This is a genomic window from Vibrio sp. 10N.222.54.A3, assembly GCF_041474095.1.
GTDB classification, from domain to species: Bacteria; Pseudomonadota; Gammaproteobacteria; order Enterobacterales; family Vibrionaceae; genus Vibrio; species Vibrio crassostreae_C.
Genome location: NZ_JBFRTN010000044.1, coordinates 853 through 58,523, shown reverse-complemented (window position 1 = coordinate 58,523; position 57,671 = coordinate 853). Strand labels below are relative to the sequence as shown.

At 44.6% G+C, this 57,671-nt stretch carries 49 protein-coding genes, 2 tRNA genes and 2 pseudogenes (1 of these 53 running past the window's edge); 24 read left to right on the top strand and 29 right to left on the bottom strand.

Annotated features, from left to right (window positions below):
• On the top strand, positions 1-701 hold the end of the coding sequence (locus AB4507_RS10835) for a PhoX family phosphatase (protein WP_372133683.1). The gene continues 1,327 nt to the left of window position 1, outside the view; only the last 701 of its 2,028 coding nucleotides appear in the window; its start codon lies beyond the left edge, outside the window; its stop codon occupies positions 699-701.
• Between the two features lie 256 nt (positions 702-957).
• Here the strand turns inward: AB4507_RS10835 and AB4507_RS10830 are convergent, their stop codons facing one another.
• The 3 genes from AB4507_RS10830 to AB4507_RS10820 form a co-directional block, all read right to left on the bottom strand.
• Positions 958-1,578 (bottom strand): LysE family translocator, encoded by a 621-nt coding sequence (locus AB4507_RS10830; protein WP_017064486.1) that lies wholly within the window; start codon positions 1,576-1,578, stop codon positions 958-960.
• A 164-nt stretch (positions 1,579-1,742) separates the two neighbouring features.
• On the bottom strand, positions 1,743-3,029 hold the full coding sequence (locus AB4507_RS10825) for a DEAD/DEAH box helicase (RefSeq protein ID WP_017069159.1): 1,287 nt from the start codon (positions 3,027-3,029) through the stop codon (positions 1,743-1,745).
• Between the two features lie 182 nt (positions 3,030-3,211).
• On the bottom strand, positions 3,212-4,195 hold the full coding sequence (locus AB4507_RS10820) for a GTP-binding protein (protein ID WP_372182655.1): 984 nt from the start codon (positions 4,193-4,195) through the stop codon (positions 3,212-3,214).
• Positions 4,196-4,738: 543 nt separating this feature from the next.
• Between AB4507_RS10820 and clcA the strand changes: the two genes are divergently transcribed.
• Positions 4,739-6,145 carry a H(+)/Cl(-) exchange transporter ClcA gene (gene clcA, locus AB4507_RS10815; protein ID WP_372182654.1) on the top strand — a complete coding sequence of 469 codons (1,407 nt, stop codon included), beginning with the start codon at positions 4,739-4,741 and terminating at the stop codon, positions 6,143-6,145.
• Positions 6,146-6,384: 239 nt separating this feature from the next.
• Positions 6,385-7,332 carry a TDT family transporter gene (locus AB4507_RS10810; RefSeq protein WP_372182652.1) on the top strand — a complete coding sequence of 316 codons (948 nt, stop codon included), beginning with the start codon at positions 6,385-6,387 and terminating at the stop codon, positions 7,330-7,332.
• 158 nt (positions 7,333-7,490) lie between these two features.
• Here AB4507_RS10810 and hmpA read toward each other — a convergent pair whose 3' ends face one another.
• A complete protein-coding gene (gene hmpA, locus AB4507_RS10805) occupies positions 7,491-8,687 on the bottom strand; it encodes an NO-inducible flavohemoprotein (RefSeq protein WP_017062636.1) in 1,197 nt (398 codons plus the stop codon).
• A gap of 368 nt (positions 8,688-9,055) precedes the next feature.
• On the opposite strand from hmpA, the gene norR reads away from it, so the two are divergent.
• Both norR and AB4507_RS10795 read left to right on the top strand, forming a co-directional pair.
• A complete protein-coding gene (gene norR / locus AB4507_RS10800) occupies positions 9,056-10,648 on the top strand; it encodes a nitric oxide reductase transcriptional regulator NorR (protein ID WP_017062637.1) in 1,593 nt (530 codons plus the stop codon).
• A gap of 89 nt (positions 10,649-10,737) precedes the next feature.
• On the top strand, positions 10,738-11,097 hold the full coding sequence (locus AB4507_RS10795; protein WP_017062638.1) for a glutaredoxin: 360 nt from the start codon (positions 10,738-10,740) through the stop codon (positions 11,095-11,097).
• A 101-nt stretch (positions 11,098-11,198) separates the two neighbouring features.
• Here the strand turns inward: AB4507_RS10795 and AB4507_RS10790 are convergent, their stop codons facing one another.
• Positions 11,199-11,834: an OmpA family protein gene (locus AB4507_RS10790; RefSeq protein ID WP_029235219.1), complete on the bottom strand. Its 636-nt coding sequence runs from the start codon at positions 11,832-11,834 to the stop codon at positions 11,199-11,201.
• 258 nt (positions 11,835-12,092) lie between these two features.
• On the opposite strand from AB4507_RS10790, the gene AB4507_RS10785 reads away from it, so the two are divergent.
• From AB4507_RS10785 to AB4507_RS10760, 6 genes are all read left to right on the top strand, one after another.
• Entirely contained in the window at positions 12,093-12,719 is a 627-nt protein-coding gene (locus AB4507_RS10785) for a thioredoxin domain-containing protein (protein ID WP_017062641.1), read from the top strand.
• 76 nt (positions 12,720-12,795) lie between these two features.
• The gene (locus tag AB4507_RS10780; protein WP_017062642.1) at positions 12,796-13,269 is read left to right on the top strand and encodes an FKBP-type peptidyl-prolyl cis-trans isomerase; all 474 of its coding nucleotides are present in this window, start codon (positions 12,796-12,798) and stop codon (positions 13,267-13,269) included.
• Positions 13,270-13,457: 188 nt separating this feature from the next.
• Positions 13,458-14,048 (top strand): TetR/AcrR family transcriptional regulator, encoded by a 591-nt coding sequence (locus AB4507_RS10775; RefSeq protein ID WP_017062643.1) that lies wholly within the window; start codon positions 13,458-13,460, stop codon positions 14,046-14,048.
• Positions 14,049-14,191: 143 nt separating this feature from the next.
• Positions 14,192-15,223: an NADP-dependent oxidoreductase gene (locus AB4507_RS10770; protein WP_102428560.1), complete on the top strand. Its 1,032-nt coding sequence runs from the start codon at positions 14,192-14,194 to the stop codon at positions 15,221-15,223.
• Positions 15,224-15,258: 35 nt separating this feature from the next.
• Positions 15,259-15,879 carry a glutathione S-transferase family protein gene (locus AB4507_RS10765; RefSeq protein WP_017064479.1) on the top strand — a complete coding sequence of 207 codons (621 nt, stop codon included), beginning with the start codon at positions 15,259-15,261 and terminating at the stop codon, positions 15,877-15,879.
• Positions 15,880-16,029: 150 nt separating this feature from the next.
• On the top strand, positions 16,030-17,706 hold the full coding sequence (locus tag AB4507_RS10760) for a pseudouridine synthase (protein WP_372182650.1): 1,677 nt from the start codon (positions 16,030-16,032) through the stop codon (positions 17,704-17,706).
• A 166-nt stretch (positions 17,707-17,872) separates the two neighbouring features.
• On the opposite strand, the gene AB4507_RS10755 is transcribed toward AB4507_RS10760, so the two are convergent.
• From AB4507_RS10755 to AB4507_RS10745, 3 genes are all read right to left on the bottom strand, one after another.
• On the bottom strand, positions 17,873-18,166 hold the full coding sequence (locus AB4507_RS10755) for a YkgJ family cysteine cluster protein (protein WP_372182649.1): 294 nt from the start codon (positions 18,164-18,166) through the stop codon (positions 17,873-17,875).
• 175 nt (positions 18,167-18,341) lie between these two features.
• Positions 18,342-19,526, bottom strand: a complete 1,185-nt coding sequence (locus AB4507_RS10750) for a serine hydrolase (protein WP_372182648.1) — start codon at positions 19,524-19,526, stop codon at positions 18,342-18,344.
• A gap of 178 nt (positions 19,527-19,704) precedes the next feature.
• A complete protein-coding gene (locus tag AB4507_RS10745; RefSeq protein WP_017064475.1) occupies positions 19,705-20,292 on the bottom strand; it encodes a DUF4136 domain-containing protein in 588 nt (195 codons plus the stop codon).
• Between the two features lie 268 nt (positions 20,293-20,560).
• Here AB4507_RS10745 and AB4507_RS10740 point away from each other — a divergent pair, with 268 nt between their 5' ends.
• Positions 20,561-20,815 (top strand): YgjV family protein, encoded by a 255-nt coding sequence (locus AB4507_RS10740; protein WP_017068159.1) that lies wholly within the window; start codon positions 20,561-20,563, stop codon positions 20,813-20,815.
• 135 nt (positions 20,816-20,950) lie between these two features.
• On the opposite strand, the gene AB4507_RS10735 is transcribed toward AB4507_RS10740, so the two are convergent.
• Both AB4507_RS10735 and AB4507_RS10730 read right to left on the bottom strand, forming a co-directional pair.
• Positions 20,951-22,414: a diguanylate cyclase domain-containing protein gene (locus tag AB4507_RS10735; protein WP_372182646.1), complete on the bottom strand. Its 1,464-nt coding sequence runs from the start codon at positions 22,412-22,414 to the stop codon at positions 20,951-20,953.
• Between the two features lie 292 nt (positions 22,415-22,706).
• Positions 22,707-25,874: a chitinase C-terminal domain-containing protein gene (locus AB4507_RS10730; RefSeq protein WP_372182644.1), complete on the bottom strand. Its 3,168-nt coding sequence runs from the start codon at positions 25,872-25,874 to the stop codon at positions 22,707-22,709.
• A 476-nt stretch (positions 25,875-26,350) separates the two neighbouring features.
• On the opposite strand from AB4507_RS10730, the gene AB4507_RS10725 reads away from it, so the two are divergent.
• Positions 26,351-27,937, top strand: coding sequence for a BCCT family transporter (locus AB4507_RS10725; RefSeq protein WP_372182643.1), 1,587 nt, complete (start codon positions 26,351-26,353; stop codon positions 27,935-27,937).
• Between the two features lie 128 nt (positions 27,938-28,065).
• Here the strand turns inward: AB4507_RS10725 and AB4507_RS10720 are convergent, their stop codons facing one another.
• From AB4507_RS10720 to AB4507_RS10690, 7 genes and pseudogenes are all read right to left on the bottom strand, one after another.
• Positions 28,066-28,428, bottom strand: coding sequence for a RidA family protein (locus tag AB4507_RS10720; RefSeq protein ID WP_017062654.1), 363 nt, complete (start codon positions 28,426-28,428; stop codon positions 28,066-28,068).
• A gap of 157 nt (positions 28,429-28,585) precedes the next feature.
• Positions 28,586-28,681: pseudogene (locus AB4507_RS10715) on the bottom strand (N-acetyltransferase); the annotation flags it as partial.
• A gap of 65 nt (positions 28,682-28,746) precedes the next feature.
• A complete protein-coding gene (locus AB4507_RS10710; RefSeq protein ID WP_372182641.1) occupies positions 28,747-29,211 on the bottom strand; it encodes an acyltransferase in 465 nt (154 codons plus the stop codon).
• 118 nt (positions 29,212-29,329) lie between these two features.
• Complete coding sequence (locus AB4507_RS10705) at positions 29,330-29,479, bottom strand: hypothetical protein (protein WP_167542297.1); 150 nt, start codon at positions 29,477-29,479, stop codon at positions 29,330-29,332.
• 94 nt (positions 29,480-29,573) lie between these two features.
• A complete protein-coding gene (locus AB4507_RS10700; RefSeq protein WP_059020856.1) occupies positions 29,574-29,930 on the bottom strand; it encodes a hypothetical protein in 357 nt (118 codons plus the stop codon).
• A gap of 213 nt (positions 29,931-30,143) precedes the next feature.
• On the bottom strand, positions 30,144-31,391 hold the full coding sequence (locus AB4507_RS10695; protein WP_372182640.1) for a RidA family protein: 1,248 nt from the start codon (positions 31,389-31,391) through the stop codon (positions 30,144-30,146).
• Positions 31,392-31,960: 569 nt separating this feature from the next.
• Positions 31,961-32,845 carry an AraC family transcriptional regulator gene (locus AB4507_RS10690; protein WP_017067592.1) on the bottom strand — a complete coding sequence of 295 codons (885 nt, stop codon included), beginning with the start codon at positions 32,843-32,845 and terminating at the stop codon, positions 31,961-31,963.
• A gap of 193 nt (positions 32,846-33,038) precedes the next feature.
• On the opposite strand from AB4507_RS10690, the gene AB4507_RS10685 reads away from it, so the two are divergent.
• The 6 genes from AB4507_RS10685 to AB4507_RS10660 all read left to right on the top strand — a co-directional run bounded on the left by AB4507_RS10685 (position 33,039) and on the right by AB4507_RS10660 (position 39,003).
• Positions 33,039-34,187 (top strand): iron-containing alcohol dehydrogenase, encoded by a 1,149-nt coding sequence (locus AB4507_RS10685; RefSeq protein WP_017062662.1) that lies wholly within the window; start codon positions 33,039-33,041, stop codon positions 34,185-34,187.
• Positions 34,188-34,412: 225 nt separating this feature from the next.
• Positions 34,413-35,159, top strand: coding sequence for an amino acid ABC transporter ATP-binding protein (locus AB4507_RS10680; protein WP_065583924.1), 747 nt, complete (start codon positions 34,413-34,415; stop codon positions 35,157-35,159).
• On the top strand, positions 35,159-35,956 hold the full coding sequence (locus tag AB4507_RS10675; protein ID WP_102320751.1) for an amino acid ABC transporter permease: 798 nt from the start codon (positions 35,159-35,161) through the stop codon (positions 35,954-35,956). The genes AB4507_RS10680 and AB4507_RS10675 overlap by 1 nt, the downstream gene beginning before the upstream one ends.
• Positions 35,957-35,968: 12 nt before the next feature.
• A complete protein-coding gene (locus AB4507_RS10670; RefSeq protein ID WP_017067595.1) occupies positions 35,969-36,778 on the top strand; it encodes a transporter substrate-binding domain-containing protein in 810 nt (269 codons plus the stop codon).
• A gap of 138 nt (positions 36,779-36,916) precedes the next feature.
• Positions 36,917-37,840, top strand: coding sequence for an amino acid ABC transporter permease (locus AB4507_RS10665; protein WP_102320750.1), 924 nt, complete (start codon positions 36,917-36,919; stop codon positions 37,838-37,840).
• Positions 37,841-38,058: 218 nt separating this feature from the next.
• Positions 38,059-39,003 (top strand): ADP-ribosylglycohydrolase family protein, encoded by a 945-nt coding sequence (locus AB4507_RS10660; protein WP_102320749.1) that lies wholly within the window; start codon positions 38,059-38,061, stop codon positions 39,001-39,003.
• A 63-nt stretch (positions 39,004-39,066) separates the two neighbouring features.
• Here the strand turns inward: AB4507_RS10660 and AB4507_RS10655 are convergent, their stop codons facing one another.
• Complete coding sequence (locus AB4507_RS10655; protein ID WP_017062668.1) at positions 39,067-39,948, bottom strand: LysR substrate-binding domain-containing protein; 882 nt, start codon at positions 39,946-39,948, stop codon at positions 39,067-39,069.
• Between the two features lie 102 nt (positions 39,949-40,050).
• On the opposite strand from AB4507_RS10655, the gene AB4507_RS10650 reads away from it, so the two are divergent.
• A complete protein-coding gene (locus AB4507_RS10650; protein WP_372182639.1) occupies positions 40,051-40,662 on the top strand; it encodes a LysE family translocator in 612 nt (203 codons plus the stop codon).
• 68 nt (positions 40,663-40,730) lie between these two features.
• On the opposite strand, the gene AB4507_RS10645 is transcribed toward AB4507_RS10650, so the two are convergent.
• The 6 genes from AB4507_RS10645 to AB4507_RS10620 all read right to left on the bottom strand — a co-directional run bounded on the left by AB4507_RS10645 (position 40,731) and on the right by AB4507_RS10620 (position 46,199).
• Positions 40,731-41,918 (bottom strand): DUF1501 domain-containing protein, encoded by a 1,188-nt coding sequence (locus tag AB4507_RS10645; RefSeq protein WP_372182638.1) that lies wholly within the window; start codon positions 41,916-41,918, stop codon positions 40,731-40,733.
• A gap of 8 nt (positions 41,919-41,926) precedes the next feature.
• Positions 41,927-43,288 carry a DUF1800 family protein gene (locus AB4507_RS10640; RefSeq protein WP_372182637.1) on the bottom strand — a complete coding sequence of 454 codons (1,362 nt, stop codon included), beginning with the start codon at positions 43,286-43,288 and terminating at the stop codon, positions 41,927-41,929.
• A gap of 140 nt (positions 43,289-43,428) precedes the next feature.
• A complete protein-coding gene (locus tag AB4507_RS10635) occupies positions 43,429-43,860 on the bottom strand; it encodes a GNAT family N-acetyltransferase (RefSeq protein ID WP_102320745.1) in 432 nt (143 codons plus the stop codon).
• Positions 43,861-43,952: 92 nt separating this feature from the next.
• Complete coding sequence (locus AB4507_RS10630; RefSeq protein ID WP_102398003.1) at positions 43,953-44,447, bottom strand: GNAT family N-acetyltransferase; 495 nt, start codon at positions 44,445-44,447, stop codon at positions 43,953-43,955.
• A 71-nt stretch (positions 44,448-44,518) separates the two neighbouring features.
• Entirely contained in the window at positions 44,519-44,857 is a 339-nt protein-coding gene (locus tag AB4507_RS10625; RefSeq protein ID WP_102320743.1) for a zinc ribbon domain-containing protein YjdM, read from the bottom strand.
• A gap of 178 nt (positions 44,858-45,035) precedes the next feature.
• Complete coding sequence (locus AB4507_RS10620) at positions 45,036-46,199, bottom strand: threonine/serine exporter family protein (RefSeq protein ID WP_004731486.1); 1,164 nt, start codon at positions 46,197-46,199, stop codon at positions 45,036-45,038.
• 525 nt (positions 46,200-46,724) lie between these two features.
• Between AB4507_RS10620 and AB4507_RS10615 the strand changes: the two genes are divergently transcribed.
• From AB4507_RS10615 to AB4507_RS10605, 3 genes are all read left to right on the top strand, one after another.
• Positions 46,725-46,799, top strand: a tRNA-Gly gene (locus AB4507_RS10615).
• Between the two features lie 38 nt (positions 46,800-46,837).
• A tRNA-Gly gene (locus AB4507_RS10610) sits at positions 46,838-46,912 on the top strand.
• A 307-nt stretch (positions 46,913-47,219) separates the two neighbouring features.
• Positions 47,220-47,477 carry a hypothetical protein gene (locus tag AB4507_RS10605; RefSeq protein WP_065583933.1) on the top strand — a complete coding sequence of 86 codons (258 nt, stop codon included), beginning with the start codon at positions 47,220-47,222 and terminating at the stop codon, positions 47,475-47,477.
• Between the two features lie 126 nt (positions 47,478-47,603).
• Here AB4507_RS10605 and AB4507_RS10600 read toward each other — a convergent pair whose 3' ends face one another.
• The 5 genes and pseudogenes from AB4507_RS10600 to AB4507_RS10580 form a co-directional block, all read right to left on the bottom strand.
• Positions 47,604-48,176 carry a cupredoxin family protein gene (locus AB4507_RS10600; RefSeq protein ID WP_372182636.1) on the bottom strand — a complete coding sequence of 191 codons (573 nt, stop codon included), beginning with the start codon at positions 48,174-48,176 and terminating at the stop codon, positions 47,604-47,606.
• A gap of 107 nt (positions 48,177-48,283) precedes the next feature.
• A pseudogene (locus tag AB4507_RS10595) lies at positions 48,284-51,411 on the bottom strand (efflux RND transporter permease subunit).
• Entirely contained in the window at positions 51,408-53,150 is a 1,743-nt protein-coding gene (locus AB4507_RS10590) for an efflux RND transporter periplasmic adaptor subunit (protein WP_372182635.1), read from the bottom strand. The pseudogene AB4507_RS10595 and the gene AB4507_RS10590 overlap by 4 nt, the downstream one beginning before the upstream one ends.
• An 11-nt stretch (positions 53,151-53,161) precedes the next feature.
• Positions 53,162-54,601 carry a TolC family protein gene (locus AB4507_RS10585; RefSeq protein WP_372182661.1) on the bottom strand — a complete coding sequence of 480 codons (1,440 nt, stop codon included), beginning with the start codon at positions 54,599-54,601 and terminating at the stop codon, positions 53,162-53,164.
• Between the two features lie 99 nt (positions 54,602-54,700).
• A complete protein-coding gene (locus tag AB4507_RS10580) occupies positions 54,701-55,165 on the bottom strand; it encodes a hypothetical protein (RefSeq protein ID WP_372182634.1) in 465 nt (154 codons plus the stop codon).
• A 233-nt stretch (positions 55,166-55,398) separates the two neighbouring features.
• Between AB4507_RS10580 and AB4507_RS10575 the strand changes: the two genes are divergently transcribed.
• On the top strand, positions 55,399-57,671 hold a 2,273-nt coding region (locus tag AB4507_RS10575), incomplete at its 3' end, for a VCBS domain-containing protein (protein WP_372182633.1).

The window sequence follows — 57,671 nt, the reverse complement described above, 5'->3', positions numbered from 1 at the left end:
ATTCATTTGACTCTCAAGCAGCGCTTATCATCAATACAGCGGGCGCTGCCGACCTTGTTGGTGCAACGCCAATGGATCGCCCTGAATGGTGCTCTGTTGACCCAATGACGGGTACGGCTTACCTAACGCTGACTAATAACAACAAGCGTAAAGAGGCGAACTCTGCGAACCCTCGCGTAGACAACAAGTTCGGTCATGTTATCCGTTGGGATGAAGGCAAAACGGCAGGCGAGTTCGATTGGGATATCTTCGTATTTGGTTCACCAGCAGTGGAAGACAAGTCTATTAACCGCTCTGGTCTAACAGACATGAACCAATTCGCGAGCCCTGACGGCTTAGCGTTTGATGCTCGTGGCATCTTGTGGATTCAGACAGATAACGGCGCAGACGAAGTCACTGGCTACACCAATGACCAAATGCTGGCAGTGGTTCCATCTCAGTTAACGGATGACAACGGCAACAGTGCGGTGATTGATGCAAACAACCAAGCACAGCTTAAACGCTTCTTTGTGGGTCCAAACGGTTGTGAAGTGACTGGCTTTACCATCAGCCCAGATTTCAAATCACTGTTTGTGAACATTCAACACCCGGCAAACTGGCCATCGTCTGAAGATGCAACAGCACAAACTCAAGGCAATGTCCGCCCAAGAGCATCTACGGTTGTGATTCGTCGTGAAGACGGCGGTGAAATCGCGGTTTAAATATACAACGCAGGCTAAGATCAGAAACATTTCTGTTATCTAGTCTCTGTTCGCTAGCTAAGTAAAATCAAAAAGAGCGATAAGGCCAAATGCCCTATCGCTCTTTTTATATTCTATGCATTCTTCGGTTTAAGTAAGAATCCGAATTTTCAAAACTCACCGTAATCCTAAGTCGTCATCATCCCACGTACGCGTCACCCTCGAGAAGGAGGAACGACTGAGTCGGGGATCTCTGCTCGTTGTAGGCTAACCAGAATTAGCTCACGAACAACCAAACACCAACGCCCATCATCAACGTACCTGCAATGCGGTTCATCAACTTAACATTGTCGGCTTTGCCCAGCATATGCTTTAAGCTCTTTCCGCCTGTCGCGTATAAGGTCATGCAAACAAACTCAGAAACCAGAATGATTGACACGAGAATGAACAACTGCGGTGCTAAGTCTTTATTGCTGTTAATAAAAGGAGGCAGCAAAGAAATCATAAACGCCCAGCCTTTTGGGTTCGCAATTGCAGTGACAAAACCTTGAACCACCAAGTCCCAATCATTGCTGACTTTTGTTGTTTGGTTGTCAGTACTGATCGCCAGTTTGCCTCTCGAACGCCACATCTGAACGCCTAAATAAAACAGGTAACCCGCACCAACAAATTTAAAGCCCGTAAATAGCCATGGGTAATTCAACATGATCGAAGCGATACCCAATACCGCGGCAATAGAAACCACAGCGACACCAGCCAGTTCACCGATCATCATCCATAATGTACGCTTGTATCCAACACTCATTCCAAGTGTCAACGCCAAAGTCATACACATACCGGGCGTGATTGACACGAAGAAAAACGTGGGAATAAAAGCCCAAAGTAGTGCGCTATCCATATTATTACCTTATCGACTTGTTTTTATTTATTAGTTCTTGTTTCTTGATCGGGCTTGAAATGAAGCGAGGTTGAAACGAAGCAGTAATGACAATAAACAATATTGCGATCAATACAAACCAAAAGAGCCACATAACAGTGGCTCTTTTCAATCACCAACCGTAATTACTTACGACGGTTTTTAATTCGCTTCATCATAGTCAAACGACGTTCAGCGCTTGCTTGATCTTGCGTCTCTTCGTTCGCGTTGTTCTTACGACCTTGGCGGTTTTTGTAAGCCGATTTAGTGTTCAGCTTCTCGATGTAAGCATCACGTTTCTTCGGTTCATAACCCGGTTGTTCAACACGACGAATGCGCTGTTGAATCAGTTTTTCAACTTGAACGACAGTCAGCTCTTCTTCGCGGTTAACGAAAGAGACAGCGTGACCTTGCTTACCTGCACGACCTGTACGGCCAATACGGTGAACATAGTCTTCCGCTAGGAAAGGCATGTCGTAGTTAATTACGTGTGGTAAGTCTTCGATATCAAGACCACGAGCCGCAACGTCGGTTGCTACCATTACACGCGCTTTACCTTCTTTAAAATCGTCTAGAGCACGACGACGAGCACTTTGCGCTTTATCACCGTGACACAATACTGCTTTAATGCCGTCTAGCTTAAGCTCTTTAACTACATCGTTCGCTGTTTCTTTGTAGTTAACAAAAACAAGCACTTGGCGCCAGTTTTTACGACCAATCAGCTCAGAAAGCAGTTCTGTTTTACGCTCTTGATCCACTGGGTAAACCACGTGGCCGACAGTAGCAGCCGTTGAGTTTTCGCGCTCAACACTAATACGTTTTGGTTTACGCAGAATATCAACAGACAGTTGGTTTAACTGAGTAGAAGTCGTTGCAGAGAACATCATGATTTGCGGTGATGTTTCTACATCCAACATGATCTTACGAACGGCATTGATAAAGCCCATATCAAGGATACGGTCAGCTTCATCAAATACTAGGAATTCTAGGTTAGCAATAGACACGTTACCCGCTTCTAAGTGCTCTTCTAAACGACCAGGTGTTGCAACCAAAATATCCACACCCAGTTCTAGTTGACGAACTTGTGAAGACATCTTGTTACCACCGTAAACCGCAGAAACGCTTAGATCCGTGTATTTAACGTAGTCTTTAATGTTTTGAGCGATCTGCGCAGCAAGCTCTCGAGTTGGAGCAAGAATAAGGCCGCGAGCCGTTCCTCTAGACGCTTTTTTACCGCTGTTCAAAAGGTGTTGGATAACAGGCAATGAAAATGCCGCTGTTTTACCCGTACCGGTTTGAGCAGTAGCAAAAATATCATGGCCTTTACGAGCCATTGGAATCGCTTTTTGTTGAATTGGAGTGAGTTTTTCATAACCGCACTCAGTCAACGCTTTGACTAATTCAGGAGCAAAACCTTGAGAGGAAAATGACATTGTTACGGGTTCCTTAAGCAGACAGCCTACATTCTTATTTCAGCCGAGCACTATAAAGTAATTAGAGTGATTTATCTCACATTTATCGTGATATAACGCAAACTTTCTCATTTAATCTGGTGTTTACCCCACCTTAAACGAAGTAAACACCGAGATCCTTGGTTCAAACAGCAAAAACAGGGCTATTTGATACCACACAGCTTGAGTAGAATCTGCTCGAGCTCGCCCCATGGCATGAGCTGCGAGTCGATCACTTCCAATCGAGATTCAAAGCCATCAAGCGTAATTTCGTTCACAGACACGACTTGATTCGCCACATTGAATGCATAGCAACCTTGGTCAGTGTTCACGACGGCTTTTACACGTTCAGCCGTTAGATCTGACAACATAGAGAATAGCGCATCGAAGTCGAACTTATGTTCTGCGCCAAACAACCAACCGCAACTGAAATAGCCCTGACCTTTATTCTCTTTACGGATGAAAGCTTCACCGGGAGGAAGTTGGAATTGAGGCTCTTGTTCAGCGTGATCATGATGATGCGCTTCAATATGAGAGGAAGCACCGCCGTATACTCTTTCAATGTCCAACACTTCCAATGGCACTTCACCATCGTGAATTAGCTTATGGAAGACTTTTGCTGGCGATTGATCCGTCACCCAATCATTAAACACATCGATATCTTCAGAATGAACAAGGTCAACCTTAGTACCAAGAATCACATCTGCACTATCCAGTTGATCATTGAAATTCTGATTCGACGTGTACTTTTCATTGGATAAGTTTCGTGGGTCAACCAAGCCAAGCGTCGCTTTTAAATCGACATATGGTGTGTACTGATCGGAAGTCAGTGTCGCTATAACCTGTTTAGGGTGACCAAGCCCTGTCGGCTCAATCAATAAACGGTCTGGCTTTTGGCGAAGTAAGGCATTAATACCCACTGACATAGGCACGCCCGCAGTACAGCACATGCATCCACCCGGCACTTCTTTAATCAAAGCGCCTTGATCTGTCATCAATGCACCGTCAATGCCGATTTCCCCGAATTCATTAACCAGAACAGCCCAGTTTTCATTCTCAGGTTTATTTTTTAGCAGGTTCAAGATGGCTGTCGTTTTACCAACCCCCAAGAAACCCGTAATGATGTTTGTAGGAACTTTTTTAGTCATATCAGTTCTCCTTTTTAAGGGAGTATATACACAATCACGGAGAAATTGACCCCAATCGCTTGTTTATACGGAGAATGATATAAGCCAGAAGTTGTATGGGTGTCACTAGAAAAGGGGGGGAACGATGAAAATGGGATGCTCCAGACGAACTAAAGGCGTACTTACTCAGTACGCCTCACCCTCGTTACTCAATCGTGAGTTCGCGAATCAGGAAGCCTTAAATATCGACCTGAACATTTAACGAGGAACTAAAACTTTGTTTCTGAATCCATCCAAATTGTGTGTAAAACCTCACTTCTCCTTGCGGTTCGTTATGTTGCTTTACGATTTAACTATGGTTCATTTTTGGGGATATTCAAGCCGCCGCCAGAGAATCGATCAAAACTGTGACGGTGATTCCACTATTGACCATAGATTCCATTTATGTAACACGCACATTCCATAAATGAAATTCAACTTTTCATCTTTGTTGCTATAGGATATGCAGAGGAAGCGTATAATTTAATGCAACCCCGCCTTAACTCATTCAGGAAACTTATCTCTATGACCAGAAGAGAGAAAATTAAGCAGTCCTTATTAGCCAAAATGCCAAGGGATGCTATTAATCAATTTCTCTCAAGAGATAAGACCCCAGCTTCGGTTCTCTTCCTTTCTTGTATTGTGGGTGTACTTGCAGGTGTAGTGGGTACCTATTTCGAAGTTGCGGTTCATTTCATCACAGAAACCCGTACCGATTGGCTAAAAGATGAAATCGGTAGCCATCTACCACTGTGGCTTGCCGCTTTCCTTATTAGTGCTGCATTCGCCTTTATTGGCTATTTTCTCGTTCACCGTTTTGCTCCAGAAGCTGCCGGTTCAGGTATCCCTGAAATCGAAGGGGCAATGGACGGCATGCGCCCTGTTCGATGGTGGAGAGTATTACCCGTAAAATTCTTTGGCGGCATGGGCGCGTTAGGCTCTGGTATGGTTTTAGGCCGCGAAGGGCCAACCGTTCAAATGGGCGGCAGTATCGGTCGTATGGTCACCGATATCTTTCGAGTCAAAGATGATGACACTCGCCATTCACTGTTGGCTTCAGGTGCCGCTGGTGGCTTAGCCGCCGCATTCAATTCACCGCTAGCTGGCATCATGTTTGTGGTTGAGGAGATGAGACCACAGTTTCGCTACTCACTCATATCAATCAAAGCCGTCATCATCTCAGCAGTTTCGGCCAACATTGTATTTCGCTCTATCAATGGTCAATCAGCCGTTATTACAATACCTCAGTACCAGCCACCTGAACTCGACGCACTTTGGTTGTTCTTGCTGTTAGGTGTGTTGTTCGGTCTGTTCGGTGTAATTTTCAATAAGCTGATCACGCTTTCCCAAGACCTGTTTGTGGCGATACACAAGAATGACCGTAAACGCTACTTGATGACAGGTACCCTACTTGGTGGTTGCTTTGGCTTGTTGCTGCTCTATATACCTGAATTAACTGGTGGTGGTATTGGTATCATCCCGAACATCACGAATGGCAGCTACAGCGCCAATGTGTTGTTGCTGATTTTCTTAGGCCGAGTCCTCACAACCCTGCTTTGTTTCGGCTCTGGTGCGCCAGGCGGTATCTTTGCACCAATGCTTGCGCTAGGAACACTCTTTGGTTATGCGTTCGGGCTTATCGCAGCGGCATTCTTCCCTGAACTGAATATTGAACCGGGTATGTTTGCCATTGCTGGCATGGGCGCCTTATTTGCTGCCACTGTTCGAGCGCCTATCACTGGCATACTGTTGGTTATTGAAATGACCAATAACTACTACCTGATCCTGCCGTTGATCATCACCTGCTTAGGTGCGGTAATCATTGCTCAAATGTTGGGTGGGCAGCCAATTTACAGTCAACTGCTTAATCGTACGCTGAAAAACGAAAAACTAAGACAACAAGATCTCCCTCAACAAGAGAAAGTATGTTAATTACAAATGACTCATGAAACAAAAGCACACATTCAACGTGCTTAATCTCCCGATTCCGTATCAAAATCAAAAAAGCAAACGTTAAACTTGGTATCATCCACTCAAAATTAGTTGAGTGACCTCAAAATCTATTGATGAAAGGCCTACACACTCTAACTAAAGCAAATATTCTAAAAGTCTTTAATTAACTAAGTCGGAGTAAGTCGTTGAACTGGAGAAGATTAACCCAAGTAAAAAATGTGCCGCCATCTCAGGCGTCTTTAGCACTTGGCGTTATTGGGTTAGGACAAGCTTGGGCGTTATATATCCCGGACATTGGTGAGATAATTCGTCCCTACCTCGCTGCATTCGGCGCGCTATTATTGCTGCCTGTTTTACTGCGCTATTTAACGAGCTTTAATACCTTCCTTAATGACATTCGCCACCCGTTAAGTGGAAGCTTGATGGCACCAATGAGCATGGCTTTACTGATTCTGTGCGACTATTTAGCCGAGATATCGCCAGCTATCGCCTACCCAGTTTGGTTCTGCGCGCTATTGCTGCACTTTACCATGATGGTGTTGTTCTTTAGTTTTCAGATCATCAACTTCAAAATGTCGAACATTGTACCGAGTTGGTTTCTGTATCCGGTCGGTTTGATCAGCAGTTCCTTAGCTGGCACACAGTTCGGGCACACCGTATTTTCAGAAACACTTGCGGTCACTTGTATTGGTATCTATTTCCTTATGTTGCCAGTGGTGTTATACCGCTTGGTGTTCGAAGGCAATCTTCCTCGCCGAGCAAGACCAACACTCGCTATCATGGCAGCTCCGGTTAACTTGTCTTTAGCCGCTTACTTGGTTAACTTCGACAACCCAGACCCGATTCTAACAGGTGCATTGGCGGGCATTGCCATCACCATGACTTTGTTGATTTACTTGTGTTACATCCGCCTAATGCGTTTGAAGTTCCAACCTTCGATTGCTGCCGTCACCTTCCCATCTGTGATCAGCGCTATTGCCATGCATCGTCTAACTACATTTTTCGGCGCGGAATACCCACAATGGTATTGGCTACACAAGTTTGGTTTCTTTGAGCTAACCATCGCCACCATTCTAGTGATTTGGGTTGCCGGTGGTTACGTAAAAATGTACTGGCCTGAGTTTTTCGATTCCGACTACATGTCCAAAAAGATGAAACGTTCTTAGATAGAAGCGAAAAGATCTTAGCTGAACCATCGTGTTCTGCAGTAGTCGATGATGTCAGACAAAACCAACCAAACCCAAAAAGGCCTCACACTGTGAGGCCTTTGAATAGGCAAGGTATTAATAGTTCAGGCGAGTGTTACTAGAAATGCCGAGACCTATTAGAAGTTAGCGTGAGGGCCGAATACTTCGTAGTGAACGCGTGAACGGTCAACTTTCATTGCATCTAGCTGCTCTACGATGTTCTTCATGAAACCAACAGGACCACAGATGTAGAAATCGCTCTCTTCAAAGCCTTTAGTATCAGAGATAGACGCTAGATCCATTTGACCTTGATGCGTGTTTTCACATGCAGATTCATCTTTGTTCATGTACCACGTTTTCGCTTCCCAACCTTTGTCGGCAACAATATCTTTAACACGAGTCGTGAAAGAGTGTTGGCCTACGTTCTCACAAGCGTGAAGGTAAAGTACTGGCTCGTTTTTATCTTCCGTGTTTAGGAACTCAAGCATAGACTGCATTGGCGTTACACCAACACCTGCAGAGATAAGTGTTACTGGCTTGCTGCGCTCTTGATACATGAAGTCACCCGCTGGTGCGTATAGGCTAACCTCATCACCAACAGCAACCGTATCGTGTAGGTGGTTAGATACAACGCCTTGTGTCTCTTGGCCTTGTCCTTCACGTTTAACAGAAATACGGTATTGCTTGCCGTTTGGCTTATCAGACAGTGAGTATTGACGAATCTCGCTGTATTGAGAGCCTTCTGGTTTCACTTCGATACCGATGTATTGACCTGGTGTGTAATCCAGAACTTCACCGCCGTCTTTTGGCTGAAGGATAAAGCTTGTTACTAGCGCTGACTCTTCGATTTTGTCTGCAATCACAAACGCACGCGCTGCTTCCCAACCACCAACAGCTTGCTTACGCTGTAGGTAAAGTTCAGCTTCACGATCGATGAATACTTGCGCCAAGAATAGGTAAGCGGCTGTCCATGCTTCTTCCACTTCTGGAGTAAAGGCGTCAGCAGCTAGTTCACGTAATGTCTCAATCAGGTGCAAACCAACAATTTGGTAGTGCTCTGGTTGAATGTTAAAGCTTGTGTGTTTCTGAGCAATACGTTCAACGGCAGTTGTTAACGCTGCTAGATTTTCAATGTTCTTTGCATATGCCGCGATAGCTTCAAACAGTGCTACGCCTTGGCGACCTGTTCTTTGGTGAGTCATATTGAAGATATCTTTCAACTCAGGGTTATGCGTGAACATACGTTGATAAAAATGCTGAGTTAAAGCTGGGCCTGCGCTCTCAAGTAGAGGAATAGTAGATTTGATGATTTCGATATGTGCATTGTTAAGCATGAATTTACTCCGAACACTGAGCCTTATGACCTATATGTCATTTTGACTACTAAAAATTAAGAATGACTTATCGATTTTCTGAAACCTTAGTTATTTTTAGAAACTGAGTTATTTTGACTCGTTTTCATTTCAAAAAATCGCGAAACCTGATTAATGCAACCTGATTGATTGAGATCAAGAATAGTCTGTTTAATCAGCGCTATAATTGGGCTTCTCTGTATCTTCTGCACAATCAGTGCCAACTTTATCAATCCCCGTCATTACTGGTTTTCTTCTCAAAACTCATCTTATAAAAATGTCAAAAAGACCTTTTTTTTAAGTCAATAAGACTCTATTGTGTAGATAAACACACACAGTTAGAGTTTTTTATGCAAGATATCTCCGCATCTACCCTCATGGAAATGACCATTGGCCTCGCAAGTGGTGTCAACGATCAAGATCGTTTCAATCGCCTGATCGATGCCATTCGCAAAACCATAACGTGTGATTGTGTCGCGCTTTTAAGCCTTCAAGGCGACACGCTAGTACCTATCGCAATGCAAGGGCTCAGCCGAGATACGTTCGGTCGTCGCTTTATCATTTCAGAACACCCACGGTTTGAAGAGATCTGCGCGTCTCGCTCTCCTGTTCGTTTCGATGCTGACAGCTCCTTACCCGATCCTTTCGATGGTTTGCTTATTGACCATGATGGCGATTTACCAATGCATGCTTGTATGGGCTTGCCTTTGCTATTTGGCGATAAGCTCTTAGGTATTCTGACTCTAGACAGCTTGAAACCTGATGTCTTCGCGAATATTCCGGCGCGTAACCTTGAAGTACTGGCAGCTATTGCAGCCTCAACCATGCAGATGGCACTGACCTTCTCGCAACTTGAGCATCAAGCAAAACAGTCAAAGCAATTACTCGAAGAATTGAACGTAGAAGCGTGGGAACGTGACGGCGGTGAGTTGATTGGTAACAGTGACACCATGGTCGCGCTTAAGAACGACATCGCTGTTGTAGCTCCATCTGAGTTTAATATCTTGATTCATGGTGACACCGGGGTTGGTAAAGAGCTTGTGGCTCGCACCCTGCACCACCAATCTCAACGTAAACGTAACCCACTCGTCTACGTAAACTGTGCTGCGATTTCTGAAAACTTAGTAGAGAGTGAACTGTTTGGTCACGTTCGTGGCGCGTTCACTGGCGCAGACAAAAACCGCTTAGGTAAATTTGCTTTAGCCGATGGTGGCACACTGTTCCTTGATGAGATTGGTGAATTGCCTTTGGCCGCTCAAAGTAAGCTCCTACGTGCGCTGCAAAACAACGAAATCCAACCGGTTGGCCAAGACAACATTCAAACCATTGATGTGCGAGTATTGGCAGCGACAAACCGAGATCTAAAACAAGAAGTTGAAGACGGTCGATTCAGAGCCGATTTGTACCACCGATTGAGTGTGTATCCTATCGCGGTGCCAGCACTGAAAGATCGTGGTGACGACATCAGCCTATTAGCGGGTTTCTTCTTAGAACAAGCGCGTCGTAAGCTTGGTATCAACCAAGTTAAGTTCCGCTCCGACGTTCTTTCTTTCCTAAACCGTTATGGTTGGCCGGGTAACGTGCGTGAACTTGAGCATGTGATCAGTCGTTCCGCATTGAAAGCGTTAGCGCGCAGCACCAATAAAAACCTGGTGACAATCACCAAGGAAGATTGTGGTCCTCTAGACCAAGATCAGCCAATTGCGACGACTCAGGTGAAAAACACACCATTATCGACACCAACGATCGACCTTTCTGCAGGGCTACGTGGTGCAACGGACGATTTTCAACGCAGTATCATTACTGAGGTGTTGGAAGATGCCAACTTTAACTGGGCACAAGCAGGGCGAGTTCTGAAAACAGACCGAGCAAATCTGACTCGACTGTCTAAGCGTTTAGGGCTAAATGTGGCTAAGTCTCATACGATCGAACGGACAAAATAGATATTAGCGGTTTGTTGCGAGCATCTGACAAAACTTGTGTATATAATGCTGCAAATTGTAACGCTAATTTTAAATATGTAGAGAGAGTTATGAAGTTTATCCGTTGGTTCTTAGGTCGTGTCATCTTGTTATTGAATTTTGTTTTCAGCCCACGTGGTGTGAAGCGTTCTCAAGAAGAACAAAGCAAAGTAAATGAGCAAGCAAAAACGCACACGTTATACCAATTCGAAGCGTGCCCATTTTGTGTGAAAGTGCGCCGCGCGATGAAACGTCAGTCGGTTCAATTTGAACTTCGTGATGCAAAAAACAACGAGCAACACCGTGCTGAGCTTGAAGCTGGCGGCGGTCGTGTGAAAGTGCCTTGTCTACGTATCGAAAAAGACGGTAAAACTGAGTGGATGTACGAATCTTCAGATATCGTGACTTACTTAGAAAAGCAGTTTGCATAAGCAACAAAAGTCAGATACAAAAAATCCCTCGAATGTGAGGGATTTTTTATGTCTGTTATTTGGCGTTAATCGCTTCAAATTGGGCGCGAAAGTTCAAACGACTACTTCGTGACAATCAGCATCAATTCAACACGGCGGTTACACGCCTTGCCTTGCGCAGAAGCGTTCGTACAAGCTGGAACATACTCACCGAAGCCACGAGTATAGATGGAACGACTTGATACGTAGTTACTCTCTAATCGAGCCTTCACTTCTTTTGCTCGCTGCTCTGAAAGCGGATCATTGATTCGATCTGTGCCCGTGTTATCGGTGTGCCCTTCAATCACCACATCAATATCTTGGCGTTGAGCAAGGTAGCTGCCTAGCGTATCTAGCCATTGATTATACGCTGGCTCAGGGAATGCTGAACCTGTTTTAAAGTTCACGTGCTGCTCAAGCTTTACCATCACATGGTTACCCGGCAACACTTCAAAATCGATGCGGTTTTGTCTTAAAAAGACTTCCAGTGGGTCGTTAGTCGAAACGCCACGTCCGTAGTTGGTCGTGATGGTTCTGTGTTGATGAGTGCTACTCTGGATAGAGTACCCACGATTGCTTGCTACATGAGTCGTTTGAACCACACCCCATTCAGGATGCATCAAGTCGTAATCGGTTTGTGGTGCAGTCTCTAGCATGTCACCGCCAAGTAAGTCAGTTGGTGACGTGGCTTCACACCCAGCCAAAGCTATGCTTAACATTATCGCTAAATATCTCATTACTTCACCAACCACTCATGCAGATAAACCATTCACTAATGTCTATATCGGCACCGAGGGAAAAACTTTAGACGAAAAGAAAGCAGAACCCAAAAAAGTGCTGTTGATCACAGTTAACCGTCTACTAGCTTGTCTTCAGCCGCTAGTTCGAACTGTTTGCATTTATTTACCTTATAATTGTTTTCCAATTCGTACTAAATAGTTAGAATCTCACGACTTCTCAACGCTAGAGCAAACATTATGTTTAAACCATTTACTAAATTCATCACAGCACTCGCTGCCGTACTCATTATCGCGGGTTGTAGTGAAACAGACGAGCCACAAAAAGGCGTTCAATACGAAGCGCTTCCTACTGCTCTAACAGAATTTAACTTGTCTCCGATCACTGAAATCTTCTCTCTTAACTGTGGTCACTGCCGTCAAATGGAAAGTGCCATTCCAGAGATTGAATCTCTAACAGACCAAACTATTGGCAAGATGCACGTGACGTTCAACGAAAGCGCTCAAATCAGCGCAATGATCTACTACACAGCAGTGATGCAGCTTGATGCGACGCCTGACCACGCATTCATGGACGACCTATTTGGTGCCGTTCAAATGGGTGCAGATGCAACACCTGAGCAGCGTCAACAAGCACTAGAGACAGCGTTTACTTCTCGTGGTTTGGTTAGCCCATACCAGCTGAATAAAGAACAGCAAGTCGCTCTTTTCGACTACGTTAAGCAAGCAGAAGAGATCTCAGTAAAAGGTCAGATCAACTCAGTACCAACCTTTATCATCAACGGTAAATACCAAGTACTAACAGCAGGTCACCAAGACGTTGCTGGCATTGCAAAAACGATCAACTACCTTTTGACTCAACCATAATCATGGCTTTAGTCAACTGATTAACACATTTTGTATTAACTACGAAATTCAGCACTCAATATAAATAGGTTTTACTATGTCTAAATTTGTCATCCCGGTCATTGTCTTTCTTTTGGCGGGTTTCATGATTTACCGTACTTGGACGAATCATAAGTCTGGCGGAGAAAACTTCGAACAAGGCCAACAATTTCTAATTGAAAACGGCACTAAAGAAGGCGTGATTACGACTGAAAGCGGTCTTCAATACCTTGTTCTTGAAGAAGGTACAGGCACAGAGCACCCAACTAAGAACAGCAAAGTAACGGTTCACTACCACGGTACGCTAATCGACGGCACTGTTTTCGACAGCTCTGTTGAGCGCGGCGAGCCAATCTCATTTGCTCTTAAGCAAGTAATTAAAGGCTGGCAAGAAGGTTTGACTTACATGGTTGAAGGCCAAAAAGTTCGTCTATTTATTCCAAGCACTCTAGCTTACGGTAAAGGCGGTTCAGGCCCTATCCCACCATCATCGACTCTGATTTTTGATGTAGAACTCATATCTATCAAATAATCGAAGTTACTGATTTAAGCCCCAACATACGCGCTATGTCGGGGCTTTTTTATATCTGAACATTTGAAGCCTCTTTAGATATTGAGCTATTTAGCTATTTAGCTATTTAGCTACTGTAACAACGACCAAATATACCCTCGAAAACCGACCACTAGACGACTGGTCTAATTTAACTTATAGTACCGCCCATGAACGAAAAAACGAATGACACACGCCTGCATGTTTTAGATGTTGGCTACCAATTAATAGTGAACAACGGCTTTAACGGCGTTGGCTTATCGCAATTGCTTAAAGAAGCGGACGTGCCGAAAGGGTCGTTTTACCACTACTTTAAATCGAAAGAGCAATTTGGCGAGGCTCTGATCCAGCACTATTTTGAGACCTACATCAGCAGAGTTGAAACTATTTTGGTTCATGGTGAAGGCAACCATTACCAGAGAATTGTCAGTTATTTCACTCGATGGTCACAGATTGAAAACGGCACCTGCAATGCTCATAAATGCTTGGTCGTTAAACTCAGCGCGGAAGTTTCTGATCTTTCTGATCCTATGCGCCAAGCGCTATTAAAGGGTGCAGAAAAAGTGACGAATACCATCGAACAGTGCATTGTCGGCGGTATTGAAGATGGCTCCATAAAGGTTGAAGAGAGCCAAGAAGCAGCTCAGAACCTATACTCAATGTGGTTAGGCGCCAGCTTATTGAGCAAGCTGAGCCAAAGCTCACATAGCTTACAGTCAGCTTTGAGCCTTACCGAACGAATTTTAAAAGGTGAAAGCTAATAACGCGCAGCGCGCTTTATTGGCTTTAACTTAAAAAAATCACCCGCCCTCTTATCAATTTGATGACGGCGGGATTTTTAGACAACAAGACTAGACGACTGGTCTAATTCTAAATGTATAAAATACACAATTAAGGACATCCAATGACTCAACAAGACAATCGCCGAATCGTATTGGCTTCTCGCCCAGTTGGCGCACCGACTCAAGACAACTTCCGTTTAGAGACAGTAGCTGCGCCAAGCATCAAAGACGGCGAGATGTTACTTCGCTCAGTTTACCTTTCTCTAGACCCATACATGCGTGGTCGTATGAGCGATGCTAAATCTTACGCAGATCCCGTTGCGATTGATGAAGTGATGGTAGGCGCAACCGTATGTCAGGTTGAAGAATCAAACCACGCTGATTACGAAATTGGCGAGTGGGTACTGGCTTACACAGGTTGGCAAGATCTTGGTGTGTCTAACGGTGAAGGCCTTATCAAACTAGGTAAAGAACCAACGCACCCTTCTTACGCGCTTGGCATCATGGGTATGCCTGGTTTTACCGCTTACATGGGCTTGCTTGATATCGGCCAACCTAAAGAAGGCGACACGCTAGTCGTTGCAGCAGCAACAGGTGCTGTAGGCGCAACCGTTGGACAAATCGGCAAACTAAAAGGCTGTCGTGTTATCGGCGTTGCAGGCGGTCAAGAGAAGTGTCAGTACGCGAAAGAGATTCTTGGCTTTGATGAATGCATCGACCACAAAGCTGACGACTTCGCGGAGCAATTGGCTAAAGCGTGTGACAACGGCATCGACGTTTACTTTGAAAACGTTGGCGGCAAGGTATTCGATGCAGTAATGCCTCTGCTTAACACAGGTGCTCGTATTCCTGTGTGTGGCCTTATCTCTCAATACAATGCGACTTCACTGCCTGAAGGACCAGATCGTATGTCTAGCCTGATGGGTATGCTGCTTGTTAAAAGAATTAAGATGCAAGGTTTCATCATCTTTGATGACTACGCACACCGTTACAACGAATTTGCTGTTCAAATGACAGAATGGTTGTCTCAAGGCAAGATGCACTATCGTGAGCACCTGGTTGAAGGTCTAGAAAATGCGCCACAAGCATTCATGGGCCTATTGGAAGGTCAGAACTTCGGTAAGCTTGTTATCAAAACGAACGAAGCTAAATAAATTCAATAAACTGAACCCGTTAACTAGGTAGAATCATGATTACTTTGCATCACCTGAATAAGTCGCGCTCAAAGCGCATCATCTGGCTATTGGAAGAGCTTGGGGTAGATTACCAAATCAAACCCTACCAACGAGACAGTGTCACTTTTCTTGCACCACCAGAACTCAAATCCATTCACCCATTGGGTAAATCTCCTGTCATTGAAGACGATGGCGTCGTGATCACTGAATCTGGTGCTATCACGGAATACCTAATCGACAAATACGGTCAGGGTAAGTTCGCACCTACACGCGGCACCGCAAACTACGTTGAGTATTCGCAATGGCTTCACTTCGCTGAGAGTTCAGGTATTTTGCCAATGCTGCTTAAGATCTTTGTAATGAAGGACGGCTGTGAAACTAACTTCCTAGGCGGTTATGCAGACGATGAAAACCAAAAGATCCTCACTTACGTGAATAATGCACTTGAAGGTAAAACCTACTTGGTTGCAGACACACTAACAGGTGCAGATTTTATGATGTCGTTCATCGTAGAAATCGTGGGTAACTTTGGTGCAACTGCGCTTTACCCTAACATCGCTAAATACGGTGAACTTTTAAAGAGCCACCCTGCTTACCAAAAAGCTGAGCAAGTAGAGCTAGAACACTCGAACTGATCGAGTTTCACTCAAACACGTGCTTGCTAGAGTAAACACAAGAAACTAAATGAAGCCAAAGCCGATTTATCTTCTGCTTTGGCTTCTCATTTGTCTTCATTTCGACAACAATACCGAACTCTAACTGAACAGCCATAGAGTTTGATCTTAATGCCAACAAACCTCGCTCAATACACACCTCTGCACCTAGCAAACACGAATGTCGATTTAGCGCTACCGACTCGTTTTACGTTTCCGTATTACTATACCCCGCACCCTGTGTGTGAATTCGCTATGCTGCAGCTTCAGCAATCACTTGTCGACTGTGGTGTGAATGAAACCTCGCAAGGTAATCTCTACGCTGTGCTTCTTGTTCAGAATCCAACCACACAAGGGTTAGGTTACCTTTCTGCGTTTTCAGGCTTGCAGTTAGATCCGGCTTTGGTCTCTCAGTTAAACAACATTCACTTTGTTCCACCAGCCTTCGATTCAAAACAGTTTCAATCTCAAAACAGTGCGAACCTTGCTCGACAATTGCAGCTCTCGGACGACATTGAAAAGCTGCAACAGTCGCACAATCTAGACACGTTATTGGCCGAGCTTGAAGGGTTAAAAATCGAATCAGCAAAAGCTATCGAAGCCTTTCAGTTAGCAATGGCCGCAAACAAAGCTCAGCGTAACGAACTCAGAGAACAAGCCAATCAAGAAAAAGCATTAGGGAATCTAGAGTCAGCGGCGAATTTGCTCAAACAACTGGGCAATCAAAGTAGCCAAGAGAAACGTGACCTAAAAGCACTTCGTATTGAGTGGAAACAGAAGATCGCAGAGCACCAATCACAAATTGATTTGATTGAAAGCGAACTGAAAAACCGTAAGCAAGATCACCAAGCAGTTTCACAACAGTTGGAAACTCAACGCCTCTCTCACTATCGCTTTATCAATCAAGCCAAGCAATCTAAGAATTTACTCGAGTTGCTCGATGGTAAAGACGCGCTTGAAGGCTCTGGTGACTGCTGCCTACCAAAGCTGCTTAACTTCGCCTTTGAACACGGGTTCAAGCCGTTAGCTTTGTCTGAATTTTGGTGGGGATTACCGCCTACAGACATCATTCGACAACACGCAAACCTCTACCCTGTTTGTCAGAGTAAAAGCTTTGAGATCCTCGAACACCAGTTAAGTGGCATAGAGCTAGAAGATAACCCGCTTATCGTGAACCCTGCGGTTGGTAAGTCTTTTAATATTGTTTATGAAGACGATGAAATCGTAGTCGTCAATAAGCCTGAAGAGTTCTTGTCGGTTCCCGGTAAGTTCATCGAAGATTCAGTTTATACCCGCATAAAAGCGCGTTACCCGGATGCGACTGGTCCTTTGATTATCCATAGGTTGGATATGTCGACGTCAGGTTTGTTGATCTTGGCGCTCACGGCGGAATCAAACAAGCATATTCAGAAGCAGTTCATTAATAGAACCGTAGAGAAACGCTACACCGCTTTGTTAGATGGCGAGATAACGGGCGAATCTGGCAATATCAGCCTTCCTTTGCGCGGCGACATCACGGACAGACCAAGACAACTGGTTTGTCACCAACACGGCCGAAATGCAGAGACCCATTGGCAAGTGGTTAGCACTCACAATGGCAAAACCAAGGTTCACTTGTACCCTAAAACAGGGCGAACCCACCAGCTGCGAGTGCACTGTGCTCATCCATTAGGGCTTGGTGTACCTATTCGTGGTGACGACTTATACGGATACAAACGCGAGCGCTTACACCTGCACGCTGGCTACTTAAAGTTGATTCACCCGACAACCGGTGAATGGATGGAGTTTGAAGTGCCTTCCGAGTTCTAAACTCTAACTTATCGAGCTAAGACTCTTATCTCACTCAATATTTAATCTCATAAAACGCATCAAGGTTCTACAACTGCTTAAGGTATAGAACCCTGATATTTAATTTTAATGTGATTATCACAGTTCATTAGCATACTTTAGTTACTGAGTTCAATACTGCAGACGCCTAGCCCATCACATCTTTGCGCTGGTCAACACATTCGAAAGAGCCCATTTCGAACTCGCGACAGATCCATGGTCGGTTTTCGTAGATAGTACACATCAGTGTTTCTCTATCTACCGCAGAACACCAGCCGTCGTCTAAGCGCTTCATGGTTTCACCGCCCCATTCATCATAAGCGATGTGCTCTTCAGGTACGCCCGTATCTGTGATGATCATAACCTCTAAACGACAACAGCATGCCTGACAATTTGCACAGATTACTTCGGGTTCGGTTACGTTCTTTATATCTATCGTCATAAGTGACTACACTGCTAAATTTTGCGTATAGTAATCGAAACCGCCCGCTACGGCTAATAAAGATAGTGCGGCGCGGCGTTTTCATTGATGTAGAAATAACAAAGGGCGCTGTGATTCACTCACAACACCCATAATATTTCGACTTTTCAGCGCGGCTTATCGCCACAGGCTCTATTTAGAACAGGCTCGCGAAGAACAGCTTAACGTAGTCTATTAAACGTTTGAACAAACCGCCCTGTTCAACCGCTTCAAGCGCGATCAAAGGCTGAGTTTGAACATCTTCGCCATCAACGGTGTAATGAACCACACCTAGAGTTTGACCTTCTGCAATTGGCGCTTTCAGTTCAGAGTTAAGCTCGATAGATGCAGTCAGCTTTTTACTGTCTGACTTAGGCAACGTAATGAACGTGTCTTCTGCCACACCTAATTTCAATGTGTCTTGCTCACCAAACCATACCTTCTCTTCAGCCACTTGATCGCCGCCTTTATGCGGGTTTAGTGTATCGAAGAAACGGAAACCGTAGCTCAACAGCTGTTTGCTGTCTGATTCACGGCTCTTAACGCTTGATGCACCCATCACAACCGCGATAAGTCTCATCTCACCTTGTGTCGCTGAACTCGCCAAACTGTAGCCAGCACCAGAGGTGTAGCCCGTTTTCATGCCATCAACGGTTAAGCTTCTATCACGCAACAAGCCATTACGGTTATGTTGAGTGATGCCGTTGTAACTGAAAGAGCGTTCGCTGTATAAGCCATACACATCCGGTAAATCACGAATAATGGCACGACCGAGTAACGCGATATCGTAAGGAGTCGAATAGAGGTCGTCTGCATCCAAACCATGTGCATTGGCAAAATGGGTGTTTTCTAGCTTCAGAGAGGTAGCCCAAGAGTTCATCAGGTCAACGAATGCATCTTGTGAGCCTGCAACATGCTCTGCAATCGCAACGCTAGCATCATTACCGGATTGAATAATCAAGCCACGATAAAGATCCATCATTGCTACATCGGTGTTTACTTCGATGAACATTTTTGAAGAGTCTGGGAAGTTCTTCGCCCACGCGTTCTCACTGATTCGTACCTGATCATCAGCAGAGATGTTGCCTCGCTTCATCTCTTGACCTGCCACATAGCTGGTCATCAGTTTGGTCAAACTCGCTGGGTTTAACTTAGTGTGTGCGTTTTTTTCTACCAGCACATCACCAGAATTAAAATCAATTAACACATACCCTTTTGCGCCTAGGCTGGGTGGGCTTGGTACTATAGAAGGTGCTGCGATAGCTGCATTACTTACTATCGCGGCGTTACTTACAATGAATATACTTAATAGAGGGAGAGAGTATTTGGAAAACAGTTTCATTGAATCAAACCTAAGTTAACGTTTTGAGCAGTATAGACAAATGCTAGCAAAAGAAGCGCGAACTTTACGTTGCTTTACGTATTTGTACCATTCGTTACAAATAAAAAAGTATAATCTGCGATCTGACCATATTTTCCACAACTAATATTTACTCCACAAATGCATTCAACGCCTAATGCTATCGCTCAGGCATGCGTCTAAATAACATTTCAACAAAGCCAGTAATACGCTGTTTGCTCTCGCTTGGCTCTAAATCAGGTTGGATTCCAGACTGTGCTAATGCTTGCCATTGTACGACCTCTGAGTTAGGTACGAAAAACGCAATGTACAACGACCCTTTCTCCGCGACTTTACCTTCACCATCGTAAAATGGCACACCAGTAGATAGCTTAATCGCATCGAAGATAGACTCATCGTTCAGTTCCGATTCTTCCGCTAATCCAAAGCCTACAACAACATCACCGACACCATCCTGCTTTAACTGATAACCTTTACTTGAGAGCTGTTCTTGAATCGAATCACGCACTAAATCGGTTACCACGGTTTCATCGTATTTTTGAGAAAGGTAAACCTTTTCTGACTCAGGGTGCCAGGAGTACGTCATCACGCCGTGTTTCATGAAACCAAAGTCACCGCTAGTGACCACACCATAATTGTGTGTGGGTGGTATTTCTTGCGTAGAGCATGCGGTCAGCCCAATAGCCATCAAAGCCAATAGTGCTGCTTTTTTTATGCTTTTTGTTGCACAAATGGATCGTTTTATCATTCGAGGCTTCCTTACCTATATAAGAATAACTATCAATTCAACCTCCAACATAAATAGTAATTATGTTAATAGAAAGGTCATTAAACGTTTGCGTAATCGCTAACCTTCACCTCTGTCTGTTTTGGGGGTTTAATCACAAAAACAGAGTTGGTATAGTTCTCCCCGTTAAACAAAACCAGACCATTCGAGGCACGGAGCTTCCTCAATCATCTCATGAAGAGAAGAATTGGTACCGACAAAGTATCGGCAAATTTAAGAGGGTCAAACAATGGAATTCAATATGGTTGAAATTTTAGGTTACGCTGCGTCTATTATGGTCGCAATTTCATTAACAATGAAAGATATCGTTCGTCTGCGTGTCCTTAACTTTATTGGCTGTGCACTCTTCACAGCATACGGCATCATGATTGACGCATGGCCAGTTGCAGCCACCAACGGCTTTATCGCTTGTGTAAACATCTACTTCCTTGCAAAAATGCAAAAGGAAAAAAAAACGGAAGCGATGAAAGCAGCGAAAGCTTAAATTAACGATTAGCCTTTCAAATAATTCTGAAAAAGCCCAAATAGAGCGATCTATTTGGGCTTTTTTGTGTTTGTCGTTCTCAAGAGCTCGATTTGTGTGAACAAAACTTTTCAATTCAATGAGGCTTTCAACCGATCACATGTAAGCAACGTGATATTCGTTCTCTCGATACGCTTGAGTGTTGTTACGTCCACTCTCTTTTGCTTGATAAAGCGCTTTGTCGGCTTTATCGATAGCGGTTTCAATGTCAGTCAGTGCTTGAGCATGGCAACAACCAGCGCTGATTGTTACTGGCGACACTAAGCCTTGAAGTTGCTCAACACATAACCGTAACGCCTCTGATAATTCGAATAACTCATGTTCATCACAATCAAACGTCACCAAAATAAACTCTTCACCGCCATAGCGTGCAATCAAACGACGACGGTTAACAAATCTCTTCAGTGATTTTGCGACCTCACAGATAACCCTATCGCCTTGAGCATGACCATATTGATCGTTCACCCGCTTGAAATGGTCAATATCCAGCAAAATGACACCGACATTTGTTAGCGGATAAGGCGACCTTTGAGTAATTTTCAGTTTTAGCTGCTCGATAAAACTCCGTCGGCTAGGAAGGCCTGTGAGGTAATCGAGGCTCGCAACATCCAATATTTTGAGATGACGATGCCGCAGGTAAAGCACCAGAACAACAATGATACTCAGTAGACTAACAACCAACGTCATCAAACTTGCCAACAATAAGCTGTGGTTCTTGTTGAGCTCTTGTTCTAAGACACCAGCAGAAATAACCCAATTAAGATACGGATAAAACTTGTAGAAGATGTTTTTACTCGTCGTGCCATCTGCCGTAGAGATAGAGTAACTAAAGTGACCTTCAGGTTCATCGGCGACTTTATCGATAAGCAACTCTGAAGAGTCATCAATCAAGGTTTTTAAGTGCTCGTGTTCAAAGTTAGGTTGAAGGACTAACGTGCCTTGTAAATCAACGATATATACATAGCCACTATCGCCATACGAGTACTTTCTCAATTTGTCTTTAAGTGCTTCGAGATCAACCAGGTACATCAGTTCATCTTTATAGGTGGTCGCCACCAATGTATTGCCACTCGGTAGCCTCACTGAATATGCGACCTTCGCACGCTTGCCAACTTCATGTGGATTGGCGTGCGAGTATTGGGTCATTCCAGACTGTAAGCTCAGTTGTTGTTGAATATGGGTTAAATGCGCGCGATTTTTCCCTTGTAAAAACGGGTGATATAGATGAATACCTTGTGGTGACATCAGGTAGATATAACCAGACTCTCCAATCACCAATTCGTTGGCAATTCGAATGACTTCTTCAACTTCTTGTTCTGGAGAGACACGCAGTGCGTGAGAGGCGACGGTATCAGTCACACCTTTTAGATAGGTTTTGATCGCTTCGTTGACTGTGGTGTCTACGATGTCGTAACTCGCGTTCACAATAGTACGAAAGAAGAATTGGTTGGAATCTAATAATGATTCTTTCGTCCGGTTGAATTGAACAGCAGAGAGGATCAGAGAAACTACGGCCAGCACAATTGAGAAACTAAGAATGTATTTACGTCTGACTTTCAAGATTACCCCATAGCTTTCTAATTTTAGGTAACGCTATTTTTTGTTATAGGCAGACTGTTTTATATCATACTTATCTTTTTTACTGAACGAGTGTCGATATTCTGAGAGGTTTCTATACGCAATCTGTGACTTATAGCAAAAACGCCGAACTGGATTCAGTTCGGCTTTTTGATTTTACGTCTAGATTGATTACTTAATTGATACTAATTCCTGATAAATAGACTTAAAAGCATTTGTGTTTATTACCTATTACTACACTCTATTGTCTATAAATAGTTTGCTTAGCATTAAATTAAGAACAAACTTGAGTCCAGCTACCATCGCTACCCGGTTCAGAACTTGTCCACCAGTTTGCTTGGTAAACACTACCGTTGTGAACCACTTGGTCTCCTGTGTTTGCATGGCTTGGGTTACCTGCCCAATCTTTCTGAGGTAAGTCTGGGTAAACCGCTAAACCTGCCGTATCACATGTACCTGGATTGGTGCCACCATCGCCAGGGTTACCGCCACCTGAACTGATATCACCTAATGGTAGATCTGGCTGCTCGAAGCTAAACGCGTAATCAACGCCACCGACATTCACCGCGTAGTTAGCAGGGCCAGAAATTGGCAAGTAATACACCATGTCTAACTCATACACACCGCCAGCAGGAAGATCTTCCCATGTCGGCAACGTAAACGCCACTCGGTGCATGGTTCCATCTAGTCCACCGATGTTATCCGCGCGAGTATGACCTGAAGCAATCACGGTCAAACCACCACCCGATTGATCTTTCGCGTTATCAGGTGCAGATACTGGGATATCGAATTGGAACTCAGTTCCACCCGGAAGAGCTTGCCCTGTGTTGTTCGTGAACGTGATCTTAGGGTTGATTGGGTAGTTTTGGTCACCGACTTTGAAGCCACCAACCGATACCGCGATATCTAGCGCTTCTGTTGGAATAGCACCCGTCGCTACTTTGTTTCCATATGGTGTTGCAGACTTAAACTTATCGTAGATAGCTTTCGTCATGGTGTTACCCATGTGGAACTCACCGTTACCGCTGTTACACGCTTGCTCAGTCGTATCGATAGAGCTTCGGTTGCCATTCGCATCGAGAACATAACAGTTATAATCCCCTGCTAGTTCCCAGAACATAATGCCGCCGATCTCTTTGTCGATAACGTAGTCCGCTTTCACGTCGATAGACTGTTTATCTTCTGTTGAAAGGAATACGCCCTTCTCTGCGTTCCACAACCAAGGGGCAACCGCCACACTGTCGTAGTTTCTCGTGTAAGTGCCCGTTAGAACATCTGAAGGATCATTCACAGGATCAAGCTTGTAAGCTTCAGCGTAAGAGCCCCAAATACCCTTCTCTAGGTTCTTCGCGTGCCACATAGGGTTAGAACCCGCGCCCATTTCGTTACCTTTTGGATCGGTATCGTGCCACATGTTGTCGATACCAATAGCGCCATGGCCACAGTTGTTTTTCTCGCCTTCACCCGTACCCGCTGAACATTCAGATTGGTTTGGCAGTGCTGCTCGGCCCCAAAGACCATTCCCACCACCCGTTACGCCTTGCCAACCACGAGTGTAGTAAGGCACACCGATGTTAATACGGCCTGCTGGCATAGAACCACGGAAGTAATGGTAAGCCCAATCCGTGTTCAGATAACCAATACCACCGTAAGCCGCCGTGTCGTATACGTTCCACTGCGCTAGCTCTGAATCTTTACCCGTATCAAACAAGGCTGCGTTATGACCTACGTGATCGTTCCACGCACCGTGAAGGTCGTAAGACATGATGTTTACGTAATCGAGGTACTTGGTTACATCGAATGTTTCCATACCGCGTAATAGGTAACCAGAAGAAGGCGCTGCGATCGTTAACATGTAGTGATTGCCATCTTGCGCAGACGCCGCATCGAGCTTCTCACGTAGCACTTTCATCAACACTTGGTACGACGCCCACAGGTATTGACGACGCGGCTCCATGAAGTCTTTGTCGTATGGGTTACCTGCGCCAGCCATAGAAGTTGGGTATTCGTAATCGATATCTAGACCATCGAACTGGTACTTACGCAGCATTTCGACCGCTGAAGTCGCGAATGTTTCGATACCTTGATGGTTGATAGAACCATCAGCATTGGTCGTCATGGTGTAGAAACCACCATCAGCCACGCGGCTGCCATCAGTCGCGAAGTGACCACCTGTTTCAGCCCAACCACCGATTGAGATTAACGTTTTCACGCCGTGTTTTTTCTTCGCTGTCGCTAATGCACCGAAGTGACCTTTGAAGCCTAATGCCGGATCAACTTCCACACCCGGCCACTCTTTACCAACCGCTGCGTTATTTGGATCGTTTACATCACCGACGTTTACTTTGCCATCTGAACCGATGCTCACGAAAGCGTAGTTAATGTGTGTGAGTTGTTCCCAAGGAATATCATTTACTAGGTAAGCAGCTTGTGGGTCATCCCCTGCACGCCAACTTGTGAAGTAACCAATGACACGACGGGGATGGTCTGCGCCCATTTTCTCACGGCCTTCATCATCGTAAATTGTACAGTAAGGAACATCGACACCTTGAGTTTGATATAAGCCATCAGGGCGACATGTGCTCACTGTTGGAGCGCCGTTCACGGTCAAAGATGCCAACGCAGAATCTGCAGTCGCACCTTGGTCGTCTGTTGCTTTCGCGTAAACCGCTAAAGAACCCGCTTGAGTTGTTGTGTAATCTAACGTGTAAGGGCTCGTTGCAGCAGTGCCCACAAGAGCACCCGCTACGTAGAAATCAACCTTATCAACCGTGCCATCGCTATCTGCTGCCGTTGCTGTCAGTGTGACTACACCACCAACATCAACAGATGTCACTGAAAGTGCAACTGAAACTGTCGGTGCTTCATTCCCTGGTTGTGCTGAATCAACAGAAACAGAAACCGCACTTGCAACACTTGCTGCGCCTTCATTATCCGTTGCAACAACAGAAACCTGATGATTACCCGACGTTGCAGCCCAAGTCGCTTCGAAAGGTGCCGCTGTGACTACCGCAACAGATGCGCCATCAACAAAGAACTCAACCGAAGCCACACTGCCATCAGAATCTAGTGCTGTTGCACTCAATACAACATTATCGCCTTCAGTAATCACGTCAGAAGCAGAGGGTGCCGTTAATGAAGCCGTTGGTACTTCATTTGGCGTACCGCCACCTCCGCCACCACTACACACATCAATCTTTTTCCATTGTGCATAGTCACCCTCAAATTGGCTCGGGTTGTTATTTTGATTCCAGTAATTCGCTGAGTACGCGCTGCCGTCATGTGAAACCTGATCACCACCGGTGTACACCGTGGCGGAATCCCACGCTTCTAACGTTGAACAATCCACAGCCGCGTAGCTGTTGAACGCCATTAAGCATGACGCGGTGAGAGTACTGAGTGTAAAAACCTTCTTGGCCACTCTTCCTTGGTTTAGGTGCATGTTAGCTGTCCCTTAAGTTATTGTTTCAAGATGCTTAATTTAAGTGTCATATTTCTCATCACTTAAATCTCTTCGCAAAACAACTGTAGGTAACAGTGCCAATTTAACACCTAAAATATTCGATATTTATAAAATGACTCGCATTAATTTGTTTATAGCATGCAATGAGTCGACACTTATTTTGCACGAACAACTAATATTAAATTTATTTCGGTACGCTAAAAAATATCGCCTAATTCGTATCCTTAATTACAAAACTCTATTCATATCTGCTTTATTTGTTCGTTCTGAAATTTCGTTTTAAAACTAACCAAAAGGGATTGATTTCGCCGTAGAACTGATTTCTTTTCTAAATTTGCCCACTTTTTCTTAACAATTGTGGTAGTATCGCGGATTTTTTTGACGAACCTCACATTTCCAATGCAAGTGTGGGAGAAATACATAGGCTCGAAAGAGCCAAATATAGCGAAGAAATAATGTCCAACTTGACGCAAGTCGCCAACGAAAACATCAACGCAGAATCTACTTCTATCGATTTCAATAAAGCTCAATCTTTGGGTGAAAAACTGGAACTCGGAAACCCAGTCTTTTGGCTTAGTGGCAGTTTTTTAACCCTCTTTGTCATCCTAGCCTTCACCAACACCTCCGTGTTGTCCGAACTTGTAAACATCGGCTTTAGTTATTCAACTAAGTGGTTCGGTGCTTTCTGGCAAGTCCTACTACTTCTCAACTTCATTATCGGTTTAGTGCTTGCACTAGGTCGCACCGGCCACGTTCGCTTAGGAACGCTTGCCCTACCTGAAATGACCACCTTTAAATGGATGTCTATCGTCCTATGTACGCTGCTAGCCGGCGGTGGTGTGTTCTGGGCAGCCGCAGAGCCTATCGCTCACTTTGTTTCAGCTCCGCCACTGTATAGCAACGCAGATCCTCAAGCGATGGCGTTCAATGCTCTATCACAATCTTTCATGCACTGGGGTTTCCTTGCATGGGCAATCTTAGGTGGTTTGTCTTCCATCGTGTTAATGCACTTGCATTACGACAAAGGCCTTCCTCTTAAGCCTCGCACTCTGCTTTACCCAGTACTTGGCGACAAAGCGATTAACAGTTGGGTTGGTAACGTTGTCGACGCATGCAGCATCGTGGCTGTAGCCGCAGGTACTATCGGCCCTATCGGCTTCCTTGGCCTACAAATCAGCTACGCACTGAGCGAACTGTTTGGCATTTCAGACAGCTTTGCAACTCAAAGTGTTGTTATTATCTTTGCTATCGCAATGTACACGCTTTCTGCTTTGAGCGGCGTGAACAAAGGTATCCAACTGGTAAGCCGTTACAACATCATCTTGTCTGTGTGTCTAATCGGCTACATCCTTCTTGTTGGCCCAACGAGCTTCATCGTTGATGGCTACCTGCAAGGTATGGGCGAAATGGTTGATAACTTCATCCCAATGGCGCTATACCGCCAAGATACAGCATGGCTAGGTGGCTGGACTGTGTTCTTCTGGGGTTGGTTCTTAGGTTATGGCCCAATGATGGCGATCTTCATTGCTCGTATCTCACGTGGCCGTACTATTCGCCAAATGATCGTTTCTATTAGCATCGTTGCACCGCTTGTAACGTGTTTCTGGTTCAGCATCGTTGGTGGTAGTGGTCTAGCGTTTGAATTAGAGAACCCAGGTGTGATCTCTAGTGCGTTCGAAGGCTTCAACCTTCCGGCGGTTCTTCTAGCAATTACCGCGCAACTGCCGTTCCCAACTCTGATTGCAATTCTGTTCCTGATCCTGACGACCACGTTCATCGTGACAACAGGTGACTCAATGACTTACACCATCAGTGTGGTAATGACGGGTACGACAGAGCCAAACGCAGCGGTACGTACTTTCTGGGGTATCATCATGGGTGCGGTAGCGATCGCACTTATCTCAATGGGTTCAGGCGGCATCTCCGCTCTACAGTCGTTCATTGTAATCACAGCGGTTCCGGTATCGTTTATCTTGCTCCCGTGTCTATGGCACGCGCCGAAGATCGCGAAGCAGATGGCAAGAGATCAAGGTATCGCTTAATACCTGACCCGATTTAGTTTCGGGTAGCGTAGAACACTAAAAAGCCACTCAAGTGATTCACCTGAGTGGCTTTGTTTTATCTGTTCGTTACTTCTATCTACGAAGCTTATTTCAATCGATAGTTCGGCTTATTGAAACTTTTCACCCGCAGCAACCATAAACGACATCTCAACCAGTAGCTCAGGATTAGCAAGTTCTGCTTTCACGCATGCACGGCTTGGCGCGCAGCCTTCAGGGAACCACGCTTCCCAAACTTCATTGAGTGCATCAAAGTTAGCGAAATCCGTGAGATAAATAGTCACTGACAATACGCGAGATTTGTCGCTGTCTACCAAACTCATCATTTCTTCGGCTTGTTCGAAGATTTGCTGAACCTGACTCTTAATTCCTGCTGTTGTATCCGTCTCTGCCACTTCCACAAAGCTTGCAATACCGTTAAAAACAGTTACATCAGACCAACGTTTGGTCGGGTTAATTCTATGAATTTTCACTGGTTATACTCTTCTTATAATTAGGGTGAACATCAGCGTAATCTAATCCAAATCATGAATATTGAAAACAAAAATTAGAAAGCTCGCGTTACCTTTTGAACAGCACTATCGCCTACCCATTGCTTTGGTTCTCAACATTACTAGCCTTTAAGTTCCTAGGAACAAATTGCTCAAACCACTCTCGATTTTCGACCTCAAAATCCAAAAGCGCACTCGCGTCATTCGGTTGAAGTAAGTGTAAAAATACATCCATGACAAATACTCTAATGTTTCCCTAAAAAGCCGCACCTTATGATTCATGAATCGTGGCTTATTAATTTACGGTAAGTCTCTTAATTTCTTGGCTGGGTTGCCGGCGTAGATACCTTTTTCGGTGATGTCTTTCGTTACCACACTGCCCGCGCCGATTACTGCATCTTCACAAATGCTCACCGACAGAACCGTGGCATTAGAACCAATCGTGACGTTGTCAGCTATCAAGGTACGACCCCAGCTTTCAGGATTAGGATCTGGCCTGCCCTCTTTGAATAAATCGTTGGCAAACATGACTCCGTGACCAACAAAGCAGTCACTTCCAATGGTCACATACTCACAGATAAATGTGTGAGATTGAATCTTACTTCTCGCACCTATCACGGTGTTCTTTTGAATCTCAGCAAAGGGCCCAACGAACACATCATCTTTAAGTTCACAACCATAAACGTTGCTTGGTTCGATGATAGTGACATTCTCGCCACAGGTAATATCAGTAATCTGCGACTTTAATACTCTTGGACTTGCCATACTTCACTTCCTCTCGACATTAGCGTCACAATTTAACCTAAGCGATTGTGCCGTAAGCATTAAAGTGCATCAAATCGAAATATTGAGAGTTAGCAATGGATCAAAAATTCTGCATAAATTAAAACAGCCCCACCAACACAACTGACAACAGCACCCCACCGATAAAACTTGGGGCGTGGAATGGCCGAACTTTAGATCTAAAGTACTCTTTTTGAAGGTCTTCTTGGTAAGTTTTAATGGCGAGTTCTTTTACGTAGTTATTTTGCATAATAAGCTCCTTCTTAATCAGTAAGAGAAGCTTAAGACTTGAAGTTAGGTTGAGGTAAAGCAAAAAATCAGATTAATTGAACACTTTATTTTTGTTACTCGAGGATTACCCTGAACACATCGTTATTCACACCGCCAACATCTACTAACTCTCCCGGCTTCATTAGAAGCGAGGTGTTCAGCTGTCGTGTTGATCGTGGCTCTTTTGTTTCTCGAATCACTAACATATCGACAAAATAACCTAAGTCTTGCTTTGATATTGAGCCCGAAAACGTAACGCTTTCAACCCTATCGGCAAGGACTGAATTGAATGTTTTATCCTCTAAAACACCCGCAGATATAGATGTATCACCATAAAATAGCGTGATGGTTGTTGGGTCGGGTACCAACTCTTGATTGGACGAACACCCTATTAGGGTAAGGCATAGCAGTAAAATGGCTCGAAATTGCATAAACTGGTTTTCTTTATTACGTTAAGCGTCTGTTTTTCATATTAAAACACTTCAACCTTATAAATACCATGTTTACAGGATAAGCTTAGGTGTGTCGCTTCGATGGACTTGAGTAATGAGGTGAACGGATCAGATCTCGGCCTGTTGAGTTTGCTCCCTATTTAGAAGCTAAACCGAGATCTAATCGATATTATCGAGAAGGGTTCAATTGATTTATGCAACAACGTCTTGTGGAGGTGTCCCTTCACAGTTAGAAACGACAGCATCAATTTGTACTAAAGCATTCATTGGGATTTCTGAAACCCCTACTACCGTTCTTGCAGGCAGCTCAGCGCTAAAGAATGTGGTGTAGATTTCGTTTACCGTATCAATATCTGAAATATCCTTAAGTTGAATATTAATTTTCACCGTATCGTCCATGCTATGGTCAACGCTTTCTATTATCGCCTTAATATTGTTTAAACATTGTTCAGCTTGTTCTTTTACACCACCAGCAACAATTTCATTTGTTTTCGGGTCTAAAGGTAATTGTCCTGAAATATGATTGTAGTGAGAGAAAGCCACTGTATGCGAATAAGGCATAAATGGCGCAGCATCGGTATTATTAGCTTCAATAACCAGTAAGCAAGTGTCTTCTGGTAATTGCGGCGGTGTACCGTCGCCATGTGAAACGGATGTATCAATTTGAATTAAAGCACCCATTGGTAATTCAGCGGCATTAACAACGGTACGAGCAGGAACGTAGCTTGGGAAGAATTTAGCACATACTTCATTTACCACTTCCGCATCTGCGATATTTTTTAGGTAGATAGTCGTTTTAGCCACATCATTCATTACATGACCGATGCTTTCTAGAATAGCTTTGATGTTTGATAGACATTGTGCAGTTTGCGCTTCGATACCACCATCAACTAGCTCACCTGTGGTTACATCTATAGGCAACTGAGCTGAAAGATTGTTGTAGTGAGAAAAGGCGGCAGTCTGTGTGGACACAGCACTTTGAGGCGCATTATCCGTATTTCTTGATACCTTAATTAGCGCGCAAGGTGCTTGTGGTTTAGTGCCTTCACCGTTAGAAATGAGAGCATCCATTTGAACCAGCGCATCGCTGTTTGGCAGCGCAGCGACACCCACGACAGTGCGTGTTGGCAGACTGTTGTGGAAGAAGCTTTTGTAAACTTCATCAATAGCATCGATATCAGAAATATTCTTAACGAAAACATGAATCTTCACGACATCATCCATAACATGGTCGATGCTTTCAACAATCGCTTTAATATTATTCAAACATTGTGCTGCTTGATCTTTAATATCACCGATGACTATTTCACCCGTTTTAGGGTCAATCGGAAGTTGAGCAGAAAAGTTGTTATAATGAGAAAAAGCGACCGTTTGTGTAGATACAGAATTAATTGGCGCGTTTTCAGTGTTTCTTGAAATTTTAATGATATCGCTACTCATCGGTATTATCCTTTTAATAAAATAGGTATACGTATTTATATTTAACAATCGTATTTGGAAGAATGATTAAAGTAGCGCCATGTTAAGTGAATTATTTTAGGGTAAACGTGATACCCGTCAGACTCTAAGGTGACTATAAATCAGCAAGTTACAGAATAATTAGTCATCAAACGACTAATTATCCGTCGTGCTAGGCTTTATCAACTGCTAAATTATCTTTAATTTTAAGTCTATTCAATAATCCTGAATACTCTCTCTGATAGTACGGTGAGTAATTCCAGAATTTTAGATAATATTTGATAGGTTGTTCACACTAAAACTTCGTTAATAGCTAAGTTAGTGAGTTTCTCCCCTATACCTGTGCATAAACTCTTAGGCTATTTAATTAATTATTTTCGAGAGCTTATTTTATATAAGTACGTTAATAATATATTCGAGAATCAAATACCTACAATCTGACAATGCCTATGAGTAGATACATTTACTCATATAATTCAACAAATATGAGCAATCGTCACCATAGCTTTTGGCATTATAGCTCTCAACACATAGTTTCGTTGAAAGAAGAACTAAACCGCTCTTGGAGTAGTATTGAAGTGGCGCTTAAATTCGCGACTGAATTGGGATGGGCTAGAATAGCCGACTCGACGTGCAGCATCGCTGATTCGAAGGCCTTCTAGTTGAATCAGCTCTTTGGCTTTGTTGAGCCTGACCTTCTTCAAATATTGAAGTGGTGACTCAAACGTCACATTACGAAATGCATTGTGAAAGGCAGACACACTCATGTTGGCTTCGTCAGCAAGCGATTGAACAGTGATGGTTTGGTCGTACTCTTCATGCACTTTAGACAGCGCTTTGGCGACACGTGCGTAATGGCCATCATGATGAGCTAAATCAAACAGTACACGCCCTTCTGAACCGGTTAATGCACGGTACACAATCTCTGTCACCATGGCATCGCCCAAGATGTTGGCCTCAATGTCACAATGCAGCGTTTTCACCAATCGGGTAAAGCTCTCTAGCATTTGCTCTTCCATTGGCGTCGATTCTAAGCCGCTCGAGTTCTGTTTGTGCTTGTTGCAGTAGCTCTCTAGAAAGCCCTGGTCTTCGAGCTTTTTGACTAAACTATGCAAGCGTTGAGAATCAATGCTTATCGACAAGCCAAGCAATGGTTCACCATTAACAGGCAAGGCTTCGCACTCTAACGGCATTGGCACACCTACCACAAGATAATCACCTGCAGCGTAAGTCACTGGCCTTTCGCCAATGTAGATGTTCTTTTTACCCTGTCCGAGCATGATAATGCCAGACTGGTAAGTAAATGGCTGACGCTGATTCCCGCCACTACTTCTATACAACCACACGCCGCTAATTTCAGTTTCTCTGATCCCTTCGAGATCATCCCAACCTTTGTGTTCTACATAAGACTGTAATAACTGAGCGAGTGTTTTCATAAGTGGCGACTTTCCATTCTAAGTGCTAAGAGTAAGTAAGCTAAAGCAGAGGAAGAATATCAAGTTTGTAGAAATAGGCAATTTATTTGGAGGAACAGCTCTTCATTGACCTAGATTACTGTACTAATATGCAAATATAGAAATTGAGCAATAAACCAAAATAACAAATTTCGCTTTACACAAGGAATCTCTGATGCAATTTACTTACGTTAACCCTACTGTTATCCATTTCGGCCAAGGCCAAATCAACGCTATCAGCCAAGCGGTTGATACTTCGAAGAAAGTACTGGTCATCTATGGTGGCGGTTCAATCAAGAGCAACGGTGTTTACGACCAAGTTGTAGAATCTTTGAAAGATCACTCTTGGATCGAGTTCTCTGGCGTTGAAGCAAACCCTACCAAAGAGACGCTAGACAAAGCAGTCGCTCTTGTTAAAGAAGAAAACGTAGAATTCATTATCGCTGTTGGCGGTGGTTCAGTAATCGACGGCTCTAAGTACGTTGCTGCAGCGGCTAAATATGACGGCGACGGTTGGGACATCCTAACGGGCAAACACCAAGTAACTGAAGCGACGCCAATCGGTGCGGTACTGACACTTCCTGCGACAGGTTCTGAATCTAACATGGGTGCGGTAATCACGCGTAAAGCGACTCAAGAGAAACTGGCATTCATGAACCCTGCAGTACAGCCTAAGTTTGCGGTTATGGACCCAGATGTAATGAAGTCTCTACCTGAGCGCCAGCTGATCAACGGATTAGTTGATGCGTGGGTTCACGTATGTGAGCAATACATCACGATGCCAACAGACGCAATGGTTCAAGACGGTTACGCAGAAACACTGCTTAAGAACCTACTTGTACTGGGTAAGCAATACGACGAGCGTGACAACGATGCATGGCGTGCAAACCTAATGTGGACAGCAAACCAAGCGCTTAACGGCCTGATTGGTACAGGTGTTCCTCAAGATTGGGCAACTCACATGATTGGCCACGAATTCACTGCACTATGGCACGTAGACCACGCACGTTCGCTTGCGATTGTTCAACCTTCACTACTTCGTAACCAAATCGAAGCGAAACGTGGCAAGCTAGAGCAAATGGGTCGTAACGTATTTGGCTTAGAAGCGGGTGCTGATTTAGCAGAACGCACAATCGCTGCAATCGAAGCGTTCTACCACAGCCTAGACGTAGCAACCATGTTCGACGGCTACGAAACAAACAAAGCAACGGCGATTGACAATGTTGTTGCTCAACTTGAATCACACGGCTACCTACAACTTGGTGAGAACCAAGCAATCACGCCAGAGAAAACACGTGAGATTCTAGAGTCTGCGATTCACTAAGAATCGGGAAAATAGAGAGAAAGTAAAGATATTGGTCATACAACGATGAATTTTCACATCTGACTGAACCCATTACTTTTTTCTTTCGTACAACAGAAGCAGCGTTCATTTTGGGCGCTGCTTTTTAATTTGCCCTACAAGATGCTATTAAATTCTCATAAGTCCCTAATTTTATGTGCAATCATATTTCTATATTGTTAAGGTAAACCTGTCTCTTTACTAGGTATGAACAACGATTTGAACAATCTCAAGGAAATGGTTAAGTTTAAGTCACTTAACAAGTGGTATGGTGATTTTCATGCCCTAAAGGATATCGATTTAAATATTGAACAAGGAGAGATAGTGGTGATTTGCGGGCCGTCTGGTTCGGGTAAATCAACCTTGATCCGTTGTATCAATCAGCTAGAACCTTTCGAAAGTGGCGAACTTTCCGTGCTAGAAAAAGTACTCCCGGGTAAGTTCAACACACCGGGCCAAGTCGGAATGGTGTTTCAGCACTTTCATTTATTCCCCCATCTTACCGTGCTTGAGAACCTTACTCTTTCTCCAATTCGTACGCTTAAAAAAAGCAAACAAGAAGCCGAAAAAATAGCAATGCACTATCTCGAGCGTGTGCACATTGCAGAACAAGCCAACAAATACCCAGTGCAACTTTCTGGCGGTCAGCAACAACGCGTGGCTATCGCCCGTTCCCTGTGTATGAAGCCGGAATTACTCTTGTTTGACGAACCCACTTCAGCGCTTGATCCGGAGATGATCAACGAAGTGCTCGATGTGATGGTTGAACTGGCGAGCGAAGGCATCACTATGGTGTGTGTGACCCACGAAATGGGCTTTGCAAAACAAGTGGCCGACCGCGTTATCTTCATGGATGAAGGACAAATTGTGGAATCGAATACCCCACAAGCGCTCTTTGAAAACCCTCAACATGAACGTACTCAAGCGTTCCTAAATCAGATCCTGACTTATTGATGTTGATTCGAATTATTAAACCAGCCCTTTCCGCTCTAATACAAATTGTTGTACTAGTGGCCGCTGTTGTCTGGATTCTCGATTCTGGCGCACAAACCATGGGATACAGCTGGCAATGGGAGCGCGTGCCGGACTATATTGCTTTCTATGAAGATGGCGAATGGTGGCCTGCAGAGTTAGTTGAAGGGCTACTGGTTACCATCAATATCTCTCTGATTTCTTTGGTTGCAACGCTGGTGATTGGCTTAACCACAGCCCTATTGCGAAACTCCAATTCGGTGGTTGGACGCACCTTAGCCACCAGCTATGTTGAGTTGATTCGTAACACGCCGTTATTAGTACAAATTTATTTGCTCTATTTTGTATTTGGCCCCGTATTAGGGCTGGATCGTTTTAGCACTGCCGTTTTAGCCTTGGCACTTTTCCAAGGCGCTTACACCGCCGAGATATTTCGTGCTGGTTTAAATGGTATTGCGAGAGGACAATTTGAAGCAGCTCAATCCTTGGGCTTATCAAAGACCTATACTTACTGGGATGTGATTCTTCCTCAGGTGGTGCAACGCACCTTGCCACCTTTGACCAATGAAGTGATCTCTCTTATTAAAAACTCTTCAATTGTGAGTGTCATGGCTATCTTTGACCTAACAACCGAAGCCAGAAACATAGTTTCTGAAACCGCGATGCCATTTGAGATTTGGTTCTCTGTGGCGATCATTTACCTTGCACTTACACTTTCACTTTCTGCCGTTGCAGCTTGGCTTGAGCATAAGCTCGGAGCTAACTGGCGAACACAATAAGGATTTATCAGCATGAAGCTATTTAAAACCGCAATTACAGCCCTACTTGCGCTTGCCGTCAGTTTGCCTGCACTTGCTTCTGAAACGCCTAACCTAGACAAAATAAACGAACGTGGCTCTCTACGCGTTGGTATGTCGACATTTGTTCCTTGGGCGATGCGTAACAAACAAGGCGATCTTGTTGGCTTTGAAATCGATGTAGCAAAACGTCTTGCTGAAGATTCTGGCTGGAAAGTTGAATTCGTACCGACGGCATGGGATGGCATTATTCCTTCTCTACTTTCGAACAAGTTTGATGTAATCATTGGCGGTATGTCTATCACTGAAGCTCGCGCTAAAAGCGTATTGTTCACTGAACCTTACTCGCACTCTGGCGTTCAACTGGCAGCGAATAAAGAGCTAGCAGAAGGTTTTACACAAATCTCTGATTTTGATTCTCGCCGTGTAAAAATTGCAGCGCGTCGTGGTGCATTCACAGTGCAAGTAGCTCGTGAAACCTTCCCTAAAGCGAAAGTTCTACAGTTCGATGACGATGCTCAAGCATTCCAAGAAGTATTAAACGGCAACGCACACGCGGTTATCGCGTCTAGCCCGAAACCAGAACACGAAGCGATTAAAAACGCAGACACGCTATTTATTCCATTCGAAGAACGCCTATCAAAAGGTAATGAAGCATTTGCAGTTCGCCTAGGTGAAACTGACAAGACAGAATTCTTCAACGAGTGGATCAAAGCACGTACTGAAGACGGTTGGTTGAAAGAGCGTTACGAGTACTGGTTCTCTACTCTAGATTGGCAAGACCAGATTGCTCAAGGTCAGTAATCAACTGCCAATTAGACGCTAAAGAACCAATCAAGGCAGTACCTTGCTGGTACTGTCTTTTAAGAAACACCCGAGATAGCTATAAACTCATAGCCACTCTCACAGCATATTAATTATCATTGTTTAAACAGGAATGACGTGAGTAGTACTAGCGCATTATCAACGCCCAAGCCCAACCTTCACACGAAGCCTTGGTATCAACGCCTCAATCTATTAGATGGAGTGTTGTTTGCGATCATTTTCGCGTTCGCAGGTTGGCTTTATTATCGTTCCGCTGTTGGTATTAACTACCATTGGCGCTGGGAAGATGCGTTTACCCTGATTTTCATTCCGCCTTCTCAAGGCAATATTCCTTACTTTTTCCAAGGCTTGATCGCGACACTGCGCTTGAGTGTTTGGAGCATGGTTTTAGCACTCTCTTTTGGCACATTACTTGGCGTTGCTAGGCACTCTAAAATCGCTTTCTTCAGAACGCCTGCACTGATTTTTATCCAACTGGTTCGAAATATTCCACCACTGGTTTTTGTCTTCATATTCTATTTCTTCGTTTCTAACCAACTGATTCCATTACTTGGTTTAGAAAGTATCTTACGTGAACACAACGGCGAGATTAACGCTGTTCAAGCCTTTCTGTTTGGTCCTGCTAACCTTTGGGAAAACTTGGCGTCTGGTGTTATCTGTATTGGTTTGCTCTCTTCGGCTTACATCGCAGAAGTGATTCGAGCTGGCTTAGAAAGTATTCCTAAAGGGCAATGGGAAGCGGCCGATTCACTCGGCTTATCGGCGTTGTCTAAGTATCGATTTGTGGTTGGCCCGCAAGTATTAACGGCCATCACACCGCCTTTAGCAGGTCAGGCAATTTCTCTAGTAAAAGATACCTCGATTGTATCCCTGATTTCGATTCAAGAGATGACATTTGTTGGCACTGAAATGGCGAACTCTTCCGGTTTGATCTTCGAGATCTGGCTGATTGTTGGTGCGGTTTACTTCGCGTTATGTTTCACCCTTTCACGTATTTTCAAAGTCATTGAACAACGCTCGAGTGTTTACCTTAACCGCTAGTGTCATTGTTTATTTAGACGTGTATTCAAGCGTCTGTTAGATGTCAACATAGCCACCTAAGTCATAATATTCATCCACTTACCCTGATTGGTTTAACTCATTGACCAATCAGGATTAATTGCTTGAAAACTCTCTACTGAAACACAGCAAACCCATCATTTAGTCACTATACTTGAAGTATCAAATTCCATTGGATCTTCTCAAGGACTTCACTCAGCATGGACAATCATAAAGAAAGAGCTTTTTACGCCGTTGTTGGCGCATTGGTTGGAGACGCCGCTTCCATGGGGCTGCATTGGTTGTATGACCAAGAGAGGATCTTGCACGTGGCGGGTTTTGAACCAGAATTTCGCTCACCAAACCAGTTCGATTATCAAGACAAAGGCTACTTCGCCCACCAAGGTAAAACCGCTGGCGACCAATCACAATACGGTGCTCAGTTATTGGCGATGGTCGATAGCCTAGCCGATAATCAACACTACGACGAAGCGAGTTACATTAAGCACTTCCGTTTCTGGTTTGATTTTGGTGGCAGTTGGCAAGGTTACATTGATAAAGCGACTCGTATGAGCTTGCTGAACATACATAAACTAGAGCTAACAGAAGCTCCAATCACAGCCTGTGGCGCTGATGACACCCAGCTACCTGCTGTTTCAAAGCTAATTCCTTTAGTGGCGTGTACTTACACCTCTCACACCTTACCGGCAATGGTAGAGAGTGCGGTACGAGTGACCAACAACAACGACAAAGCCGTGGAATGGGCACAAGCCATCACCTTATTGGTTCAAGCGGCAATTCAAGGCAACTCTCCACTGCAATCGGTAGAAATGGTGCGACAAACTTGTAGCAAGTTCATACACGATCAAATCGACGAAGCACTGGCTGATCCTGAGCTTTCGATTACAGATGCCGCGAAGAAGTTTGGATTGCATTGTGAACTGAGTGCCGCGTTCCCCTTGCTGATTCGCATTATTGCAGGTGCTCAGAGTTATCAACAAGGCATTCGCGACAACATCTTATGTGGTGGTGACAGCTGCGGTCGTGCGATTGTAATTGGCGCGGTATTAGCGGCGTGTTTCTACGAAGGAGATGGCGAAATTCCAACCGAATGGCTAAAACAAGTCGAACTCAATGGTGGCGTGCTGTCTTTGCCTATTGAGTGATTTCCACAACAACGAACTAGAGCCTGACATAAGACAAGCACACTTCTAGGTCGGATGTCGTTCCTATAAAGTTGGAACACACTGCGATAACTCATTCTTCAGCCAAACAACAAACGGGCTTTCTGGCTCTTCATGGTTGCTATCTTGCGTGAGCAATATGTACTGGTGACCAGAAGGTACGAAGCCAAACGGCGCGATCAAGTTACCTCTTTCAAGATCGTCGGCGACAAGTGGATAAGACCCAAGCGCTATGCCTAACCCATCGACAGCCGCCTGAAAGCAAAAGTAGAAGTGTGCAAATGTTTGGTTCGCTCGAGCTTTTGACCACTCTCCACCATTAACTTTATCTATAGTGATAGCACCCCAATGACTCCAAGCACCTGGCCGTGTACTGCTGTGCAGTAATTTCACATCATCTAAGTTATCTTTTACCTGCTGCCAATAACCCGGGGAACACACAGGGCCTACCCACTCTTCAACTAGTGGTATCTGTTCGTAACGCTCGGTTAATTTAAAGTCATCTCGGCGAATCGCCATATCGAGCCCTGTCGCATTCAAGTTCACAGGCCCACCAGCAGTCGACAATCGAACATCAATTCCGGATTCGTTATAGAAATCACCGAGTCGAGGCATTAACCAACGCATGGTCAATGTGGGTTCGCATGAAACTTCCAACGCTTGATGATTCAGCTGATTAAGCTTATGGACTCCAGTCTCCAAGGCTTGGAACGCTTGCTCTGTGTAACCTTTGAGTAATTCCCCTTCTTTGGTGAGACACACATTCCTGCCCTGTTTGTAGAACAAAACTTGGGATAAGTGATTTTCCAATACCTTGATCTGCTTACTCACCGCGCCATGTGTGATATTGAGTTTATCCGCCGCTTCACTGTAACTACTCGAATGCGCTGCTACGTGGAAAATATGAAATGCTTTCAAATGTCTCATGTGTGATTTTTTCTCACAGATAGGTGGAAGTCATTTCGATTATAGGCAGCAATAAAAAACCATACAATGCTGGCTCATCAAATATAAAGAGTTGGAGTCATTATGGAGTGGTTAATCCTAGCAGTATTGGGACTATTGATTGTTATCAGCCCAGGCGCTGATTTCGTTTTAGTTTTGAAAAACAGTGTCAACCAAGGAAGACAAGCAGGGATTTGGACTGCAATCGGTGTGAGTTTAGCGATTTGTGCTCACATCAGTTATTCAATGCTTGGGATCAGTTACTTAATCTCACAGAATGAGCAGCTGTTTGACATGATTAGATACGCAGGTGCAACCTACCTTATTTATCTAGGGCTAAAAGGTATCTTGAGTGCGGACAACAAGCTTGCACCGATGGAAGATGCAAAGCAAAGCACCAGTGTTTGGCGCTATTTAGCCCAAGGCTTCTTATGTAACGTGATCAACCCAAAAACCATGTTGTTCTTTTTGAGCATCTTCAGCCAAGTCATCTCACCTGATGCAGAAAACCAGCATGTCGCGCTCGGCTATGGGCTTTACATGATCGTTCTTCACGGTTTATGGTTTGGCGTTGTCGCTATGCTGTTTACTTCGAATACATTGCAAAAGCATCTATTGAGAGCAAAGAAAAGGCTTAATCAAGCATGTGGATTTGGCTTAGTGACGTTCGGAGCACTGTTGGCGATTAAATCGTAAACAAGCGAGTCACAAATAGAGAGCGATTCAAACGACTGAATCGCATCTAACTGGGTCTTGGTAAAACTCTAAACAAGATTCATCGGTCTAATATCGGCACTATCAGGGAAGATAGCGTTGAGTTGTTTCACTTCTATCGATAAATGTCGGTTGAGCACACCCTTGATAACCGAACGCATATCAGTCGTTGGACTAAGGTCTCGGCCTTCATATAGCTGGCTTTGGCTCAAGCCCGGCCAATTGGTAATAACCTTACCACCCGCTCCTTTCAACGATGGCAGCGCACCACCCGCAACAAACATGACGTTGCCAGTGCCGTGGTCGGTGCCTTTGGTGCCGTTTTCTTTTGCTGTTCGACCAAATTCACTGGCCGCGATGATCACTGTCTTCTGCCAACGATCACCTAGTGAAGCTTTGAGAGCCGCTAACCCAACATCCAAAGTTTTAAGCTGATTACTCAACCGTCCATTTACGTTGCCTTGATTGGCGTGAGTGTCCCACCCACCGAGTTCTAACGCTGCGATGTTTGGTCCGTTATCAGCCGACAATATGTCGCCTGTTTTACCCATCAATGATCTAAACTGTTTGCCGACACCTTGGTCGCCTACCAGTTGATCTATCTTCATGACACTTTCAAAGTTTGAAGACAGCATTTGGTCACTTTGAAACAACTCTTCCAGCAGTTCCGTTTGTTTATCACGTGTTTTTAAGCGGTTTGGGTACCAACTTGCAACGTTCGATTCGCCCTGCATGATGAGTGGTAAGCCCGAATCAATCGCTATTCCATCGTATTTTTCTGAGCTCAACGTGAGTAAACGGTTAATCCACCCTACGGTGTTAAACGGGTCGGAAGTGCCATTCTCCAATATCTTCTGTCCATCAAAATGTGAGCGCTCGCGATAAGCGGTTGAACAAGCGTGTACAAAGCTGAGTTCGTTACTCTCATACCATTGATGGCATTGCTTTAGGGATGGGTGAAGCCCAAAGAAATCATCCAACTTCACTAGCTGTTCAGGTTTTAATCCGATGTTGGGTCTCAAATTAGAGTAATCCGGATCGGCATGCGGCACTACAACATTTAAACCATCCATCGCGCCACGCAGTGATACCCAAATGAAGATATTGTCTGAACCTGTTTTGGCAAAGCTTGGAAATGGCAGCATCGCACTGACGCCAACAGCCGCCGCAATACCCATGAACTGGCGGCGGTTAATACTATGTGGCGCTTTATTCTGAGAACAATCTGACTTTTTCATACCCAATCCTAACGATATTGAAACTGCGGACATAGCCACAACAGGGAAAGTTGCATTGCAGCGCTGTCGGCTTTGTTCAATACAATTTGGGTGTGTTCATCAATAGCATCGCCATATAAACCCGCGATCACTTTATCCACTACCGCTTTCGGCTTAACTCCTGACGCTTTAGCCGATTTTATTGCAGCAGACGCAAGCCTATTCGCAACTTGCATACGTTGAGTCAACGCCGAAGGGCTATTGTAGTCTCTGTCTTGATCCGACCAGCCTGCAGGTGAACCCGGTTTAAAAGGAGGCTGCCCTAAATTGTTGAGTGCATTGAATGCCTGTTTCTCGTTTAAAGAAATATCGGCACTACGAAGAACGGCAAACAGCCACTCCTTCGGCGGTCTAAAACGATTAGGGTTAGGTTTACTCGCCTCAGCACTGTTCAATAACAAGCGATAAACAGGCAGTAAATTCCCCTCGCCTCTCAGATATTCAGCAACCATTTGCTCTGAGAGTTCTTTAGGTATGTCGCCAATGAAATGCTGGCACAGCTTACCAACCAAGTACGCAGCAGTGTCTTTGTGGGTCGCTAAGGTTTTTAAACACGACTCTCCTTGCGAGACGCCGGATTGAGAATAAGCCTTTCCAAGCAGTGTGATACTTCCTGGCTCATGCAGGTTATTAGCAAATCGAAACCCAGCATCAGGAGATTTGAATTTAATGCCCCAGCCTGAAATCGCTTTTGCTAAGGCAATGACGTCTTGCTGAGTGTAAGAACCGTCAACGCCAAGAGTGTGGAGTTCTAAGATCTCACGAGCGAGGTTCTCATTGAGCCCCTTATTACGGCGCTTTCCGACTTTTGAATTGGGACCAATCGAGAGTTGATTGTCGAGATACAGAAGCATCGCAGGATGTTTAGAAGAAGCCATCAGCATCTCGCCAAAGTTACCATTCCAATGCTGGCGAACCACATCGTTTTCAATGCTGGCGGCCAAGGGCATCAGTTTTCGATTATCGACCGAGATGGCGAAGTGATTGCTCCAAAACTGAATGATGCGCTCTTGAAAACCATAAGGAGTTTCAACACTTTGTAGGTGGCGAGCTTGAGCTTGTTGTCGATACTGCGTTCGAAGAAAAGACTGCGCTTCTTTCTTCGTGGCTTGCATCTGTTGTTCGTCACCCTTGGCCTTCATTCGTTGTACACGATTCTCTCCTACTTTAATCAGAGTAGATTCAGTACTCGGTAAGTCTTGTATAGCTTGGTGAACGAATGGCTTTTTATCCAACTGTTCTACAGGAGAATAATAGGTTGTTTGACCTAGTTTTGGCCCAAAGCCAAACCTTTGTTCACCCACGATTTTTGAAGTCGGGTAATAATTCATTGCACACTCCCTTACGCTCGATCTTTTCTAAGTGTAATCGCTTAGTCATCAAGCATAGGGAGCTTTACAAGGTTTTACGTTAGATGGGTGTCAGGTGCCTATCAAGTTACAGACACGGTGTGATCATTTTAAATGTATATCTACTTGCGCAACATATACACAAACTGATCGTTTTGCGAGGTGATTTCAAAACCAAATCGGAGATACAACTCCCCAACTCGATTACCTTGCAAATAACACAGCTCTACTGGCTTACTGAGCTTGTCTGCGTGAGCTAAACAATCAGTCAAAACTTGGCTTCCAATACCCTTACCATGATATTCAGGCAGCAAGAAAAATCGGCAAAAGTAGAAGTGGTCACCTTTATCTTGCAGCAACACACTGCCAATCGCTTTGCCCTGATACTCAATGATTTCAGGCCTTTCCTCTGCCCACTCTTCGGCGTGTATGTCTCGTTGAATTTGGTCATCCCAGCCAAAAACAGCCTTGATTGGCTCATATTCAGCCGCCTTTTTTAGCTCGAACAGAAATTCATAATCTGATGACTGAGCAGCTCTTGTTGAATACTTCAAAATACCTCCAACAATAATTGGCTATGGTTTCATTTTCGTTTAAGCCGGAATTCAGAGCCCCAGACACAACCAAAAATGCCACGCTTAAATGTTCATTTTGGTTCTAGTTGGTAACGTAAGACTTCGTGTTTATCTTGCTCTGAATAAAAGGTATTCAGGAATTGTCCACCGCACTTCTCAATGACCTTTTGCGAAGCTATATTGCCCCTCTCACACGTAATAATAGCGCTTTCGGACAATACGTACCGTTGAACCCAAGACAACATATGACTTGCGATACCCCGCCCTCTCGCTTGTGGCAAAGTCTCGTAGCCGATATGTCCGATGACATCGTGAATGTACGGACTGGTGCCATGACGAACTCTTATCACTCCAAGAATACGTCCAGACTCGAAACAAAAATAAGTAGAAGCAGGCGTCCACCCTTCTGGCAAACCCCCACCTTTTGAATAAGCAATTCGTCTTTCTAAATAGGCATCACTGCCATCAGAAATGCCCGTGTAAATATCTAACCCATCTTCAACACAGGCGTTCACATAGTGATGAAAGGCAGTTGAATGCGAAAGAGCAGCTTTAACCATGTCCATATGATGTTAATTCTCCGCCGGTTTTACGCTATTTAGTTCAGTAGCAACTCGCAATTTTGACCGATTATCGACTATTGCTTCTTAACGTACTTCGCCGTAACCAACATTTCACCGCCACCATCCAACTTGCAATCTAGCTGGTGATCTTTGCCTTCGTTGATGCGTCGAATCACGGCTTTAGTGCCGATTTTCAGTACGCTAGAACTGCCTTTAATTTTTAGATCTTTAATGAAGGTAACTTTATCGCTACTTTCCAATACAACGCCATTTACGTCCTTAACACGCGCGGCTTCTCTTTCTAAACGCTCTTCTTCTGGATTCCACTCATAGGCACACTCAGGGCAGATTAGGTTGTTTTGGTCTGGGTAGACATATTCAGATTGGCATTGCGGACAAGGAGGTAAGGACATACGTTAATACTTCATTTAAATAGAATTTGTTCCATTTTAATGGCTCTTGTCAGGCTTAGCGAGCATAAATCTAACAAGTTTTACGGAGAGCTAATTGTCTTAAAAAAGAGCAGTACCTAAAACGAACAAACACAGCCGCTAAGCTGTGTTTGTTTAAAGGTTTGAAAAGCGGAACGGCTTAACGTTCGACTTTTGGTGAGTAAATCGAGTAAGCGGTGATTTGCCCTGCCACGATTGCAGAGAACATGAATAACGCCGACAAACCAATACTCGGGATAGGCAGAATCGATTGTTCAAACACCGATTGGCTGGCACTCACTAATACTCGGCTACCCGGAACCAAGATGATGATCCCTTGCACGATATAAATAGAGCCCGTGAGCTCCATCTTTTTAGCAATCCAAGTTCCGTACAAAGTAATAAGAACCGTCGTAACCCAAGTACCGACAACCCAACCACTATCAAAACCTAGATAGAACGGGCCCCACATACCGAGAACCGCTACTGGTAAACCAAGTAAGATGTCTTTAGGTCGCGCATTGAACATCACACCGATAGAAACAGAGATCAGCACCAAGCCAGATATGTGCATCCACATCGGTACCGCATTGGTATAGTCGATGGAGACCGCTTGTCCCCATATCGCTTCACCGATGTTGAGCCCCATGATAATCCCTACAAACAGCTTAATCAGGGTTAAGGCGCTCTGCCCTAGCAAGCTGGTACCAGAAACCAAGTCATTAAACGCCAAACATTCTAATGCGTTGGCTATGGATAAACCGGGGACAAACAAGACAATCGAGGCGATACACAACGCCCACACAGGAATCGGTAAACCTGTACTTGCCAAAAACGCCACGAAAATACCCGTTAACAGTGCCGAGATGAATTCAACCGCGATAGCACGACGTGAATGAAGAACTTGCTGACATACCCAAACCATCAAACCCAATAACGCAGAAAATCCAACCGCTTCCAACGTACTGCCCACCAGCATCAAATACGCAGGCGGAATACCCATATTGGCAAGTGCCGTCACAAATTTAGAGTAACCGACAGGCTCTGGTACAGGCTCACTGCTCGGTTGGTTAATACGAATGATCGTATTGGCCAACAAACTCAGGTTAATTGACGCAGGCTTTAGACGCTTAAGAATAACGGCGTTGTTATCGTCTGGAAATTGATAGTTAATCGCAGTTGGCGTTGCTTGGATCATCACATCCACACCATGCTTTTTTGCATAGAATTGAGTGTATTTCTCTAGCTTGTAAGGAGCACAACCACTGCGGTGAAGAGTGTCACCAATTTCAACAATTTTGTTAATTCGGAACTGAGAAGGCATGGGAATTTTAGGGGAGACAAAATGTGCGGCAAATGTACCAAACGATAGACGGAATGACGAGACTTTTGCGTGAATTATCAACTGAACTCGTTACTTTTTTCTGCAAAGGCTTATAAGTGCCTATAACTCTAGTCATTTGGGATTAGTTTACTGAATATTTTGACAAATTAATAAGTTAAATTTATGCATTCAGATTGTTATTAACGAAATCCAAAACACGAATAAAAACCAGGTTTATGTTAACACTCCAAATTCCTTAATTTTCATGAGATTTATGACTGCCAAGCACCATTAAAACAGGTTTATAAATTAATGTAGATTTATCGCAAAAAGCAGCATGACATTTACTATTATTTCTCACCTTCCTTTTACGAGATTTTAGTCACATTTTATTCACTCTGAAAACGCCGAACATGATGGAAAAACTAGCGGAGTGGTGGTTATGCGAGCACTTAGAATAAAAATGAAAGAAAAAGGTTTCGTTTTCAGTTAGATGTGGCATTATCAAACTCGTTAAGACGATGTGCGTGCATCGTATAATGGCTATTACCTCAGCCTTCCAAGCTGATGATGCGGGTTCGATTCCCGCTGCACGCTCCAGTCTTCTTGATACCTCAGTCTTACTCTTAAGACAGTGTGCGTGCATCGTATAATGGCTATTACCTCAGCCTTCCAAGCTGATGATGCGGGTTCGATTCCCGCTGCACGCTCCAACTTCTCCTTATGCTCCATGACGTGCTTTATTCCAGCGACACGCTATTCAAAAACTTTCTCCGTTAGTTAAATCCATAGTCATTAAATCTATACTGATTAAACTTATTTTGTTTAAGCTTAGATTGACCAACCAAAGCTATTAACTCCTTAATTCGCTTCGTATTTCTGACACCTATCCAAATCACACATTGCAGTTCAGCTTTTAATGATTTTCAAAATTGTTCCAATTTAATAATCTTGGTCAATATCTGCAAAAATCATTGTGTTAATGTGCGCGCATTAGCAACAACCCATAAATAATAAAAAATGTTTAAAAGCAATGAGTTAACAATTAGCATCGAAGCAATTAATGTCGCGCTAGCAAAAGTTGAAAATGCCAATAAAATTCAGCTAGATACATTGAAAGGTTATGTGAACAGCGAGCCTGAACAGGCTGTACTGGCTTTTCGATCGCTGAATGAAGCAGAGTCAATCGATGACAAGTTTAAAAAGATCATGGCAGAGCTACCGCATCTGAGCGGCGAAGCACACCATCTGCTTGAAACTTCTATCTTGCTACAGTGACTATAAATAAAGATAAGCCTCAGCGAATCCCTCACAGCAAAGCGCTTTAGGTATAAGTTAAGACTTATCTTTAATTTTCTAGCCCTCATTGAATTTCTAATTCAACAAAGCGCTATTGATTAACGTCTAAAGCGTTAACGACTTCACCATACCCGCTTCAGCGTGACCAGGGATATTGCACGCTAACTCTACGTTATTATCACCATGGAAATGCCACAGCAATTGCTTCGCTTTGCCCGGCTTAACTGTAACTGTGCTGCCCGAATCATGTGCGTGATTACCCATGTTTTTCATCATTTCACGATGCTCTAGTTGCTCTGCGGCAGAACCAATTGAGAATTCGTGATCGATCTTGCCTGTGTTCATCACAACGAACTGCACAACATCGTTCGGCTCAATTTCGACCTTGTTCTTAAAGGTAATTTTCATATCGTCACTTAGTAAAACATGAACCACTTTATCCGGTTTTGCACCCGTCGCAGGCATGCCTACTTCAGACATACCGTCCATGTTCATCATCATTGAATGATCCATCTTTCCATCCTTCATCATGCTGTGATCCATTTTTGAATGATCCATCTCTCCACTCTTCATCATCGAGTGATCCATATTTGAGTGGTCCATATTTGAATGGTCCATTTCAGCAAAAGCCATTGAAGTAGTTAACGTCAGTGTAATCGCAATTAGTGTCTTTTTCATCGTCGTTCCTTAGATTAATTCAGTTATTTATTTGTTAGTTTCACATGTTCATATGGTGCGCCCTTACCTACTCCTGTCTCGCAAGTAAGGGCTTTATAGTCAGTGCGTTATTTGTTTGTCTCGTTTTGGCTATGCATAATCTCACGCTGTTTCCAGAGCTTAAAGATTGCAGGCAACACCAGTAGGGTAAGCAATAGTGCAGACGCCATTCCGCCTATCATCGGCGCTGCAATTCGCTGCATCACTTCAGAGCCCGTTCCCTCACCATACATAATTGGAATGAGGCCAATGATCACGGTAAGTACCGTCATCATCACTGGGCGAACACGCAGTCCTGCGCCCTCACGAATCGCATCCGTTAAGTCTTCACTCTGAAGTGCTTGCTGGTTCTGCTCCGCATCCAATTTCTTGTAGTGCCATGCTTGGTTTAGGTAGACCAACATGATCACACCTATCTCAACAGCAACCCCGGCAAGGGCGATAAAGCCCACACCCACCGCAATGGAGAAGTTGTAATTGAGGACATACATCAGCCATAGGCCACCAACCATTGCGAGTGGCAATGTCAGCATGATCATCATCACCTCACCGACGCGGCGGAAGCTGAGGTAGAGCAACAACATGATGATGGCGATGGTGATTGGCACAACGACACTCAAACGATCCTTCGCACGCTCCATGTATTCGTATTGACCAGACCACGCCAGTGAATAACCCGCAGGTAAGACGATTTGATCTGTAACGACTTTTTGCGCCTCTGCCACATAAGAACCAAGGTCGCGCCCTTCGATGTCAACGAACACCCAGCCATTAGGACGCGCGTTCTCCGTCTTAATCATTGGTGGTCCATCTTCATAGCGAATATCTGCAACATCAGACAAAGCAATTCGCGCTCCATTTGGTGTCACTAACGGCAGGTTCTGCAGCTTAACGACAGAATCACGATAGCTTTGTGGGTAACGGACATTGATTGGATAACGCTCTAGCCCCTCAACGGTTTCGCCCACGTTCATGCCACCAACCGCAGTCGAGATAACCTGTTGCACTTCTTTAATGCTCAAGCCATATCGCGCAGCAGAACGACGTTTGATGTCTATCGTCACATAACGACCACCCGCAACACGCTCAGCGTAGACAGAAGCCGTACCACTGACGCTGTTGAGGATGGGTTCAAGTTGAGAGCCAATATCCTCAATCACGCTCAGATCTGGGCCTGCGATTTTGATACCAATTGGCGTTTTGATACCGGTCGCCAACATGTCGATACGCGTTTTGATTGGCATGACCCAAGCATTGGTCAAACCGGGGAATTGAATCAGATCATCAAACTCTTTACGCAGAGACTCCGTAGTGACACCGTCATGCCACTGATCTCGCGGTTTAAGCTGAATAACCGTTTCAATCATAGTCAGTGGCGCAGGATCGGTTGCTGTCTCTGCTCGACCAATTTTGCCCCACGTGGTTTCGACTTCTGGAATGGTTTTGATGAGTTTGTTGGTTTGTTGCAACAACTCACGCGCTTTACCAATTGAGATGCCCGGATACGTGGTTGGCATGTACATCAAATCCCCTTCGTCCAAAGGAGGGATGAACTCGCTGCCAAGCTTACTGGTTGGGTAATAAGCAGACGCCATTAAGCCAAGTGCGATAACAATCATCACCTTTGGATATTTTAGGCTGAGGTTCAGAAGCGGTTTATACATCGCCACTAGGCTGCGGTTTACTGGGTTTTTGTGTTCAGGTAGCACGTTGCCACGAATGAAGTAACCCATTAACACAGGAACAAGCGTGATAGCCAAACCGGCTGCAGCGGCCATTGCATACGTCTTGGTAAAGGCAAGTGGCGAGAACATCTTGCCCTCTTGCCCTTCTAGCGCGAACACAGGCACAAAACTCAAGGTAATGATAATCAGAGAGAAGAACAGCGGTGCGCCAACTTCTTCTGCTGCCTTACCAATCACCTGCCAACGGTTTTTGTCAGTGAGCGGAGTCCGTTCAATGTGTTTATGAACGTTCTCGATCATCACGATGGCACCATCCACCATGGCGCCAATCGCAATCGCTATACCGCCAAGAGACATGATATTGGCGTTAATACCCTGCCAATGCATCACAATGAATGCACCCAAGATACCAACAGGCAGGCTTAGTGCGATAACCAGTGATGAGCGGATATGGAACAAGAACAGCGCACACACCACGGCGACCACGATGAATTCTTCAGCCAGCTTCTTCCAAAGGTTTTCAACGGCTGAATCTATCAAAGTAGAGCGGTCATAAGTCGCGACAATCTCGACACCATCAGGTAAGCCAGCTTGCAGTTCAGCGAGTCGATCACTTCACTGGCATTTTCACCAAAGCGCATCACGATAACGCCGCCAACCGCCTCGCCCTCACCATTGAGTTCCGAGATACCACGACGCATTTGTGGGCCAAGGTTAATATCGGCAATGTCGCCCAATAACAAAGGAGTACCTTTGTCAGTCACTTTTAGCGGCAAAGATTGAATGTCTTCAATGCTTGTCAGGTAACCGGTGGTACGAACCATATGTTCGGCTTCCGCAATCTCAACAACAGACGCTCCTGTTTCTTGATTACCATCTTGGATTGCCTTGTTGACTTGCTGAAGCGTTAGGTCGTAAGCACGTAACTTGGCAGGATCAATCTGTACTTGGTACTGCTTCACCATGCCACCAACGGTCGCCACTTCAGACACGCCTTCTACAGTTTGCAATTCATACTTCAAGAACCAATCTTGCAAACTACGAAGTTCCGCTAAGTCGTGCTGACCTGTTTTATCTTTCAACACGTAGCTGTAAACCCAGCCCACACCGGTTGCATCGGGTCCTAGTGTTGGCTTGGCACTCGATGGCAAGTTAGGTGCAACTTGGCTTAAGTACTCCAACACTCGTGAACGTGCCCAGTACATATCGGTATCGTCATTGAAGATGATATAGACATAGGAATCACCAAAGAACGAGTAGCCACGAACTGTTTCAGCACCCGGTACAGCTAACATGGCGGTGGTCAATGGATAGGTCACCTGATCCTCGACCACTTGTGGGGCTTGCCCCGGATAACTGGTTTTGATGATCACCTGAACATCTGACAAATCAGGAATGGCATCGACAGGTGTATTTTTAACGCTGTATAAGCCGCCAAATACGATGGCTACAGTAGCAACCAACACTAAGAAGCGGTTGCTAATAGACCAGCGAATGATTGCATTGATCATAGTTCGCCCTCACCCGTGCTATTCGTCGGTTCGAGAGATTTGAGCACATAATCAGAACCTTGCTTCGCCACTAGAAACCGAATGGTTTGACCCTCGGAAAACTCAGATAAATCAAGGTCATCACTGGCTTGGAAATTCATTTCACCCGCTTTCCAATTCCACTCAGGGACTGGCTGATGTTTTACGGTGATCATGCCAAAATCTGCCATCAACATAGTGATGTCACCCGTTACCCAAACTTCGCCAGCGATCTTGTGTTTGTTCACCTTGTAATCCACAACCTCGTACTGCCCTGACTCTGTCTTTCTCATCTCAAAGTCAATTGCCTTACCACGTTGCACGTCACTCATGTCCAAGCCTTCCACAAAGGTGAAATTCATCACCATGCCCGGCCAATCCCATTCTGGAACAGGCTGATAGTTAATCGTCACCATACGGCTGCCTTGCATAACATCGGAAATTTCACCGTTTGCCCATACGGTTTCCGCTTCTTCCTCAACACCATTGATGCGTGACAGATCAGCTGATTGGCTCGATTCAGAATCCAACATGAAGTGTGCAGAAGTGACAATACTCTCACCTTGCTCTAGCCCTTGAAGCACCTCTATTTTTTCGCCAGCTTCACGACCAACCTCAATACGAGCAGAGCGATACTTGCCAGAACCTTCTGACATCACCACTCGAGTCATACCACCGGAGTGAATCACCGAAGATCTTGGGATAGTAAGAACCGCTTCATCACTAATGGGTTTCAGCGCAATATTTGCAAACATATTTGGCTTAAGCTCGCCATGGGGATTGGAGAACTTCAAACGAACGCGCAAGGTTCGAGTTTTCGGGTCCAGAATTGGGTAGACATAATCGACGTTGCCCTGCCACTCCTTACCGGGAATCGCATCCAGTGTCATTTCGGCATTGCTGCCTGATGAGATCCAGTGTGCTTGGCGCTCAAACACCTCAGCATCAACCCATACCTCGCCTAATGGGCCAGCACTGATCACCGCTTGTGCAGGTGAAAGATAACCACCTTCTCGAATATTCAGGCTAGCGATGACACCATCCGCAGGCGCTTTGATTTCGATGGTTTGCGAGGCTTTCCCTTTACGAGCGATGGATCGTATCTGCGCTTTATCTACACCTAGGGTGACCAAGCGTTCAGTCGAGCCCTTGATCAAACCTTTACGACCCGTTTTATAAGCACTGATCAACTCTTCTTGTGCTTTAACAAGCTCTGGAGAATAGAGTGTGAAAAGTACATCACCTTTGTTTACCTTCTCACCCACTGCGTTGATGTAGAGCTTCTCAACCCAACCAGCTGCTCTTACGTTGGTTTGCCACAATGTACTTTCATCGAACGCCACATAACCCACGGTTTCAATGCGCGGTGATAGCGCTTCTCGTGTGACTTGTGCGGTTTTCACGCCAAGGTTATTTTCCACGGAAGAATCAATAAACACGGTTCCGGGCTTATCTTTAGCTCCGCCGTTCACATCGTCTGCATACACAGGGATAAGATCCATCCCCATTGGCGACTGGCCCGGCTTATCACGCTGATAATTTGGGTCCATCGGAGCTACCCAATACAAAGGCTCATCGCTGGCCTGTTTACTTACATCTGCGCCTGTACTCGTTGCCATTGCTGACATGTTATGTGTTGGATTAATTAGAAAATGGTTCACACCAAAACCCAATGCACCACCGACCAATAAAGCGATTGTTGCTACTTTTACTGTACTCATTGTCTATTCCCTTATTGATTGGCTGTGTGTTTAGTTGCGCTTGAGCTGAGTTGTGGTTGGTTTACTTGGTATTCAAAGCCACTGACTAACGCCGCCAGTTTGCTGTTAACGATGTTGAGATCGGTGATCAAACGTTGTTGCTCTAACTTAAGCGCCAGCTCATCGATCGTTGCTAAAATGACATCGTTAAACTGAGCGGTATTGTTTTGATAGCCCCTCTCAACCGCGCTGATTTGGGCTGCGGTTTGAGGAAGCAAGGACGTTTGATAGCGATCTAATCGCTGGATCAGATTTGATCTGTCCACCAGCAATGCGTTCACTTGCGCGTTCATTTGGGAAAGTAAGGTGTCTTTTTGAGATTTGGCCGCACCAACTTGATACTGAGCAGCCGATAAGTTCTTATCTTGTCGGCTCCCTGTAAACAGCGGGATGTCGACTGTCAGATAAGCACTCACCAGATCAGAAGCAGGTTCACCCGCCATGTTATTGGCTTGACGGTGTGCATACATCACTTCCACCCCAAACTGCGGGGTATAAGCTTGCTCGGCTAACTCGACCTGAGTTTGATTGGAGGAAATACTGACATCGGAGATCTTAACCAAAGGATGGTCAGTCAGTAGCTGGTAGTGCTTGGTTGAATCGATATTGGTCGCTAATTTGCTTTCCAACAACGACCAATCGATTTGGTTAGTTGCATTCAGTGTGCCCTGAGAATCAAGAACCTGAGAGCCTAGCCAATCAGAACCCAACCATTCAGAAAGCTGAGAGATTAAGCGGCGCTGAACCTGCTTGTTTGCCTGAAGTTTCTCATCAAGCTTGCTCACTTGAAGCTGAGCATTAAGCAGATCTTGCGCTTCACTTTTACCAATCGAGTAATTGGTTTGTACATAGTTTTCAAGCTCAACCAACAAACGACGATTTTGACGAATCACCGACTCAGCCTTTTGCTGATAACCTAACTCAAGCCAAAGCTGCGTCATGCTATTTGCAACCGTCAATTCTCTTGCTTGTACCTGCAAAGCTAAAGCATCTGCCTGTTGGCCTGCCTTTTTCTGTTGGAGGTTAAGCGTATCGCCACGCTCAAACTGCTGCATCAGCCCTACCGATATATTGGTCATCGGATCTTCGTCGAATTGAAAGCTATCGACAGGCAAACCGCCAAATCCAACTTTCAATTTCGGGTCCATTAAGGTCGAGCTGGCAATGCCCGTTTCTCGCATCGCTTGAGACTGAGCAAAGTACTGTTTGCGATTTCCATCTTCGCTTAAAGCAATCTCAATCAGTGTATTGAGTTGCTGCGTCGAGCTTGCTTGGTCATGTGCTGAAATGTGTTGAGCATTTGAAGCTGACGCCGTGGTAGCCGCGAGCGTAGCACTTGAAAACAAGGCCATAGGCAAGGCAGCAACCACTAAGCTCGTGTTCATGACAAACACAGAGGTTGTTGGTTTCATATTCACAATGAATGTCCATATCTAGCGCTAATTAGCGCATAAAAAAGAATGGCTTATCAGGTTTATCTAACTGATAGAGCTGTATTTTTAGATATAGATTTATGCGGAAGGTGGGCGTAGCAAAGATTGAGCGCGTGCGACTTTCTGGCCAATCGTGACCGATTGAAAACGAGCTAATGAAAAGGAAAGTTGATCAACGGCTTGAACAGCCTGAATTGGATAGGGACTTGCAGAACACATTGAGGCACAGCAATCGGCACTCGAACAATGGTTACCCATCATCGAGCTGCCGTCTTCGCTCATTGAAGACATATCGAATTGAGCCATCAAAGCATGGGCACTCATGTTAGAGTCTTCAGCGTGTACTTCTTCACTCATCACATGACACCCTGCCATTGAATCATTAACCGAAGTATCGCTGTGGTAACAAGCCGACTTGCTCGACCCCATTTCCATCATCATTACTTCAGTCATCAAGGCTGAGGAGCTTGAGGCATAGCTAGACATCAACATCGCAATGATGCTGAAAACAATAATCAAAGTTTTTCGGAATGTGTTTGTCATAGCTTACCTTTGAATTTACAACGCAACTATAAACGTTCCCCTTAGGGTAAGGTCAATGCCATTGTGCCGATATTTACCTGACCGTTGAAAAAGTATTCATCCTCTCTTTCATCAAAATGAGATAATTCTTCGACTTTGCAGTTTTTTCTTTAAAAATTATCCAATTAGCTAGCGAAACCTCTATCTGTGTATTTTACTTAAGACAGTGCAACCACGATTCACGGATGATAAAAATGGCTAACAAAAAAAACGTCGAAACAAACAAGAAAAATACAGAAATCAAAAATAAGAAAAGTAACGAGCTAGAACAAAAGAAACCAACACAAAAAAAGAAGCGCAGACTGCATTCACATCTAAAAGTGAATATCCCACTTTTTCAGTCACTCATGATGATTTTGCCATCATTGGCTAAACACGCTGCTGCAGAGAGCATAGACAATTCCAGTGACGCTGCAGATCAAGTAACCGCAAATAACGTGACCGAAAAAGATGTCACCGATGACCATAGTAAGGCGGACTCATCAGCGGTTGTTCATCAAGAAGCTCAGACGAGTGACAGCGACGTAAACTCAACCTTAAGTGCAAGTCATGCCGCCCATGGTTCGAGCTCTCACTTGGTTCCTTCTCATCATTTATCGACGCTTTCGCACCCGCAAGTCCATTACATTCCTTCGGTATCGATGCCGACTATCTCCTCAGGGAGTAACGGTCAGCCGACTCATTCGAATGCGCCTACGACGCCCGCTTTACCCGTCACCTTTATGCAAGAAGTCATAAAAGGTACGTACGGAGAGCTTCATGTTGATGCAAATGGTCAATACACATTTGTATTGAACCCAAAATCCCCTCAATACATCCTGTTGAATCAGCACCAACAAGGCACTGACCATTTCTTGTTGCATCTATCTAACGGCTCGAGTGTCATTGTTCAAGTTCCGGTCACAGGTAAACAAGATACGCCAAGTATTTCAGGAGACTTAACTGGCGTTGTCACAGAAGATCATAATATTGATTCACAAGGCTTGTTACATGCCAACGGTAAAATTGATGTCATAGACCCTGATCAAAATGAAAGTTCGTTGAAGCCGGAAGTTATCTCAGGTAAATATGGTTCATTAACTATCGATGCTGATGGACATTGGCAGTATCAAGTTGATAACTCGCTCTCTAATGTTCAAGCTTTAACCGCAGCCACTTCATTGCACGAAAGCTTCACTATTCACACCAAAGACGGCACACCGCAAACCATCGATATGACAATAGGTGGCAACGATGACAATGCTGTTATCACGGGTGTGGATGCTGGCACGTTAACTGAAGATTTAACGACACAAGTTCAAGGGCAACTTTCAGTAAAGGACCCAGATCTTGGAGAAGATCATTTTCAGGCATCACAAGTAACTAGCAATTTCGGTACGCTCAGCATCACCAAAGACGGTGCATGGACATACGATTTAGATAACAATAACCCTGTAGTTCAAGGACTTGGCCAAGGTTCAACTGCGACAGACATCGTCACTGTTCACTCAGTTGATGGTACAGCGCATCGAGTTATGGTCACGATTAATGGCACCAACGACAATGCGGTAATCACGAGTAGTACAGCAAATTCACCAAGTTCGTTTTTCGCTATCGGGAAAAGTAATGGCTCAAGCCAAGTTACTGAAGATAAAGACCTAACGGTTTCGGGCCAACTCAACATCACCGATATCGACTCAAAAGAGGCGCATTTTTCTAATTCCGACCTCAAGGGGACACTGGGTACTTTACACCTTAAAGACAATGGCGATTGGACCTATGACCTAGATAATAAAAAACCACAAGTTCAAGCTCTTGGTCAAGGTTCTGCGACAACAGACATCATAACCATCCACTCCGCCGACGGCACTCCTCATCAAATTACAATTACCGTTATCGGCACCAATGATAAAGCCGTGATAAGCGGAACAAGTGCTGGAGTGGTAACCGAAGAGTCCCAACTTCAGACCTCGGGCACACTTGCGGTAACGGATGTGGATACTGGCGAGGCACACTTCTCTCACACCGATATCGTAGGCTCGTTTGGTACGCTTCATCTGACCGATACTGGTTCTTGGACGTACGATCTTGATAATAAAAACCCTGCCGTTCAAGCATTAGGTAAAGGAGCAACCGCTACCGACACCATCACGGTTCAATCTGCTGATGGCACGCCGCATCAAGTGACTATCACAGTAAATGGCACTAATGACAAAGCTACTGTCAGCAGTGCGACCGTTGCCATCGATGAAACCGACAAAGCAGTAACGACTTCAGGAACATTGACCAGTACCGACGTGGATAATCCAGATAATGCATTCACACCGGATTCAATTACTGGCACCAACGGTGACCTGACTATTGATGCTAATGGACATTGGGCGTTCACCGCCAACAGTGCATTTAATCAATTGAATGTCGGCGATAAGGTCGAAGAGACCTTCACGGTGTCGTCCATCGATGGCACCCCTTCGACGATCAAGGTCAC

Excerpts from the sequence above, each read along its gene's own strand:
- AB4507_RS10605 (WP_065583933.1), top strand. The coding sequence starts at position 47,220 with ATGTTTAAAAGCAATGAGTTAACAATTAGCATCGAAGCAATTAATGTC.
- AB4507_RS10685 (WP_017062662.1), top strand. The coding sequence starts at position 33,039 with ATGCAATTTACTTACGTTAACCCTACTGTTATCCATTTCGGCCAAGGC.
- AB4507_RS10655 (WP_017062668.1), bottom strand. The coding sequence starts at position 39,948 with ATGAGACATTTGAAAGCATTTCATATTTTCCACGTAGCAGCGCATTCG.
- AB4507_RS10675 (WP_102320751.1), top strand. The coding sequence starts at position 35,159 with ATGTTGATTCGAATTATTAAACCAGCCCTTTCCGCTCTAATACAAATT.
- AB4507_RS10590 (WP_372182635.1), bottom strand. The coding sequence starts at position 53,150 with ATGAGTACAGTAAAAGTAGCAACAATCGCTTTATTGGTCGGTGGTGCA.
- AB4507_RS10700 (WP_059020856.1), bottom strand. The coding sequence starts at position 29,930 with ATGCAATTTCGAGCCATTTTACTGCTATGCCTTACCCTAATAGGGTGT.
- AB4507_RS10645 (WP_372182638.1), bottom strand. The coding sequence starts at position 41,918 with ATGAAAAAGTCAGATTGTTCTCAGAATAAAGCGCCACATAGTATTAAC.
- AB4507_RS10620 (WP_004731486.1), bottom strand. The coding sequence starts at position 46,199 with ATGCCTTCTCAGTTCCGAATTAACAAAATTGTTGAAATTGGTGACACT.
- AB4507_RS10745 (WP_017064475.1), bottom strand. The coding sequence starts at position 20,292 with ATGATAAAACGATCCATTTGTGCAACAAAAAGCATAAAAAAAGCAGCA.
- AB4507_RS10690 (WP_017067592.1), bottom strand. The coding sequence starts at position 32,845 with ATGAAAACACTCGCTCAGTTATTACAGTCTTATGTAGAACACAAAGGT.
- hmpA (WP_017062636.1), bottom strand. The coding sequence starts at position 8,687 with ATGCTTAACAATGCACATATCGAAATCATCAAATCTACTATTCCTCTA.
- norR (WP_017062637.1), top strand. The coding sequence starts at position 9,056 with ATGCAAGATATCTCCGCATCTACCCTCATGGAAATGACCATTGGCCTC.
- AB4507_RS10600 (WP_372182636.1), bottom strand. The coding sequence starts at position 48,176 with ATGAAAAAGACACTAATTGCGATTACACTGACGTTAACTACTTCAATG.
- AB4507_RS10630 (WP_102398003.1), bottom strand. The coding sequence starts at position 44,447 with ATGGACATGGTTAAAGCTGCTCTTTCGCATTCAACTGCCTTTCATCAC.
- AB4507_RS10670 (WP_017067595.1), top strand. The coding sequence starts at position 35,969 with ATGAAGCTATTTAAAACCGCAATTACAGCCCTACTTGCGCTTGCCGTC.
- AB4507_RS10775 (WP_017062643.1), top strand. The coding sequence starts at position 13,458 with ATGAACGAAAAAACGAATGACACACGCCTGCATGTTTTAGATGTTGGC.
- AB4507_RS10770 (WP_102428560.1), top strand. The coding sequence starts at position 14,192 with ATGACTCAACAAGACAATCGCCGAATCGTATTGGCTTCTCGCCCAGTT.
- AB4507_RS10640 (WP_372182637.1), bottom strand. The coding sequence starts at position 43,288 with ATGAATTATTACCCGACTTCAAAAATCGTGGGTGAACAAAGGTTTGGC.
- AB4507_RS10760 (WP_372182650.1), top strand. The coding sequence starts at position 16,030 with ATGCCAACAAACCTCGCTCAATACACACCTCTGCACCTAGCAAACACG.
- AB4507_RS10680 (WP_065583924.1), top strand. The coding sequence starts at position 34,413 with ATGAACAACGATTTGAACAATCTCAAGGAAATGGTTAAGTTTAAGTCA.
- clcA (WP_372182654.1), top strand. The coding sequence starts at position 4,739 with ATGACCAGAAGAGAGAAAATTAAGCAGTCCTTATTAGCCAAAATGCCA.
- AB4507_RS10585 (WP_372182661.1), bottom strand. The coding sequence starts at position 54,601 with ATGAAACCAACAACCTCTGTGTTTGTCATGAACACGAGCTTAGTGGTT.
- AB4507_RS10580 (WP_372182634.1), bottom strand. The coding sequence starts at position 55,165 with ATGACAAACACATTCCGAAAAACTTTGATTATTGTTTTCAGCATCATT.
- AB4507_RS10650 (WP_372182639.1), top strand. The coding sequence starts at position 40,051 with ATGGAGTGGTTAATCCTAGCAGTATTGGGACTATTGATTGTTATCAGC.
- AB4507_RS10740 (WP_017068159.1), top strand. The coding sequence starts at position 20,561 with ATGGAATTCAATATGGTTGAAATTTTAGGTTACGCTGCGTCTATTATG.
- AB4507_RS10710 (WP_372182641.1), bottom strand. The coding sequence starts at position 29,211 with ATGGCAAGTCCAAGAGTATTAAAGTCGCAGATTACTGATATTACCTGT.
- AB4507_RS10695 (WP_372182640.1), bottom strand. The coding sequence starts at position 31,391 with ATGAGTAGCGATATCATTAAAATTTCAAGAAACACTGAAAACGCGCCA.
- AB4507_RS10750 (WP_372182648.1), bottom strand. The coding sequence starts at position 19,526 with ATGAAACTGTTTTCCAAATACTCTCTCCCTCTATTAAGTATATTCATT.
- AB4507_RS10625 (WP_102320743.1), bottom strand. The coding sequence starts at position 44,857 with ATGTCCTTACCTCCTTGTCCGCAATGCCAATCTGAATATGTCTACCCA.
- AB4507_RS10795 (WP_017062638.1), top strand. The coding sequence starts at position 10,738 with ATGAAGTTTATCCGTTGGTTCTTAGGTCGTGTCATCTTGTTATTGAAT.
- AB4507_RS10765 (WP_017064479.1), top strand. The coding sequence starts at position 15,259 with ATGATTACTTTGCATCACCTGAATAAGTCGCGCTCAAAGCGCATCATC.
- AB4507_RS10785 (WP_017062641.1), top strand. The coding sequence starts at position 12,093 with ATGTTTAAACCATTTACTAAATTCATCACAGCACTCGCTGCCGTACTC.
- AB4507_RS10820 (WP_372182655.1), bottom strand. The coding sequence starts at position 4,195 with ATGACTAAAAAAGTTCCTACAAACATCATTACGGGTTTCTTGGGGGTT.
- AB4507_RS10725 (WP_372182643.1), top strand. The coding sequence starts at position 26,351 with ATGTCCAACTTGACGCAAGTCGCCAACGAAAACATCAACGCAGAATCT.
- AB4507_RS10730 (WP_372182644.1), bottom strand. The coding sequence starts at position 25,874 with ATGCACCTAAACCAAGGAAGAGTGGCCAAGAAGGTTTTTACACTCAGT.
- AB4507_RS10755 (WP_372182649.1), bottom strand. The coding sequence starts at position 18,166 with ATGACGATAGATATAAAGAACGTAACCGAACCCGAAGTAATCTGTGCA.
- AB4507_RS10660 (WP_102320749.1), top strand. The coding sequence starts at position 38,059 with ATGGACAATCATAAAGAAAGAGCTTTTTACGCCGTTGTTGGCGCATTG.
- AB4507_RS10780 (WP_017062642.1), top strand. The coding sequence starts at position 12,796 with ATGTCTAAATTTGTCATCCCGGTCATTGTCTTTCTTTTGGCGGGTTTC.
- AB4507_RS10825 (WP_017069159.1), bottom strand. The coding sequence starts at position 3,029 with ATGTCATTTTCCTCTCAAGGTTTTGCTCCTGAATTAGTCAAAGCGTTG.
- AB4507_RS10830 (WP_017064486.1), bottom strand. The coding sequence starts at position 1,578 with ATGGATAGCGCACTACTTTGGGCTTTTATTCCCACGTTTTTCTTCGTG.
- AB4507_RS10790 (WP_029235219.1), bottom strand. The coding sequence starts at position 11,834 with ATGTTAAGCATAGCTTTGGCTGGGTGTGAAGCCACGTCACCAACTGAC.
- AB4507_RS10705 (WP_167542297.1), bottom strand. The coding sequence starts at position 29,479 with ATGCAAAATAACTACGTAAAAGAACTCGCCATTAAAACTTACCAAGAA.